The organism is Streptomyces sp. NPDC058051 (assembly GCF_042885475.1).
Classification (GTDB): Bacteria; Actinomycetota; Actinomycetes; order Streptomycetales; family Streptomycetaceae; genus Streptomyces.
Map to the genome: position 1 here is coordinate 56,805 of NZ_JBHVRW010000030.1, position 43,039 is coordinate 99,843.

At 70.9% G+C, this 43,039-nt stretch carries 36 protein-coding genes (1 of these 36 running past the window's edge); 8 read left to right on the top strand and 28 right to left on the bottom strand.

Annotation, left to right across the window (positions count from 1 at the left end; all coding sequences use genetic code 11):
* From lepB (ACFVUT_RS32530) to proS, 9 genes are all read right to left on the bottom strand, one after another.
* Nucleotides 1-317, bottom strand: partial view of a signal peptidase I gene (gene lepB, locus ACFVUT_RS32530; protein WP_389657572.1) — the 5' portion only. Its footprint begins 778 nt before the window's first position; 317 of the gene's 1,095 nt are visible here — the first part of the coding sequence; its start codon is at nt 315-317; its stop codon lies off the left edge, out of view.
* Nucleotides 310-1,080 carry a signal peptidase I gene (gene lepB / locus ACFVUT_RS32535; RefSeq protein WP_389657569.1) on the bottom strand — a complete coding sequence of 257 codons (771 nt, stop codon included), beginning with the start codon at nt 1,078-1,080 and terminating at the stop codon, nt 310-312. Before lepB (ACFVUT_RS32535) ends, lepB (ACFVUT_RS32530) begins: the two co-directional genes overlap by 8 nt.
* A gap of 45 nt (nt 1,081-1,125) precedes the next feature.
* Nucleotides 1,126-1,476 carry a 50S ribosomal protein L19 gene (gene rplS, locus ACFVUT_RS32540; protein ID WP_266981031.1) on the bottom strand — a complete coding sequence of 117 codons (351 nt, stop codon included), beginning with the start codon at nt 1,474-1,476 and terminating at the stop codon, nt 1,126-1,128.
* Nucleotides 1,477-1,635: 159 nt separating this feature from the next.
* Complete coding sequence (gene trmD / locus ACFVUT_RS32545) at nt 1,636-2,457, bottom strand: tRNA (guanosine(37)-N1)-methyltransferase TrmD (RefSeq protein WP_389657566.1); 822 nt, start codon at nt 2,455-2,457, stop codon at nt 1,636-1,638.
* A complete protein-coding gene (rimM, locus tag ACFVUT_RS32550) occupies nt 2,457-3,041 on the bottom strand; it encodes a ribosome maturation factor RimM (protein WP_389657563.1) in 585 nt (194 codons plus the stop codon). The genes trmD and rimM overlap by 1 nt, the downstream gene beginning before the upstream one ends.
* A gap of 104 nt (nt 3,042-3,145) precedes the next feature.
* Entirely contained in the window at nt 3,146-3,385 is a 240-nt protein-coding gene (locus ACFVUT_RS32555) for an RNA-binding protein (RefSeq protein ID WP_005311361.1), read from the bottom strand.
* Nucleotides 3,386-3,387: 2 nt separating this feature from the next.
* Complete coding sequence (rpsP, locus tag ACFVUT_RS32560; RefSeq protein WP_389657560.1) at nt 3,388-3,825, bottom strand: 30S ribosomal protein S16; 438 nt, start codon at nt 3,823-3,825, stop codon at nt 3,388-3,390.
* 157 nt (nt 3,826-3,982) lie between these two features.
* On the bottom strand, nt 3,983-4,576 hold the full coding sequence (locus ACFVUT_RS32565; protein ID WP_030928573.1) for a hypothetical protein: 594 nt from the start codon (nt 4,574-4,576) through the stop codon (nt 3,983-3,985).
* A gap of 227 nt (nt 4,577-4,803) precedes the next feature.
* A complete protein-coding gene (proS, locus tag ACFVUT_RS32570; RefSeq protein WP_389657556.1) occupies nt 4,804-6,219 on the bottom strand; it encodes a proline--tRNA ligase in 1,416 nt (471 codons plus the stop codon).
* 256 nt (nt 6,220-6,475) lie between these two features.
* Here proS and ACFVUT_RS32575 point away from each other — a divergent pair, with 256 nt between their 5' ends.
* Entirely contained in the window at nt 6,476-7,336 is an 861-nt protein-coding gene (locus tag ACFVUT_RS32575) for a methyltransferase domain-containing protein (protein WP_389657553.1), read from the top strand.
* Nucleotides 7,337-7,359: 23 nt separating this feature from the next.
* Here ACFVUT_RS32575 and ftsH read toward each other — a convergent pair whose 3' ends face one another.
* From ftsH to ACFVUT_RS32605, 6 genes are all read right to left on the bottom strand, one after another.
* Nucleotides 7,360-9,276 carry an ATP-dependent zinc metalloprotease FtsH gene (ftsH, locus tag ACFVUT_RS32580; RefSeq protein ID WP_389657550.1) on the bottom strand — a complete coding sequence of 639 codons (1,917 nt, stop codon included), beginning with the start codon at nt 9,274-9,276 and terminating at the stop codon, nt 7,360-7,362.
* A gap of 225 nt (nt 9,277-9,501) precedes the next feature.
* Nucleotides 9,502-11,049, bottom strand: a complete 1,548-nt coding sequence (gene ffh / locus ACFVUT_RS32585; protein ID WP_389657547.1) for a signal recognition particle protein — start codon at nt 11,047-11,049, stop codon at nt 9,502-9,504.
* A 246-nt stretch (nt 11,050-11,295) separates the two neighbouring features.
* Nucleotides 11,296-13,755, bottom strand: coding sequence for a [protein-PII] uridylyltransferase (locus ACFVUT_RS32590; protein WP_389657544.1), 2,460 nt, complete (start codon nt 13,753-13,755; stop codon nt 11,296-11,298).
* Nucleotides 13,756-13,784: 29 nt separating this feature from the next.
* Nucleotides 13,785-14,123, bottom strand: coding sequence for a P-II family nitrogen regulator (locus tag ACFVUT_RS32595; RefSeq protein ID WP_389657541.1), 339 nt, complete (start codon nt 14,121-14,123; stop codon nt 13,785-13,787).
* Nucleotides 14,120-15,463 (bottom strand): ammonium transporter, encoded by a 1,344-nt coding sequence (locus ACFVUT_RS32600; protein WP_389657538.1) that lies wholly within the window; start codon nt 15,461-15,463, stop codon nt 14,120-14,122. Before ACFVUT_RS32600 ends, ACFVUT_RS32595 begins: the two co-directional genes overlap by 4 nt.
* 370 nt (nt 15,464-15,833) lie before the next feature.
* Entirely contained in the window at nt 15,834-17,309 is a 1,476-nt protein-coding gene (locus tag ACFVUT_RS32605) for a hypothetical protein (protein WP_389657535.1), read from the bottom strand.
* 422 nt (nt 17,310-17,731) lie between these two features.
* On the opposite strand from ACFVUT_RS32605, the gene ACFVUT_RS32610 reads away from it, so the two are divergent.
* Nucleotides 17,732-18,391, top strand: coding sequence for a bifunctional DNA primase/polymerase (locus tag ACFVUT_RS32610; RefSeq protein ID WP_389657532.1), 660 nt, complete (start codon nt 17,732-17,734; stop codon nt 18,389-18,391).
* A 164-nt stretch (nt 18,392-18,555) separates the two neighbouring features.
* On the opposite strand, the gene ftsY is transcribed toward ACFVUT_RS32610, so the two are convergent.
* Nucleotides 18,556-19,764 carry a signal recognition particle-docking protein FtsY gene (gene ftsY, locus ACFVUT_RS32615; RefSeq protein ID WP_389657529.1) on the bottom strand — a complete coding sequence of 403 codons (1,209 nt, stop codon included), beginning with the start codon at nt 19,762-19,764 and terminating at the stop codon, nt 18,556-18,558.
* A 109-nt stretch (nt 19,765-19,873) separates the two neighbouring features.
* Here ftsY and ACFVUT_RS32620 point away from each other — a divergent pair, with 109 nt between their 5' ends.
* Together ACFVUT_RS32620 and ACFVUT_RS32625 are read left to right on the top strand one after the other, a co-directional pair.
* On the top strand, nt 19,874-21,274 hold the full coding sequence (locus ACFVUT_RS32620) for a purine-cytosine permease family protein (protein WP_389657526.1): 1,401 nt from the start codon (nt 19,874-19,876) through the stop codon (nt 21,272-21,274).
* A gap of 58 nt (nt 21,275-21,332) precedes the next feature.
* A complete protein-coding gene (locus tag ACFVUT_RS32625) occupies nt 21,333-22,370 on the top strand; it encodes an LLM class flavin-dependent oxidoreductase (RefSeq protein ID WP_389657523.1) in 1,038 nt (345 codons plus the stop codon).
* On the opposite strand, the gene ACFVUT_RS32630 is transcribed toward ACFVUT_RS32625, so the two are convergent.
* The 4 genes from ACFVUT_RS32630 to ACFVUT_RS32645 form a co-directional block, all read right to left on the bottom strand.
* Nucleotides 22,367-23,785 carry a sugar porter family MFS transporter gene (locus tag ACFVUT_RS32630; protein ID WP_389657520.1) on the bottom strand — a complete coding sequence of 473 codons (1,419 nt, stop codon included), beginning with the start codon at nt 23,783-23,785 and terminating at the stop codon, nt 22,367-22,369. The two genes, ACFVUT_RS32625 and ACFVUT_RS32630, sit on opposite strands and share 4 nt — an antisense overlap.
* Before the next feature lie 227 nt (nt 23,786-24,012).
* A complete protein-coding gene (gene smc / locus ACFVUT_RS32635) occupies nt 24,013-27,594 on the bottom strand; it encodes a chromosome segregation protein SMC (RefSeq protein WP_389657517.1) in 3,582 nt (1,193 codons plus the stop codon).
* 358 nt (nt 27,595-27,952) lie between these two features.
* Complete coding sequence (locus tag ACFVUT_RS32640; RefSeq protein WP_389657514.1) at nt 27,953-28,165, bottom strand: hypothetical protein; 213 nt, start codon at nt 28,163-28,165, stop codon at nt 27,953-27,955.
* A gap of 439 nt (nt 28,166-28,604) precedes the next feature.
* Nucleotides 28,605-28,886, bottom strand: coding sequence for an acylphosphatase (locus tag ACFVUT_RS32645; RefSeq protein ID WP_389657512.1), 282 nt, complete (start codon nt 28,884-28,886; stop codon nt 28,605-28,607).
* Between the two features lie 145 nt (nt 28,887-29,031).
* Here ACFVUT_RS32645 and ACFVUT_RS32650 point away from each other — a divergent pair, with 145 nt between their 5' ends.
* Both ACFVUT_RS32650 and ACFVUT_RS32655 read left to right on the top strand, forming a co-directional pair.
* A complete protein-coding gene (locus tag ACFVUT_RS32650; protein ID WP_389657509.1) occupies nt 29,032-29,931 on the top strand; it encodes a CAP domain-containing protein in 900 nt (299 codons plus the stop codon).
* A gap of 76 nt (nt 29,932-30,007) precedes the next feature.
* The gene (locus ACFVUT_RS32655) at nt 30,008-30,451 is read left to right on the top strand and encodes a winged helix-turn-helix transcriptional regulator (RefSeq protein WP_389657506.1); all 444 of its coding nucleotides are present in this window, start codon (nt 30,008-30,010) and stop codon (nt 30,449-30,451) included.
* Here the strand turns inward: ACFVUT_RS32655 and mutM are convergent.
* The 8 genes from mutM to recG form a co-directional block, all read right to left on the bottom strand.
* Entirely contained in the window at nt 30,388-31,293 is a 906-nt protein-coding gene (mutM, locus tag ACFVUT_RS32660) for a bifunctional DNA-formamidopyrimidine glycosylase/DNA-(apurinic or apyrimidinic site) lyase (protein ID WP_389657503.1), read from the bottom strand. The two genes, ACFVUT_RS32655 and mutM, sit on opposite strands and share 64 nt — an antisense overlap.
* Nucleotides 31,294-31,411: 118 nt before the next feature.
* Nucleotides 31,412-32,236, bottom strand: a complete 825-nt coding sequence (gene rnc / locus ACFVUT_RS32665) for a ribonuclease III (RefSeq protein ID WP_389657500.1) — start codon at nt 32,234-32,236, stop codon at nt 31,412-31,414.
* 19 nt (nt 32,237-32,255) lie between these two features.
* On the bottom strand, nt 32,256-32,429 hold the full coding sequence (gene rpmF, locus ACFVUT_RS32670; protein WP_003965982.1) for a 50S ribosomal protein L32: 174 nt from the start codon (nt 32,427-32,429) through the stop codon (nt 32,256-32,258).
* 2 nt (nt 32,430-32,431) lie between these two features.
* Nucleotides 32,432-33,100, bottom strand: coding sequence for a YceD family protein (locus ACFVUT_RS32675; RefSeq protein WP_389657497.1), 669 nt, complete (start codon nt 33,098-33,100; stop codon nt 32,432-32,434).
* Between the two features lie 260 nt (nt 33,101-33,360).
* Nucleotides 33,361-34,455, bottom strand: a complete 1,095-nt coding sequence (locus ACFVUT_RS32680; protein ID WP_389657494.1) for a cell division initiation protein — start codon at nt 34,453-34,455, stop codon at nt 33,361-33,363.
* 98 nt (nt 34,456-34,553) lie between these two features.
* On the bottom strand, nt 34,554-35,033 hold the full coding sequence (gene coaD, locus ACFVUT_RS32685; RefSeq protein ID WP_389657699.1) for a pantetheine-phosphate adenylyltransferase: 480 nt from the start codon (nt 35,031-35,033) through the stop codon (nt 34,554-34,556).
* A 26-nt stretch (nt 35,034-35,059) separates the two neighbouring features.
* The gene (gene rsmD, locus ACFVUT_RS32690) at nt 35,060-35,644 is read right to left on the bottom strand and encodes a 16S rRNA (guanine(966)-N(2))-methyltransferase RsmD (RefSeq protein ID WP_389657491.1); all 585 of its coding nucleotides are present in this window, start codon (nt 35,642-35,644) and stop codon (nt 35,060-35,062) included.
* Nucleotides 35,645-35,739: 95 nt separating this feature from the next.
* A complete protein-coding gene (gene recG / locus ACFVUT_RS32695) occupies nt 35,740-37,953 on the bottom strand; it encodes an ATP-dependent DNA helicase RecG (protein WP_389657488.1) in 2,214 nt (737 codons plus the stop codon).
* A gap of 173 nt (nt 37,954-38,126) precedes the next feature.
* Here recG and ACFVUT_RS32700 point away from each other — a divergent pair, with 173 nt between their 5' ends.
* Nucleotides 38,127-40,022, top strand: coding sequence for an HSP90 family protein (locus tag ACFVUT_RS32700; RefSeq protein ID WP_389657486.1), 1,896 nt, complete (start codon nt 38,127-38,129; stop codon nt 40,020-40,022).
* Nucleotides 40,019-42,979 (top strand): tetratricopeptide repeat protein, encoded by a 2,961-nt coding sequence (locus ACFVUT_RS32705; RefSeq protein WP_389657483.1) that lies wholly within the window; start codon nt 40,019-40,021, stop codon nt 42,977-42,979. The genes ACFVUT_RS32700 and ACFVUT_RS32705 overlap by 4 nt, the downstream gene beginning before the upstream one ends.
* Nucleotides 42,980-43,039 lie beyond the last annotated feature (60 nt).

A 43,039-nucleotide genomic window follows, 5' to 3' on the forward strand; every position in this document is an offset into this window, starting at 1 on the left:
GGTTCGGAGCCGAACCAGGGCGTCAGCTTGTCCACGAGCACCCGGTCACCGATCCGGATGGTCTGCTCCATCGACCCCGACGGAATCACGAAGGCCTGCACCAGGAACGTCTTGAGCACGAGCGCGATCAGCAACGCCACCACGATGAGGAGAGGAATCTCCCGGATCGTCGACCTGCGCCGCCGCCGTTTCACCTTGCGGGCCAGCCTGCGCCGCTCCGCCCGCGTCGGCAGGGAGCGCGCGGCCGTCGACCCGCCGTCGGCCGGCAGCGGTATCCCGGGGTCCGCCCCGTCCTGCCGCCGCCCCCGGTTACCCATGGGCCGCGCCCGTCGAGGATGCCCCGCCGAGGGTCGCGCCGTCCGGCACCGAGCCCAGCCGACCCGGCGGCCAGCCGATCCAGTCCACCCGGCCGATCACCTTGTCGACCGGGACCATGCCACCGCCCGGTTCTCCCAGATGTTCACGCGAATCGCGGGAATTGCTGCGGTGGTCGCCCATCATCCACAGCGTGCCGTCGGGTACGACGATGTCGAAGCGCGCCCGGGACGGGGCGTCTCCCGGATACAGGTAGCCCTCGTCGACCGCGCGGCCGTTCACCTCGATCCTTCCGCGCTTGTCGCAGCAGACCACTCGGTCGCCTCCCACGCCCACCACCCGCTTCACGTAGTCGGTGTCGGCAGGCTCCGCCAGTCCCAGGGACGCCGCCGCGCCGTGCAGCAGCCCGCTGACCGGGTTCTCCCGAGGAGCCTCCCGCACGAACGATCCGGTGCCGTCGAAGACCACCACATCGCCGCGCTGCGGCTCGGAGCCGAAGCTGTACGCCAGTTTGTTGACCAGTACCCGGTCCCCCACCCGCAGCGTGGGCTCCATCGAACCGCTGGGAATCAGGAAGGGCTGCACCACGAACGCGCTCAGGAGCAGGACGAAGACCGAGCAGAAGGCTCCGACCACGGCGGTCCGCCGCCAGGAGAGCGAGGCGGTCAGCCGGTCCGGGATACGCGAGAAGCGCGACCCCTCCTCCGACCCTGTCGCGGGTGCGGAGGAGCGGTCGCGCTCCGAGGGCTTGGCTTCCGTGTCCATCGGGGCCAGAGTTTATCCGGCCGCCCTGTGGACCTGGGAGCTAGCTCAGTTGTCGCGCTTCTCCTTGATCTTCGCGGCCTTGCCGCGCAGCTCACGGAGGTAGTACAGCTTGGCGCGACGGACGTCACCGCGGGTGACGAGCTCGATCTTCTCGAAGATCGGGCTGTGCACCGGGAAGGTGCGCTCGACGCCGACGCTGAAGGAGACCTTGCGGACCGTGAAGGTCTCGCTGACGCCCGAACCCTGGCGACGGATGACGACGCCCTTGAACTGCTGGATACGGGAGCGGTTGCCCTCGATCACTCGCACGTGGACGTTGACGGTGTCACCGGGACGGAACGCCGGAAGGTCGGTACGCAGCGATGCGGCGTTGACGCCATCGAGCAGGGAAGCCATGTTGTCTGCTTTCTTCGTCGATGCCACAGGTCATCGACGGGAGATAGTGAGGAGCTGGAAGCGCTGATCGCGTCGGACGGGCGTCGGAACCATCCCCATGCATGGGGGCGGTCGCTTTCCCCCTGTGGCAGGGGCGCACACCGGACGTACAGCAGCGGCCTATTCTTCCACGGAGTCGGGCCTGCGCCAAAATCGGCCACCGGGCTCCGGTGACCAGCCGAGGATGGAGAGGATCTCGCGGTCCTTCTTGTCGAAGCCGCTCGCCTCGCAGCGCTCGATGAGATCGGGCCGGTTGAGCGCGGTGCGGCGGAACGCCTCGTCCCGCCGCCAGCGCGCGATCTTCCCGTGGTGACCGCTGAGCAGGACGTCCGGGATGTCCCTGCCGCGCCACTGGGGCGGCTTGGTGTAGACGGGCCCCTCCAGCAGGTTGGCCATCTCTCCGGGGGCGAAGGAATCGTCCCGGTGCGATTCGGCGTTGCCGAGCACGCCGGGCAGCAGCCGGGCCACCGCCTCCGTGATCACCAGCACCGCCGCTTCCCCGCCGGCCAGCACGTAGTCGCCGATGGACACCTCGACGACGGGCATGCGGGTCGCGTACTCGTCCATCACCCGCCGGTCGATGCCCTCGTAGCGGGCCGGCGTGAAGATCAGCCAGGGGCGCTCGGAGAGTTCGACGGCGAGTTCCTGGGTGAACGGACGGCCGCTGGGTGTGGGCACCACGAGCACCGGGGAGTGCGCCCCGGCCTCGTACCCGCCCGCCAGGGCGTCGTCCAGGGCCTCGCCCCACGGTTCGGTCTTCATGACCATGCCCGGGCCGCCGCCGTACGGGGTGTCGTCGACCGTGTTGTGCCGGTCGTACGTCCAGTCCCGCAGGTCGTGCACGTGCACGTCGAGACGGCCGCGCGCGCGGGCCTTGCCGACGAGCGAGACGTTCAGCGGTTCCAGGTACTCCGGGAAGATCGTGACGACGTCGAGCCGCATCAGACGTCCTTCCCGGCCTCGGCCGCCTCGTCCCCGTCGCCCTCTTCGCCGCGCGAGGAGGCGATCACGGCCTGGCTCTCGTCGATCAGACCGGGCGGCGGGACGATCACCGCGCGCTGCTCCTCCAGATCGATCTCGGTGACGATCTCCTCGACGAACGGGATCATCACCTCGCTGCCGTCGGGCCGCTCGACGATGAAGAGGTCCTGGGACGGCAGATGCGTGATCTCGGTGATCCGGCCGACCTCGGTGCCGTCGGCGAGGACCACGTCGAGGTCCATGAGCTGGTGGTCGTAGAACTCTTCGGGGTCCTCGGGGAGTTCCGCCGGGTCGGCCTCGGCGATCAGGAGCGTGTTGCGCAGGGCCTCGGCAGCCGTGCGGTCGCGTACACCCTCGAAGCGCAGCAGCAGGCGTCCGCTGTGCACCCGGCCGGTCTCGATCGTCAGCGGCCCGGCGCCGGCCGGATCGGTGGCGAGCACGGCCCCGGGCGCGAGCCGCAGCTCCGGCTCGTCCGTACGCACCTCGACGGTGACCTCGCCCTTGATGCCATGGGCACGGCCGATCCGAGCGACTACCAACTGCACCTTGTGTCTCTCCTGTCATACGGCGACAGGCCGGGGCCTGTCATACGACGACGGGCCGGGGCGGGCGCTTGGCCCTCCCCGGCCCGTGCCGGTGTTCAACTCTGTCAGCGCACCTGGTCCACATCGACGAGGTCGACGCGGATACCACGGCCGCCGATGGCGCCCACGACGGTGCGCAGCGCGCGTGCGGTGCGGCCGTTGCGGCCGATCACCTTGCCGAGGTCGTCGGGGTGGACCCGGACCTCCAGCACGCGACCACGGCGCAGGTTGCGCGAGGCGACCTGCACATCGTCAGGGTTGTCGACGATGCCCTTCACGAGGTGCTCGAGAGCCTCCTCGAGCATGCTCAGGCCTCGGTCGACTCGGCGGGCGCGGCCGCGTCAGCAGCCTCGTCCGCCTTCTTGTCGGACTTCTTCGCCTTCGGCGTGATGGCCTCGCCCTTGGCCTCTTCGCCGTCGCCCAGGCTCTCGAACAGGGCGCGCTTGTCGGCCTTGGGCTCCGGCTGCAGCAGCGGCGCGGGGGCCGGGAGACCCTTGTGGGCCTGCCAGTCACCGGTGAGCTTCAGGATCGCGAGAACCGGCTCGGTCGGCTGGGCGCCGACGGACAGCCAGTACTGCGCACGCTCCGAGTTGACCTCGATGCGCGAGGGGTTCTGCACCGGGTGGTACAGGCCGATCTCCTCGATCGCCCGGCCGTCACGGCGGGTGCGGGAGTCGGCGACGACGATGCGGTAGTGAGGCGAACGGATCTTGCCCAGACGCTTCAGCTTGATCTTGACTGCCACGGAAGTGGTGTCTCCTGGTCTATGACGTGGTTGGGCACAACGAAGATGCCACGTGGGGTTGCGGTACTCGGGTGCCCGATGGACGCGTCAGCCGGAGGAGAGAGGGGTCCTGTGCGACTGTCGAGTACAGCTAGCCATTGTGCCACACCACATCGGCTCACCCCACCGCGACCGCGGCTTCCGGAATCCGGAACGGCTTCCCGCAGCCACCGCAGACGATCGGCGCCTGCGCCAGGACCGACGGGACCACGCGCACGTTGCGTCCGCAGTCGCAGACGGCCTTGACGCGGACCCCTCCGCCGGAGGAGCCGTGCCGGGCGGCCGGGCCGCGGAAGGAGCGCTTGGTGTCGGCGGCGGTGGCGACCGTATGCGCCTTGAGGGCGCGCTGCAGCCGCTCGATCGTCGGCCGGTATCTGCGCTTGGCCTCGGGATTGAGCGTGACCAGTGAGAAGCCACTGCTGGGGTGGGGCTCCTCGGCGTGATCGAGGCCCAGCTCCTCGGCGATCGCGAGGAATCGACGGTTGTGGTAGCGGCCGGCCCGCGAGGTGTCGCGAACACCCCTCGCGGCGGCGATGCCGTGGACTGCCTCGTGCAGCAGTCGTTCGAAGGAGAGTTCCGCGCCACAGGCGGACGAGGACTCTCCGATCAGGGACTCGGGTGCGGCCAGATCCGGCAGCTCGGGGTGGTACCGCTGAATGTCGGCCCACGCCTGCGCCAGCTCTGCGGCAAGTACAGGTGGTGTCGTGCTCACGTCGTCACAACGAGCGCGAGTGCCGTGGTGTTCCGATTCCGGGCCATCCCAAATAATTTGCACGTACCAGTCAGTTGCCGTTGATGCGTCCCGACGAGGGCGTGTGCGCAGATCTGCGGAGAAGTCTCGCGGCTCGCACCAAGGTGGTACGTAGTGGCCCGTACGCCCGGGCGCGTAGACGGCGGGGCGCGGGCCGGGGGGTGCCGGGCGGCTCCGCGTCAGTAGCGTCAGTAGGCGCGGGCCACCAGAGCGACAGTACCGGGGGTGTCGTCCGCGTCCGGCACCGACCCGTCCTCGGCGACCAGGCACCGCACGGACAGCCCGTGCTCCGCGAGCCGGGCCTCCCCCGCCGGTCCGAGGTCCGACCAGGGGATACGCGCCCAGCCGCCCGCGGCGGCCGCCTCCACGGCCTCCTCCACGGAAGCGGCCTCGGCGGTGGACGACTCGCGCCTGCTCCGGGACTCCCGCAGCAGCGTCGCCTGGTCCTCCTCCAGGAGCGCCGGCAGCAGCCCGGGCAGGGCCTCGGCCGGCACCGGCTCCTTTCCGCCGGGGATGCGCCTGGCCAGCATCGCGGTGCCGTCCGCCAGATCGCGCGGGCCGATCTCGATCCGTACCGGCACCCCCTTCAGCTCCCAGTCGACCGCGCGGCGGCCGAACGGGATGTCGGTGCGGTCGTCGGTCTCCGTCCTGATCCCCGCGGCGCGCAGCCGCTCCGCGAGGGACCGGACCGCGGCCGGCACCGCCTCGTCCCCCTTGACCGCGAGGACGACCGCCTGGACGGGCGCGAGCCTCGGTGGCACCCGGAGCCCGTGGTCGTCGCCGTGCGCCATGACCAGACCGCCGACCATGCGGGTCGACGAGCCCCACGAGGTCTGCCAGACGAGCTCCTGCCTGCCCTCCCTGGACAGGTAGCGGGTGTGGAAGGCCCGGGCGAAGTTGGTGCCGAGCTCGTGGCTCGTGCCCATCTGCAGGGCCTTGCCGTCCCGCATCATCGCTTCGAGCGTCAGGGTGTTGACGGCCCCGGCGAACCGCTCGGCCGGGGTCTTGCGGCCGAGGACCACATCGATGCCCAGGACGTCGGCCATGAAGTCCGCGTAGACGTCCCGGTGGATGTACGCGGCGTACTCCCGGGCCTCCTCGCGGGTGGCGTGGGCGGTGTGGCCCTCCTGCCAGAGGAATTCCGTCGTCCGGAGAAAGACCCGCGGGCGCATCTCCCAGCGCACGACGTTCGCCCACTGGTTGATCAGCAGCGGCAGATCCCGGTAGCTCTGCACCCACTTCGAGAAATACTCGTTGATGATCGTTTCGGACGTCGGCCGCACCACCACGGGCTCTTCGAGCTCCTTCCCGCCGCCCCGGGTCACGATCGCGAGCTCCGGTGCGAAGCCCTCGACGTGCTGGGCTTCGCGTGTCAGGTAAGACTGGGGGATGAAGAGCGGGAAGTAGGCGTTCCGGGCGCCCGCCTGTTTGATCCGGGCATCCATCTCCTGCTGCATCCGCTCCCACAGGCCGTATCCGTACGGCCGGATGACCATGGTGCCGCGCACCGGACCGTTGTCCGCGAGTTCGGCCTTGTTGATCAGATCCTGGTACCAGCGGGGAAAGTCCTCGGCCTGGGGCGTGAGAACGGGTGCCTTTGCCATGGCGCGCATCGTACGGCGACACCGCCCAGCACACGGAGCGACAAGCTCCGCTGCCACGGACCGTCCCCACGGGCGCACCACCGGACCACAGCGGCAAGGCCGTCAAGGACATTGCCGTCCGGCCCCTGGACGCGGGCGCGGACGCGCAGTTCTCTGACATACGGGGGAAGCGGGCGCACACGCACCACCAGGGGGGCATCCACTCGGGCACGACCGATCGGACACGACCGACCTCTCGGCGGATTGGGGCGCTTCCATGACACCAACGCTCGTCCGGCACCACAGCTGCGCGGACCCGACCACCGCGGTGGAATCCGGTGACCGTGCCCGGGACTGGGCCGAGATCCAGGAGCGGATGCTCGCGCCGCTGTACGAAGCGGTGTACGAGCGGCTCGAAGTGGGATCCGGGACCAGGCTGCTCTCCCTCGGCTGCGGCTCCGGTCTCGCGCTGCTGATCGCCGCCGCGCGCGGAGCCCGGGTCACCGGCGTCGACACCGACCCGGAACGGCTGGCACTGGCCCGGACCCGCCTGCTGCCCGATCCGGGGAGCGATGACGGACCTCCGGCCGGACAGCCGCGGATTCTCGACGGTGATCCGTCGTCGGCCGCTCCGGCCGACGGTACGCCGTACAACCTGCTCACCGCGTTCACCCCGATCGGCTGCTCGTCCGGTGACGGGGAACGGCTCGTGGACGCGCTGCGGTCCGCCGTGCCCCTGGCCGCCCGGGGCAGCACGGTCGTGCTGACCGGGTGGGGTCCGCCGGAGCGGTGCGCGACGGCGCCGGTACTGCGGGTGGCGGGCCGGACCCCCGACGGGTCGCGGGCGCCGCGCGCGGGCGGCTGGCGGCCGGCGAACCGGGACGATCTTGAGGAAGTCGCGTTCCGGGCCGGTCTGAAGCCGGACGGCTCGGGCCGGGTGGCGTGCCCGTTCGGGTACGCGGACCTGGACAGCGCGGTGCGCGGGCTGCTGTCGACGCGGCTCTTCGACACGGCGGTGCGGTCGACGGACCGCGACCAGGTGGCGAAGGAGGTCTCGAAGGCCCTGCGTCCGCACCGGCGCCGGGACGGCACGATCTGGATGCCCAACGTCTTCCGCTATCTCGTGTGCACCACGTGAGCCCGGTGTGAGGGCGGTCGTCGCTACTTGCCCAGTCGGGTGATACCGGCCGCCCGGTAGGCCGCGGCCTCGTCCAGCGTCTCGTGTTCCAGCAGCGCCGCGGCCAGCGAGTCCAGCCTGTCCCGGTTCTCGCGCAGAAGCCGGCACGCCGTCTCGTAGCACTCGTCGACGATGCGCCGCATCTCGCCGTCCACCGCGTCGAGCGTCGCGGGGGCCGCGGAGAGTCCGTACGCCTGCTGGGCATCGCCCGGGATCGCGGTCAGTCTGCCCACCTTGTGGCTCATGCCCCAGCGGCCGACCATGCCGCGGGCCAGGTTGGTGACCTGTTCCAGGTCGCTCTCCGCGCCGGTGGTGACCATGCCGAAGACCACCTCCTCGGCCGCCATGCCGCCGAGCGCACCGATGATGCGGCCGCGCAGGTACTCCTCGGTGTACGCGTACTTGTCGGCCTCCGGCGTGGAGAGGGTGACGCCCAGGGCGCGTCCGCGCGGCACGATGGTGACCTTGCGGACCGGGTCGGCGCCCGGCTGGACCATGCCGAGCAGGGCGTGCCCGCTCTCGTGGTAAGCGGTCCTGTGGCGTTCCTCGTCGGACATGACCAGTGAGCGTTCCGCCCCCAGCTGGACCTTCTCCAGGGCGTCCGAGAGGTCGGACTGGCTGACCTCGGACTGGCGGCGCTTGACGGCGAGCAGCGCGGCCTCGTTGGCGAGGTTGGCGAGATCGGCGCCCGTCATTCCGGGGGTCGTACCGGCGACCTGGGCCAGGTTCACGTCCTCGGCGAGCGGGATCTGCCGGGTGTGGATCTCCAGGATCGCCTTCCGGCCGTTCCTGTCCGGCGGGCTGACCGTGACGATCCGGTCGAAGCGGCCGGGCCGGGTGAGGGCGGGGTCGAGCACGTCGGCGCGGTTGGTGGCGGCGAGCACGACGACGCCTTCCGAGCCGGAGAAGCCGTCCATCTCGGTGAGGATCTGGTTGAGCGTCTGCTCGCGCTCGTCGTGGCCGCCCATGCCGGAACCGCCGCCGCGGGCCCGGCCGATGGTGTCGATCTCGTCGATGAAGATGATGGCGGGGGCGACCTTGCGCGCCTCCGCGAAGAGTTCCCGCACCCGGCTCGCGCCGACCCCGACGATCATCTCGATGAACTCGGAGGCCGACGCCGAGAAGAACGGCACCCCGGCCTCGCCCGCGACGGCGCGGGCGAGCAGGGTCTTGCCGGTGCCGGGCGGTCCCGCGAGAAGGACGCCGCCGGGCATCCGGGCGCCCATCTTCCGGTACGCCTGCGGGTTCTTCAGGAAGTCCACGACGTCGTTCAGCTCGCCCTCGACCTCGTCGATCCCGGCCACGTCCTGGAAGGTGGTGCGCCTGGCGCCCTCCAGCTCGACGGGCTTGGGCGGGGCCTTGCGTCCGAAGCCGCCCATCCCGCCGCCGCCCATGCCCCGGGACATCCGCCGGGCGATGAACACCCAGAGCACGACGAGCAGCAGTATCGGTGCCAGCGAGATCAGCAGATTGGCGAGGAAGCTGCGCTGCTGGACGACCGGCTCGGCGGTGACCATGACGTTCTCTTTGACCAGCTCGGCCCAGAGGTTGTCGTCCGCGAAGGCAGGCCGCTGGGTGACGAACTTGGTGTACGTGTGGTCGCTCCCCGGCGCCTTCGCCGCCTTCTTGAGCTGCCCCTGGATGGCATCGCCCTTGGAGTAGATCTTGGAGACGTTGCCCGAGGTGACCTGCTTGCTGAACTCCGTGTACGCGATCGTCCGCTCCTCCGTCCCGTTGAAGAAGGAGAGCACCAGATTGGCGACCAGGTAGACGGCGAGAGCGGTCAGCAGCAGTCCGCCCCAGCCCCCCGGCATCTTCCGGCGCGGCGGCGGGGGCGGTGGGGCGCCTTCGGAGCGCCACGGCTGATCGGTGCGATCGCGGGGAGGTACGGGGGTGGTCACGCGGTCTCCTCTGCCGACAGCCGGTGAATGTGACATTAGAGGAGAAATCACACCGAAGCCCCTTGTGAGTCCTTCCGGTGGGCCCTCAGGGGGAAGCGGTGTCCGCCGGACGAACGCCGCGCGGGCGCGGGGCGGCACGCGCGAGGGGCGCCCACCGTCGGCGGGCGCCCCTCACATGCGTCTCGTCGGGCGATCAGCCCACGACATACGCGTCTCGGCGGGCGATCAGCCCATGAACTTCTTGAATTCGTCCGGCAGCTCGAAGTCGTTGCCCCCCTGCGCCGGCAGACCCAACGCGCCGCCCTGCGCCGCCTGCTCGCGACGGGCCGCGGCTGCCTGCTCCTCGGCCTTGCGCTTCATGGGGTTGCCGCTCTTGCGCTTGCCCTTGGCCTGCTTGACCTGCTTCTTCTGCCGGCCGGGGCCGCCGCCCATGCCCGGGATCCCGGGCATGCCCGGCATGCCGCCGCCCTGGGCCATCTTCGACATCATCTTGCGGGCCTCGAAGAACCGCTCCACCAGGTTCTTCACGGCGCTGACCTCGGCCCCGGAACCCTTGGCGATACGGGCCCGGCGCGAGCCGTTGATGATCGTCGGCTCGGCGCGTTCCTTCGGGGTCATCGACTTGATGATCGCGGCCATACGGTCCACATCGCGCTCGTCGATGTTGTTGATCTGGTCCTTGATCTGCCCCATACCGGGCAGCATCCCGAGCAGCTTGGAGATGGAGCCCATCTTCCGGACCTGCTCCATCTGGGCCAGGAAGTCGTCGAGCGTGAAGTCCTTGCCCTTGCTCGACGCCAGCTTGGAGGCCATCTTGGCGGCCTCTTCCTGGCTGAAGGTCTTCTCCGCCTGCTCGATCAGGGTGAGCAGGTCACCCATGTCGAGAATGCGGGACGCCATGCGGTCGGGGTGGAAGGCGTCGAAGTCTTCGAGCTTCTCACCGTTCGACGCGAACATGACCTGCTTGCCCGTGACGTGGGCGATCGACAGGGCAGCACCACCACGGGCGTCGCCGTCGAGCTTGGAGAGCACCACGCCGTCGAAGCCGACGCCGTCGCGGAACGCCTCGGCGGTGTTGACCGCGTCCTGGCCGATCATCGCGTCGACGACGAAGAGGATCTCGTCGGGGCTGACGGCGTCGCGGATGTCCGCGGCCTGCTGCATCAGCTCCTGGTCGATGCCGAGGCGGCCGGCGGTGTCGACGATCACGACGTCGTACTGCTTGGACCGCGCGTGCTCGATCGAGTCCTTGGCGACCTGGACCGGGTCACCGACGCCGTTGCCGGGCTGCGGCGCGTAGACCGCGACGCCGGCCCGGTCGGCGACGACACTGAGCTGGTTGACGGCGTTGGGGCGCTGGAGGTCGCAGGCGACGAGGAGCGGGGAGTGCCCCTGGCCCTTGAGCCAGAGACCGAGCTTTCCGGCGAGGGTGGTCTTACCGGCACCCTGGAGACCCGCGAGCATGATCACGGTGGGCGGGTTCTTGGCGAACCGCAGCCGTCGGGTCTCGCCACCGAGGATGCCGACGAGCTCCTCGTTGACGATCTTGATCATCTGCTGCGCGGGGTTCAGCGCCTGGGAGACCTCGGCGCCCCGCGCACGCTCCTTGACCTTGGCGATGAAGGAGCGGACGACGGGCAGCGCGACATCCGCTTCGAGCAGGGCGATACGGATCTCGCGGGCCGTGGCGTCGATGTCCGCCTCGGACAAGCGGCCCTTGCCCCGGAGGTTCTTGAAAGTCGCGGCAAGGCGGTCGGAGAGAGTATCGAACACGGCGCTCGTCGGTCCTCTGGGGTCGGGGTCGGTGGGTCGCCCTCTAGAGTATCCGCACCGAGCGGGCTGCCGTCCTTGACCGCCGTACGGGTCCGGGCCGCGAGGGTCGTCCGCGCGGTGTCACGGAGCGGATGCCGCACGGGGCGCGCGGGCACGGGGCGCGCGGGCACGGGGCGACGGAAGCGCGACCGCCCGCCGGGGTGCGGCTCCGCACGGCCGACGAGGACGGACACGGCCCGTCACGCCTCACCGCAGGGCTTCCTCCAGCGCCTTGGCCAGGGCCGCCGCCTCCTCGTCCGGCAGGACGGTGCCGTCCTCCCGGGTGACGTAGACCGTGTCCACCGCGTTCGCCCCCAGCGTCGACACATGCGCGCTGCGCACCCGGACCTCGCACTGCTCCAGTGCCCGGCCGATCCGGTGCAGCAGGCCCGGGGCATCCTGGGCCCGTACCTCGATCACCGTGGCCAGCTGGGAGGCCGCCGCCGCGACCGTCACCCTCGGCGGCGGGGCCTTCGTCCCGCGCCGCCTGGGGTAGGCGGCCTCGCGTTCGGCGAGGCGGGCCCGGATGTCCAGGGAGCCGTCGAGGGCGCGCACGAGGTCGGCGCGCAGACGGCCGGCCTGCGGCAGGGAGCCGTACTCGGCCGCGACCCGCCAGCTGAGCAGCAGCAGGTCGGCTGATTCGTTCTCGCCGAGCTCCGTCGGGAGTTCCACGGCGCGCAGGTCGGCTGCCCGCACGGTGAGGCGGTGCAGGGCGAGGACGCCCGCCGCGGCGGGCAGCACGCCGGGGCGGTCCGGCAGGGCGATGAGGAGTTCGACGCCGACGGGTTCCGGTTCGCCGTCCCCGTTCGGCGGCTCGGCCTGGGTGTGCAGGGCGAGGACGGGTTCGCCGGTGCGCAGTGCCTCGACGGCGAGGCGTTCCTGTTCGGCGCTGGGTGCGGCGGGTTCCGGTTCCTCCGGGGCCTGGCCCGCGAGCACGGCGGCGACGCGGGTGACGAGGTCGGTGACGAGGGAGGCGCGCCAACTGGACCAGGCGGCAGGCCCGGTGGCGAGCGCGTCGGCCTCCGTGAGGGCGTGCAGGAGTTCCAGGGTGGAGGTGGTGCCGACCGCGGTGGCGACGGAGCGGATGGCCGCCGGGTCGTCGAGGTCGCGGCGGGTGGCGGTCTCGATCAGCAGCAGATGGTGGCGTACGAGGGTGGCGATGACCCCCACGTCGTGCTGGTCGAAGCCGATCCGGGCAGCCATGTCGCGGGCGATGACCTCCCCCGCGACGGAGTGGTCGCCGGGCCAGCCCTTGCCGATGTCGTGCAGGAGCGCGGCGACGAGGAGGAGGTCGGGGCGTCCGACGCGACGGGTGAGGGAGGAGGCGCGGACGGCCGCTTCGACGAGGTGGCGGTCGACGGTCCAGGTGTGGACGGGGTTGCGCTGGGGGCGGCAGTGGACGCGTTCCCAGTCGGGGAGCAGCCGCGTGATCAGTCCTTCGGCTTCGAGCGCTTCCCAGACGGGGATGGTGGCCTCGCCCGCGCCGAGGAGGGTGACGAGTTCTTCGCGGGCTTCGGCGGGCCAGGGCACCGGAAGCGGGCGGGTGGCGGTCGCGAGATGGCGTACGACGTGGCGGGAGAGCGGGAGCTCGGACTGGGCGGCCGCCGCGGCGGCCCGCAGGACGAGCACGGGATCGCGTTCGGGGCGGGCGGTGCGGGCGAGGACGACCTCGCCGTCGGCCTCGACGACGCCCTCGGCGAGCGGCGTCCGTTCGGCGGCGGTGGTCCTGCCGCCGCCGAGGATCGTGCGGAGCCGCGGGCGCACCGAGCGGGCGCGCAGGACGCGGTGGACCTCGCGCCAGGTGACGTCGGTCGCGTACGAGACGGTGCGGGCGGCCTCGTACACCTGGCGGAGCAGCGCGTCCGCGTCGAGGAGGCCGAGGGCGGCGGCGACCTGGTCCTGCTCCTGGAGGGCGAGGCGGTCGGTGGCGCGGCCGGTGGTCAGGTGGAGGGCGTCGCGGACGTCGAGGAGGACGCGGCGGGCTTCGGCGAGGCCCTCGCGGGGGGCGTCGGCGACCCAGGACGCGGCGACGGCGCGCAGGGCGACGGCGTCGCGCAGTCCGCCGCGGGCCTCCTTGAGGTCGGGTTCGAGGAGGAACTGCAGCTCGCCCTGGCGTTCGGCGCGTTCGCGGCAGAGTTCGTCGAGGGCGGGGAGGCGTTTGGGGGCCTGGTTGCGCCAGTCGGCGAGGACGGCGGTGCGCAGGGTGGCGACGAGGCCGAGATCTCCGGCGACAGGTCGGGCGTCGAGCAGTCCGAGCTGCACCTTGAGGTCCTCACCGGCCGTTCTGCGGGCTTCGGCGGGGGTGCGTACGGAGTGGTCGAGGGCGAGGCCGAGGTCCCAGACGGGGTACCAGATGCGGTCGGCGAGGGAGGCGAGGGCTCCGGCGTCGGCGCTGCCGTCGTGCAGGAGCAGGAGGTCGAGGTCGCTGCGCGGGGAGAGTTCGCCTCGGCCGTATCCGCCGACGGCGACGAGGGCTGCGCCCCGGACACCGGTCTGTTCGGCCGCGGCGGTGAACAGACCGGTGAGCCAGTCGTCGGTGAGAGAGGCGAGGGCCGCACGGCGCGGCGGCCCGGACTGCGTCTCCTCCTGGAGGAGACGCAGCCGGGCCGCCGCGTAGCCGCTGGGTTCCGAACCTTCGGTTTCGGTGGTCACTTCGGTGCTCGTCACCCGGCTGCCTTTCGTTTCGGGACCGTCGGTCAGAGTGCGTCCGGGCCGCGTTCGCCCGTGCGTACGCGGATCGCGGTGTCGACCGGCACACTCCAGACCTTGCCGTCACCGATCTTGCCGGTCCGGGCGGCCTTCACGACCACATCGATGAGCTGTTCGGAGTCCTCGTCCTCGACAAGGACCTCGATGCGGATCTTGGGGACGAGGTCGACGGTGTACTCGGCACCCCGGTAGACCTCGGTGTGTCCGCGCTGACGCCCGTACCCGCTGGCTTCGGTGACCGTGAGCCCCTGGACGCCGAAGGCCTGGAGAGCCTCCTTGATCTCGTCGAGCCGGTGCGGCTTCACGACTGCGGTGATGAGCTTCATGCGTCCACCTTCTTCGTCTGCGGTGCTGCCGTCGCGGAGGCCGTGGTGCGCGGGGCCGCGCCGCCGCCCGCTCCGCTGAAGTCGTACGCGGTCTCCGCGTGTTCGACCTGGTCGACGCCGGAGACCTCGTCGTCCTCGGTGACCCGCATCCCGATCGTCTTGTCCAGGAGGAAGGCGAGGATCGCGGAGACGACCAGAGAGTACGCGAGGACCGCGAAGACTCCGACCGCCTGCTTGCCGAGCTGGTCGAGGCCGCCGCCGTAGAAGAGGCCCTTGGCGTCGGACTGGACACCGCCGGTGGCGAAGAAGCCGACGAGGAGGGAGCCGACGATACCGCCGACGAGGTGGACACCGACGACGTCCAGGGAGTCGTCGTAGCCGAACTTGTACTTCAGGCCGACGGCCATGGCGCACAGGACACCGGCGATGACGCCGACCGCGATGGCGCCGAGCGGACTGACCGCTCCGCCGGACGGTGTGATGGCGACGAGGCCGGCGACCGCTCCGGAGGCCGCACCCAGGGTGGTGAAGGAGCCGTGGCGGATCTTCTCGTAACCGAGCCAGGCGAGCATCGCGGCGCCGGTGGCGACCTGGGTGTTGACGAACATGACCGCGCCGACGCCGTCGTCGTTGCCGAGCCACGATCCGGCGTTGAAGCCGAACCAGCCGAACCAGAGCAGTCCGGCACCGAGCATGACGAGCGGCAGGCTGTGCGGCCGCATCGGGTCCTTCTTGAAGCCGACGCGCTTGCCGATCACGAGGATCACGCCGAGCGCCGCGGCACCCGCGTTGATGTGAACGGCCGTACCACCGGCGAAGTCGATGACGCCGAGGTCGTAGAGCCAGCCGCCCGCGCCCCACACCCAGTGGGCGACGGGGAAGTAGACGACGGTGACCCAGAGCGTGAGGAACAGGGCCCAGGAGGTGAACTTCACCCGGTCGGCGAGGGCGCCGCTTATCAGGGCGGGCGTCAGGATGGCGAACATCAGCTGGAAGACGGCGAAGACGTACACGGGGATCGTGTAGCCGTCCCAGAGCTCGGTGACACCGATCCCGCTGAGGCCGATGTAGTCGGAGCTCCAGCCGATGACGGAGCCGACGTCGGAGCCGAAGGCGAGGCTGAATCCGTAGAGCACCCAGAGGATCGAGACGATCCCGAGGCTGATGAAGCTCATCATCAGCATGTTGAGAGTGCTCTTGACGCGGACCATGCCTCCGTAGAAGAAGGCCAGGGCGGGGGTCATGAGCATCACCAGGGCGGAGCAGATGAGCATGAACCCGGTGTTGGCGGCAGACAGCGTCGGGGCGTCTGCGGCTAGCGTCGTGATGCCTGGGGGCATCGGCGTCTCCTCGTCGTCGGTGCGGCCGCGTGCGGGCGATGGGGAACGGGACCACGTGCGGGACCACTGGGAAAGGTGCGGGCCGGTTATGCGCCATGAGATTCGCCCAGCGCGGTTTCCGCCGATGCCGCACGGTGTTTCACGACAGTGACGAAGAGGTCCGGAGTGTTACGTCCCCATGAACCCGCCGTGGCGCGTCCGGGGCCGGGCCTACTCTGCGGCCTGGGCCGCATACGGTGCGGTTACGACTCTCGCGTACGGGAACGACAACGCGAACCGGCCACGCCGACCACCCGTCGACCCTGGCAATGGGGGGAGCCGAAGTCGGTCTGTACGGGGTGGTCGCCGTGGCCGGGGCCTGGGGTGCGCCTCAGACCGCCTCTGCGGTCTCGGGCAGCTGCTCGGTGAGGAGATCGGTGAGCCTGCCGACCTCGGGGATGTCCCCGAAGTCCCTGGCTGCGGTGTCGACGGTCTTGCGGAGCCGGGTGTTGACGCGCTCGGAGCGGACCTTCTTGGCGACGCGCAGCGCCTGCTCGGCGAGGACCGTGGACTGCTCGGGCTCGCGCTGGAGCAGGCGGACGGTGGCGAGGCCGATCAGGTTGAGTGCGTAGGACCGCTGGTGCTCGTCGTCCTCCTCGAAGAGCTCCACGGCCTTCTCCATCAGGGGTTCGGCGAGCGTGGCGTACGTGGGGCTGCGGCCCGCGACGTAGGCGAGGTCACGGTAGGAGTGGGAGTTCTCGCCGTTGAGCTCGGCCTCCGAGAAGAAGCGGATCCAGTCGGGTTCCGGTTCGCCGTCGATCCCGACGTCGAGGAAGGTGTCCTCGGCCATCCGGACGGCCCGCTTGCACTTGCTGGGCTGGCCCATGTTGGCGTACGCGCGCGCCTCCATCGCATACAGCATGGCCTGGGTGCGCGGGGTGGCACAGTCCCGGCTGCCGTACTGAGCGAGATGGATCAGTTCGAGGGCGTCGTCGGGTCGTCCGAGGTGGATCATCTGTCGGCTCATGCTGGACAGAACATACGAACCGAGCGGTTTGTCCCCGGCCTCTTTCGAGGCGTGGAGCGCGAGAACGAAGTACTTCTGGGCCGTGGGCTGGAGGCCGACGTCGTAGCTCATCCAGCCCGCCAGCTCCGCCAGCTCCGCCGCGCAGCGGAAGAGCCGCTTGGCGGTGGCCGCCGGCTGCGGCTCCTGCAACAGGTCGGTGACCTCGTGGAGTTGCCCGACGACGGCCTTGCGGCGCAGCCCGCCTCCGCACTGCGCGTCCCACTGGCGGAACATCGCGGTGGTGGACTCCAGCAGGTCCAGCTCGGGATCGGAGAGCCGGGAGGGGCGACGGTCGGTGGTCACCGGATCCGGCTGGACGGTCCCCGAGGTGGTGACGGGCACCAGCCACCGCTGCATGGGTTCGATCAGTGCGGGCCCCGCGGCGAGCGCGAGTGAGGAGCCGAGGAATCCACGGCGGGCGAGCATGAGATCGCTGCGGGAGAACTCGCTGAGCAGGGCGACTGTCTGCGGGCCGGCCCACGGCAGGTCGACCCCGGCGACGGACGGTGACTGGTGCGCGGCACGCAGCCCGAGGTCCTCGATGGCGACGACGGAGCCGAAGCGCTCCGAGAAGAGCTCCGAGAGGATGCGCGGAATCGGCTCGCGCGGCTGTTCACCGTCGAGCCAGCGCCGCACCCGGGAGGTGTCGGTACTGATGTGGTGGGCGCCCATCTGGCGCGCCCTGCGGTTCACCTGGCGCGCCAGCTCGCCCTTCGACCAGCCGCTGCGCACGAACCACGAGCTCAATTGCTCGTTGGGGCGCTTACCGGCATTCGAATCGCCTGCGCCGCTGCCACTCACTGGAACGCCCCCATCCCGCCGAATACTGTCGCGCGAACCATTACCAGAATGCCCTGATCCGATGCCACCCATACGGAAGTCGCGCACGATCGCACAGGAAATCGGATTGCCTCCGGCATACCCGCGAGTGCACATACTCCCACGGCCCGTGTACCGACGGTAATCCTACGATCACCGCGTCCGCGAGGGCGCCGACAGAAACGCCACCATTCGCCACCCCTTCGAATGAACGCCACCGCCGCCGGGCGCGATTCACTTGACACGCAGCGATCAGCAGGGGGCGCAGTGATGTGCGAAGGGGCGCGTGGACCAGATCGCACAACCCCGAGTGCACCGAGCCGCCAGGATCGGCGATGACGACGGTACGTCACGACAGCACTCCGTGACGTAACCACCGGCGACTCGGAGACGTTGGAGGGGGCATGGGCTTCACGATCGGCGGCATCCGCGAGATGCGTACCGGCTCACGGCGCCGCGGCCGTGCGGCCGAGTGCACGGCGGTGGCCGAGTACACGGGCCTGTGGGGCTGGGCCGTCGCGCCGGGCGCGCGGGCCTCCTCCGGCCGCTGCTCCTGCGGGGAGGAGCGGTGCCCGTCCCCCGGCGCCCATCCGCTGGACTTCGCCCGCGAGGTTCCCGCGGGCGCCGCGCTCGGCGCGGCGGCGGACGCGTGGGCCCAGGTGCCGGGTGCCTCGATGCTGCTTCCCGTGGGCCGCACCTTCGACATCCTCGACGTCGCCGAAGCGGCCGGGCGCCGGGCCCTGGTGCGCATGGAGCGGATGGGGCTGCCGCTCGGCCCGGTCGCGGTGACACCGGCCGGGCGGGCGCAGTTCTTCGTGGCCCCCGGGGCCGCCGCCGAGCTCCCGCAGCTGCTGTACCGGATGGGCTGGGACGACGCGGGGCTGGACCTTCGGGCGCTCGGGCCCGGCTGCCACATCACCGCCCCGCCGTCCGACCAGGGCGGCCTCGGTCCGGTCCGGTGGCTGCGCCCCCCCGCGCCGGACACGGCGGTCGCACCGCCGCAGGCACGGCTGCTGCTGGGCACGCTGGCGTACAGCTGTCATCGCGCACCCCTGTGCGGCTGAGCCACGGCCTTCGCGGAAGGAACGCCCGCCGTCGCGGTCGCCGGACCGACGGCTGATCCACCCGAGGGAAGAGCCCGCCCGCAGGACGCGACTGCGTCTTGCGGGCGGGCTCTTCGCGTGCGGGCGGGCTCTTCCCGTGCGCGCCGGGGCGTGCGCGGGGGAGTTCAGTCTCCGATCAGGGCGTCGACGAACGCCCCCGGCTCGAACGGGGCCAGGTCGTCCGGCCCCTCACCGAGACCGATCAGCTTCACCGGTACGCCCAGTTCACGCTGGACGGCGACGACGATGCCTCCCTTGGCGGTGCCGTCCAGTTTGGTGAGCACGATGCCCGTGATGTCGACGACCTCGGCGAAGACCCGGGCCTGCACCAGGCCGTTCTGTCCGGTCGTGGCGTCGAGGACGAGCAGGATCTCGTCGAGCGGCCCGTGCTTCTCCACGACGCGCTTGACCTTGCCGAGCTCGTCCATGAGCCCGGTCTTGGTGTGCAGTCGTCCCGCGGTGTCGATGAGGACGACGTCGGCGCCCTCGGCGATCCCTTCCTTCACCGCGTCGAAGGCGATCGAGGCCGGGTCGCCGCCCTCGGGCCCGCGCACGGTGCGGGCGCCGACGCGTTCGCCCCAGGTCTGGAGCTGATCGGCGGCAGCGGCCCGGAAGGTGTCGGCGGCGCCGAGCACGACACTGCGGCCGTCGGCGACGAGCACCCGGGCCAGCTTCCCGGTGGTGGTGGTCTTGCCGGTTCCGTTGACGCCCACGACCATCACGACGCCGGGGGTGTCGACACCGCTCTCCGTCTTGACCACGCGGTCGAAGTCGGTGCCGAGCAGGGTGATGAGCTCCTCGCGCAGCAGCGCGCGCAGCCCTTCGGGGGTACGGGTGCCGAGCACGCGGACGCGTTCCCGCAGCCGCTCGACCAGTTCCTGGGTGGGCGCGACGCCGACATCGGCGGTGAGGAGGGTGTCCTCGATCTCCTCCCAGGTTTCCTCGTCGAGATTGTCGCGGGACAGGAGCGTGAGCAGCCCCTTGCCGAGGGAGTTCTGGGAGCGGGCGAGCCGGGCCCGCAGGCGTACCAGCCGGCCCGCGGTGGGCTCGGGCACTTCGAGGGCGGGGGCGGCGGGCACCTCCTCCTCGACGGCCCCGGCTGCCTCGACGGGCGCCTCGGCCGAAGGGGGAGCCACCTCTTCGATGGTGCGGCGCGGTTCCTCGCGCGGCGTTTCGGCTTCCTCGCCGACATGGGGCTCGGCAGGAGGAGTGATGGTCGGCGTGCTCGACGGCGCCGGGGGCAGCTGCTTCTTCTTGCGGCCGCTGACCACGAGCCCGCTGATCACGCCGACCGCGACCAGGGCGATGACTACAGCAAGGATGACGAATTCCATAACCCACCCAGTATCAGCCACGTCCACCCACGGAGGCCGCCCCGAAGGATCACCCCCGCATCCCCTGGGGTGTTATGCACCTTTTGGCGGTAAAGGTACGATCCAGCTCGTGGAGACCCGTGGCCTGGAACCCGTTCCCGACAGCGAGCGCACCGGCCGGGTCCGGAACCTCTTCCCCACCTGGGTGAGCGCGAACCTCACCGTGCTGCTGCTCACCACGGGAGCGGGGCTCATCGTCCTCTACCGGCTGAACCTCTGGCAGGTGCTGGTCGTCGCGATCGCGGCGCCGGCGGTCAGCTTCGGGCTCGTCGGTCTGGTCTCGATCGCGGGCAAGCAGGGCGGAGCCCCCGGCATGGCGCTCTCCCGGGCCGTCTTCGGCCAGCGCGGCAATCTGCTGCCCGGTGCGCTGATCTGGATCGCGCGCTGGGGCTGGGAGACGGTGAACGCGGTCACCGGCGCCTACGCCCTGCTCGCCGTGGCGCACCTGCTGTTCTCCGTCGAGAGCAGCGAGACCCTGATCGTGGCGACCCTGGTCGCCTTCGTGGGGACCAGTTACCTCGTGTCGGGGCTGGGGGTGCGCGCGCTGCGGGTGTGCTGCACCTGGTCGGCCTGTCTCTTCGGCGGCTTCAGCATCCTCGTACTGATCGATCTGATCGGCGGGACCGACTGGCGGAGCGTCCTGGACAGGCCCGCCGGGCCGACGGCGATGATGATCGCCGGCATCGGCACCCTGGCGGCGGGCGGGATGAGCTGGGTTCCGGCCGGCCCGGACTTCGCCCGCTACCTGCCGCGCGCCACCTCCGGCCGGGCGGTGGTCGGGGCGACCATGGGCGGCGCGGGGATCGTGTTCCTGCCCCTGGTGCTGATGGGCGCCGTGATGGCGGTCGGGGCGCCGGGCCTGGCCGTCACCCAGGACCCGGTCTCGTTCATCGGCCTGCTGCTGCCGGGCTGGCTCTCGGTGCCGTATCTGCTGATCACCGTGGTCGGGATGGCGCTGATCAACGCGATGTCGATGTATTCCGCCGGATTCACCGCGCAGACGCTGGGAATCACGATCCCCCGCGCCCGCGCGGTCGGCATCAATGCCGCCATCAGTCTTTTTCTGGGGTCGCTGCTCATGATGACGTCGGCGGGCTTTCTGGATTCCTTCGTCTCTTTTCTGACATTGCTGGCAGTGACGTTTTCGGCATGGATCGGCGTCTTCTGCGCGGATCAGCTGCGGGGGCGCACCTACGATCCGGCGGCACTCCTGGACACCACATCGGCCGGTGCCTACTGGTACACCGGCGGTTTCGCCGTGCCCGCCGTGGCGGCGTGGGCCGCGGGCCTGGTGGCGGGCCTGCTCTTCACCGGCGTGGAGTGGTTCTCCGGCCCCCTCGCCACCACCTGGATCGGGAGCCACGGACTGGGCTGGGCGGTCACGATCGCGGTGTCCGCCGCGCTGTACGGGATCCTGCCGCGCCCCGTCGGGCGGGGGCGGTCCGAGGACGGCACACCCCTACACTTCTGACGCTGCGTCAGTTAATCTGCCGCCCCGCCGAGCCCGCCCGACGAAGGGGACGCGTGTCATGGCCTTCACAGTGGTCCGGTTCAACCTCGTCGATCCCGGCGCCACCCCCGAGTCGCTCTCGAACCGCTACCGCGCCGCGCTGGAGATGGCCGCGTACGCGGACGAGCACGGCGTCGACACCGTGCAGACCGAGGAGCACCACGGCGCCGCCAACTCGTGGCTGCCCTCGCCCTTCGTCTTCGCGGGGTCGGTCTTCGGCGCCACCCGCCGGATCGCGGTCACCGTCTCGGCGATCATCGGTCCGCTGCACGACCCGCTGCGACTGGCCGAGGACATCGCGGTCCTGGACCTGCTGAGCGCGGGCCGGCTGGTCACGGTGGCCGGGATCGGCTACCGGCGCGAGGAGTACGAGCAGGCGGGCGTCGACTGGGGCAGGCGCGGCCGTCTCCAGGACGAGCTCCTGGAGACGTTGCTGCGGGCGTGGACCGGGGAGCCGTTCTCGTACCGCGGCCGTACGGTCCGGGTCACTCCGCGCCCGTACACCCAGCCGCATCCCCTCCTGCTGGTGGGAGGCAGTTCGCGGGCGGCGGCGCGGCGGGCGGCCCGGTTCGGGCTGCCGTTCTTCCCGAGCGCACACCTACCGGAGCTGGAGGCGTACTACCACGGGCAGCGTGCGGAGTTCGGGACGGACGGCTTCTGCATGATGCCGTCGGCCGAGACGCCGCTGCTGCACGTGTCCGAGGACCCGGAGCGGACCTGGGCCCGGTACGGCGAGCACTTCCTGCACGAGGCCCGGACGTACGCCTCGTGGCAGTCCGGGGGCATCCGCTCGGCCGTCCGTTCCGCGGCGACGACGGTGGCGGAGCTGCGGGACGAAGGGGTCTACCGGGTCATCACCCCGGACGAGTGCGCCGCGTGGGCCGGGGAGCGGGACAGCCTGGTGCTGCACCCCCTGTGCGGCGGGATGCCGGTCGAGGAGGGCCGGCGCAGTCTGCGGCTGTTCTGCGCGGCCGTCGGCGGGGCGACTGAGATGCCCCGGTCCGCGGGTGCGGACCGGGGCATCTCGGTGGTCGAGGAGAGGGGCAGCGGGGATTAGCCCATCTCCTCCAACGCCTTGCCCTTGGTCTCCTTCACGAACTTGAGCACGAAGGGGATCGAGAGCGTGGCGAAGCATGCGTAGATGATGTACGTGCCCGACAGATTCCAGTCGGCCAGGCTCGGGAAGGTCGCGGTGATCGCCCAGTTGGCGATCCACTGCGCGGACGCGGCGACGCCGAGCGCGGCGGCACGGATCTTGTTCGGGAACATCTCACCGAGGAAGACCCAGACCACGACACCCCACGACAGGGCGAAGAAGAGCACGAACACATGGGCCGCGACGAGCGCCACGACGCCCTGGGTGTGCGGCAGCTTGCCGTCGACGAGGTGGGCGGAGAAGGCCCAGGCCTCGAACGCCAGCGCGATGGCCATACCGGTGGAACCGACGAGCGCGAGCGGCTTGCGGCCCACCCGGTCCACGAGCACCATCGCGATCACGGTACCGATGATGTTGATGATCGACGTGGTGAACGAGTAGAGGAACGATTCCGACGGGTCGATGCCGACGGACTGCCACAGCGTGGCCGAGTAGTAGAACGCCACGTTGATGCCGACGAGTTGCTGGAAGACCGAGAGGCCGATACCGATCCAGACGATCGGCAGGAAGCCGAAACGGCTGCCGAGCAGGTCCTTGAACGTGGACTTGTGCTCACGGCGCATGGCGGTCTCGATCTCGGCCACACGGGCGTCGAGGTCGACGTTCTTGCCCTCGACCTCCGAGAGGATCCGACGGGCCCGGTCCGTCTTGCCGACCGAGATCAGGAACCGGGGCGATTCGGGGATCGCGAACGACAGGAGCCCGTACAGGACGGCGGGGACGACCATCACGCCGAGCATCCACTGCCAGGCCTCGATACCGCCGATCTTCCCGCGCTGATCTCCGCCGGCGAGCTGCAGAATGCCGTAGTTGACCAGCTGGGAGATGGCGATGCCGACGACGATCGCCGCCTGCTGGAAGGAGCCGAGCCGGCCGCGGTAGGCGGGCGGCGAGACCTCGGCGATGTACGCCGGACCGATCACCGACGCCATGCCGATGGCGAAGCCGCCGATGACGCGCCACATGGCGAGGTCCCACAGCGCGAACGGGAGTGCGGAGCCGACGGCGCTGATGGTGAAGAGCACGGCGGCGATCTGCATGCAGCGGATGCGGCCGATGCGGTCGGCGATGCGCCCCGCCGTGGCCGCGCCGATCGCACATCCGATCAGGGCGATGGCGATGACCTGGGCGAGCGTTCCCGAACCGATGTCGTACCGGCTGCGGATCGCCTCGACGGCGCCGTTGATGACGGAGCTGTCGTAACCGAACAGGAAGCCGCCCATGGCAGCGGCTGCCGTGATGAAGATGACATGGCCGAGGTGGTCGGGATGGGATTCTCGGGCCCCGGACGCCGGTCCCTGCGCTGTGCTGGTCACATGTACTCCTGCTGCCTGGCCACGTCGTCAGGTGTGAGGACTCGCTCCTGTGGGGGAAGCGAGCTCTTCCAAGTGGCGCATAACTTCTCAACCGCCACCACCTGAATGCAAAGACGACGCCGCAGAGCGTATGCGTTCAAGTTTCGAAGTCAAAACCGCACCTTGAGGCGCAACTACCCAGGGATACGCAAAAGGTGCGTTGGAGTGTTGAAGATTGAGTAAAAGGGTCAGCGCAACCGCTGGCTGATGACCTTGGAGACGCCGTCGCCCTGCATCGAGACGCCGTACAGCGCGTCGGCGACCTCCATCGTCCGCTTCTGGTGCGTAATCACGATCAGCTGGGAACTCTCCTGGAGCTCCTCCATGATCCGGATCAGCCGCTGCAGGTTGGTGTCGTCGAGTGCCGCCTCGACCTCGTCCATCACATAGAACGGACTCGGCCTGGCCTTGAAGATCGAGACCAACAACGCCACCGCCGTGAGCGAGCGTTCCCCGCCGGACAGCAGCGAGAGCCTCTTCACCTTCTTGCCGGGCGGCCTGGCCTCGACGTCCACACCGGTCGCGAGCATGTTGTCCGGGTCCGTGAGGACGAGCCGTCCCTCACCGCCCGGGAAGAGCCGCGAGAAAACGCCCTCGAACTCACGGGCCGTGTCCCGGTACGCCTCGGTGAACACCTGCTCGACACGCTCGTCGACCTCCTTGATCACCTGTATCAGATCGGCCCGGGTCTTCTTCAGGTCTTCGAGCTGCTCGGAGAGGAACTTGTGCCGCTCCTCCAGCGCCGAGAACTCCTCAAGGGCGAGCGGATTCACCTTTCCGAGTTGCTGGTACGCCCGTTCGGCCGACTTGAGCCGCTTCTCCTGCTCGGCCCTGACGAAGGGCCTGGGCTGATTGCGCGGATGCTCCGGATCCTCCGGCAGCTCCTCGCCCTCGGCGGCCGGTGACGGCGGTACGAGCTGGTCGGGGCCGTACTCGGCGGCCAACCCGGCCGGCTCGACGCCCAGCTCCTCCAAGGCCCTCGTCTCCAGCTGCTCCATGCGCAGCCGCTTCTCGGCACCGAGCACCTCGCCTCGGTGGACCGAGTCGGTGAGCTTGTCCAGCTCGCTCTTGAGCTCGCGGCCCTGGTTGCGCTCGACCGCCAGTTCCCTTTCCCGCTCCGCCTTCGCCGCCTCGGCCGCGATCCGCTCCTGCTCGGCCCGTACGACGGACACCTCGACATGGGCCAGCAGCTGACGGGCTCCGGACGCGACGGCGGAGGCCACCGCCGCCTCGTGCCGCAGCCTGGCGCGGCGCTGCTCGGCGCGGGCGCGGGCCTCTCGTTCGGCGCGGGCGCCCCGGTCGAGCGAGTCGGCACGCCCCGCGAGTCCCTTGACCCGCTCCTCGTGGGTGCGCACCTGGAGGCGCGCCTCCATCTCGGTCTGGCGGGCGTTGGCGCCGTCGGCGGCGAGCCGGTCGCGCACAGAGGTGTCGGGCTCCTCCTCGACCGGCGTCTCCTCAGCGACGAGCAGCCGCTCGGCCAGCTCCTCGGCCTCTTCCGTCGCCCGCTCCAACGCCTCCTGGGCACGGGCGGCGGCCGCCGTCGTCCGCTCGGCCTCGCCCGCGGCTCCACGGGCCTGACCGGCGAGCCGCCCCAGCTGCTGGGCCACCCCGGACTTCTCCCGCTCGGCGGCCCGGCGCCGCTCCCCCAGCTCCTCGACCAGCCCGGCGCTCGCGCTGCGCCGCTCCCCCGCGTGCCGCTGGGCCTCGGTCAATTCCGCGCACCGCACCGCCAGTTCCGCCAACTGGACGGCGGCCTCGTCGACCGACGCCTGCACCTCCAGGAGACTCGGCGCCCCGGCGGAGCCGCCGTGCGCGAAATGAGCCGAGAGGATGTCGCCCTCAGCGGTCACGGCCGTCAGCCCGGGATGTGCGGCGACGAGGTCCTCGGCGTCCTCCAGAGTGCCGACGACCACCATGTCCCGCACCAGCCTCCGCACGGCGCCCACCAGTTCGACAGGCCCACGGACCAGGTCGGCCACGGCGGGCGGACCTCCGACGGGTACTCCGGTCACACCAGCAGCGGCATCACCCTGGTCGGGCCGCCCACTCCGTACTCCGCCCAACAGCAGGGCGGCCCGCCCCGCGTCCTGCTTGCGCAGCAGCCGGATCGCGTCTGCCGCCGTCGCCGGATCCGTCACCGCGATCGCGTCGGCCGCCGCGCCCAGGGCCGCCGCGACCGCGACCTCGTGGCCCGGCGTCACCGTGAGGAGTTCCGCGGCCGGGCCGAGCAGGCCCGCCAGCCGGTCCCGGGCGCCGAGCAGCACGCCCGAACCGTCCTTGCGGCGCAGGCCGAGGGCAAGCGCCTCGTGGCGGGCCGCGACCGCCGCCCGTTTCCGTTCTGCCGAGGTGGCGGCCTCCCGGGCGGCGGAGAGCGCCGCCTCCGCCTGCCCGAGTTCCCGCTTGGCGGCGTCGTGCCGCTCGCCCAGCTCCGCGTCGTCCGCGTCCAGGCCCTCGACCTCGGCCTTGAGCTGTTCGTACTCCTCCTGGGCGGCGACCGCTCGCTCCCGCGCCTCGTCGCGGGAAGCGGCCAGCCGGTCGATCTCGGCCTGTGCCGAACCTGCCCGGCTGCGCGCCGCGTTGACCTGCCCGTTCAGCCGGGCGAGCCCTTCCCGACGGTCCGCGATGGCGCGGGCGGCATCCTTGAGCCGACGCTCCTCGGCCGCCAACTCCCTTTCCAGTGCGGAGCGATGGTCGGCCGTGTCCTCCAACGCGTGCTCCGCGGCCTCCAGTGCGGCCGCCAGCTCCGCCTCCTGCTCACGAATCCGGGCGGCCTCCCGCTCCATGTCCTCGGGGTCGCGCCCACGCCGCTCCTCCTCGGGCGCGGCGCCGGCGCTCTTCACCCGCGCGTCGGCCAGCGAGATCGTGCCGCGCACCCGTTCGGCGAGCTGCGACAGCTCGTACCAGGTCTGCTGGGCCCGATGGAGCCGCGGCACCAGCCTCCGCACCTCGTCCTCCAGCTCCGCCTCCCGCGCCACGGCCGCCTTGAGCTCCGTCTCCGCGGCCTCCCTGCGCTGCTTGAGCGCCGCCTCGTCGGCGATCTCGCTGCGCAGCGCGGTGCGCAGCCGCACCAGGTCGTCGGCGAGCAGCCGCAGTCTGGCATCGCGCAGATCGGCCTGGATGACGGCGGCCCGGCGCGCCACCGCCGCCTGCCGGCCCAGCGGTTTCAGCTGTCGTCGCAGCTCGTCGGTCAGGTCCTGGACGCGCGCCAGATTGGCCCCCATCGCGTCCAGTTTCCGCAGCGCCTTCTCTTTCCGCTTTCGGTGCTTGAGCACCCCCGCGGCTTCCTCGATGAATGCGCGCCGCCCCATGGGATCGGCGTGCAGTACGGAGTCCAGCTGGCCCTGGCCGACGATGACGTGCATCTCCCGGCCGATACCGGAATCCGAGAGGAGTTCCTGGATGTCCAGGAGACGGCAGGTGTCGCCATTGATCTGGTATTCGCTGCCGCCGTTGCGGAACATGATCCGAGTGATCGTCACTTCGGCGTACTCGATGGGGAGTGCGCCGTCGGCATTGTCGATGGTCAGCGATACTTCCGCCCGCCCGAGCGGCGGCCGTCCGGTGGTACCGGCGAAGATCACGTCTTCCATCTTGCCGCCGCGCAGGGATTTGGCACCCTGCTCCCCCATGACCCAGGAGAGCGCATCCACCACATTGGACTTGCCGGACCCATTGGGGCCGACGACGCACGTGATACCGGGTTCGAACCGCAGCGTCGTGGCGGAGGCGAACGATTTGAAACCACGCAGGGTCAGGGCCTTGAGGTGCACGCCGCCGGACTCTACCTTTCACTCTCGGTTTCGGTGATGAAGGTGCAGGGCACATCAGACGGTAGGGGAAGGCGTGTACGTCCGGGGCGGTCCCGCACAGGTCCGAACGGAAAAAGATCCCGCTCAGGTCCGGGCGGAAAAGAAAGAAGGGACGCCGAAGCGCCCCTTGTGAATCTTGTGCGATGTTGCGTACGCGGTGTTCGTATGCGGTATTGCTGGTGCAGCGGCGCATGACGGATCAAGGACATGTCACGCAGGTGACAGATCAAGAGCAGTGATCTTCAATGATCCGGCGACGATCCGGGTGATGCTCTCGGACGGCTGACGCGCGCGGCCCGACCGGCCCTGGGGCCATCGGTCAGGTCAGCGCCGGCTCCGCCTGATGTACGTCGATGTCGATGCTGTCGAGCAGCGACTCTTGGTGCTGGGCGGCGGCGTTGAGCGCGTCGTTCTCGTCCTGGATCCGTACGAGCTCGGATTCGAGGTCCTGGACGCGCTGCTGGAGCCGTCGCATCTCGGCGAGGAGTCGCGGGTCGGAACCGCCGACGTAACCGAGAAGCGCCTTTGCCATGATGGATGGTCCTCCACACTGAGTGACCGACCGATGCGGTGTGGGTCGTGAGGGAATGGCACCCGCGGTGTTTGGCAGTGCCCTGTATTCACTGCTCTTCTGCTGCCAAACAGCTCTGCCAAACAGCTAAGGTGCGCGGGGATTTCAGCGTCTCACCAAAAAGTTTGACGGTCAACACGATCACAGCCCGTGGGGAAGGACGGCCCAGGGGCGCGCGGCTTGGCGATCATGCGGCGCGACTCTCCTGCGGAACCCACGGAGGCGTGGAGATCATCCTTAGTGCCGCAGCCTGGCACGCCGACCGAATCTTGGCAACCACCCGGACATTCCGCAGGTCATTTCATGTGTACGCAGATGAGCGCCTGCTCCGTCACTCCATGCCACCCGTCGAACGCCCCCCGAACACAGCCCCCGGCGACGGACCCCGATCGACCCCGGATCAGCGGATCGCGAAGCCCTCATAACCACCCCGCGGGGTGTCCCAGATCTCAGTGACTCCGTCAACACGCCCGGGTGTGTCGTCCGAGCGCAGCCAGTCCAGCAGACGGTGGCAATTCTCACGTTGCCCCTCGGCCACGACCTGCACCCTGCCGTCGTCGAGATTGAGGGCGAATCCGGTGAGGCCGCCGATCTCCAGAGCGTTTGCCCTGGTGAACCAGCGGAACCCTACTTGCTGTACTCGGCCGCGTACCCAGGCGGTGAGCCGTACATCTTCGTTCATGCCCGCACGCTAACCGTCCAATTGCTCTCGGAGCACTTCCTGCCGGCAGGGCATGGACTACAGTCCCGTCGCAATAGCCTCACCCCATCGGGTGAGTCGCGTTGACGCCGAGAGCGGCGTCCAGACCGTCAGAAGGGCTCAGCAGATGGGACGCCACCGACGCTCCGCAGTAGCTCCTGCCGCTGAGTACCGTGCGGCGGGGGAGGCAGGCCGGCACCGGGGGACGCGTCGCGGGAAGCGGTCCGCCGCACCCGTCCGTACCGGGCTGATCGGCGTGTCCGCGGCCCTGGCCGTGGGCGCCGTGGCGGTCGCCTCCGGTCTGCTGCCCGGTGGCGACTCCTACAGCGTCGGCGGCGCCGCCGCCGACCAGGTGCGCACCAAGGGCGCCCCGGATCTGCTCACCCAGGGCGGCTCCACCACCGCGCCCGCGGACCGGGCCAGCCGGGGTGCGGAACGCGGCGACGGCCCGACGAAGACGGACTCCCCCTCCGGATCCCCGTCGTCCGCGACACCGTCACGGACGTCCGAGCCGACCGGGCAGGCGAAGCCGTCGCGGTCCTCGGCCTCCGCCGCGGCCGAGGAGAGCACCGCCCCGCCCGCGACCGAGAAGTCGTCGGCCGCACCGACGGCTTCGGCAGCCCGCACGTCCGCCGCTCCGTCGCCGACCGCGTCGTCCGCACAGGCCGCCGTGCTCGCGCTGGTCAACCAGGAGCGCGCGAAGGCCGGCTGCAGCCCGGTGACGGCCAGCGCCCCGCTGACCTCGCTCGCCCAGGACTTCAGCGACGACATGGCCGCCCGCGGCTTCTTCGACCACACCGACCCCGATGGACTGTCCCCCTGGGACCGCGCCGCGAAGGCCGGTGTGCAGGGGCTCGGCGGCGAGAACATCGCCCGCGGCCAGGCCACCGCGGAGGCGGTGATGGACTCCTGGATGAACAGTGACGGCCACCGGGCGAACATTCTCAACTGCGACTACACGACGCTCGGGGTCGGCGTGCACTACGGTGCGGGCGGCCCCTGGTGGACCCAGGACTTCGGCTTCTGAGCACCGCCTGCACACCCGCGTACCAAAAGAAAGCGCACCCCGGTGGTGAGCGCTGTGCGGGCGTACGCTGTTCGGCATGGACGAGAAGACCTGTCCGGACGCGCTCACCTTTGACGCGCTCGCCTTTGACGTGTTCTCCAGGCAGTGCCCCTCACGCGGCACCCTGGAGCATGTCACCGGGCGCTGGGGCAGCCTGACGCTGGGAGCCCTGTTCGAGGGGAGCTTCCGCTTCAACGAGCTGCGGCGCCGGGTCGACGGGGTGAGCGAGAAGATGCTCTCGCAGACGCTCCACGCCCTGGAGCGGGACGGGCTGGTCCACCGCGAGGCCCAGCCGACCAATCCGCCACGCGTCGACTACGAGCTGACGCCCCTGGGCCGGCAGGTCGCCGAGCGGCTGCTCGGCCTCATCGAACTCGTCGAGGGCCGAATGCCCGAGGTGCTCCTGGCCCGTGACCGTTACGACGAGGTCCACCCGAGCCCGGAGGCCCGGGACCGGGAAACCGTGCGCGGCGGTCGCTGACAGCGCGGGCAGAAGTAGCTGGAGCGGTTCATCCACGGGCGGCGGCGCATCGTCGTGCCGCACCGGCCGCAGGGTTCGCCCTCCCGTCCGTACGCGTCGAGTGAGCGGTCGAAGTAGCCGGACTCGCCGTTCACATTGACGTAGAGGCTGTCGAAGCTGGTGCCGCCCTGGTCCAGCGCCGCGGTCATCACGTCGCGGACGTGGCCCAGCAGCTCGGCCGACTTGGGGCGGGTGAGGGTCGCGGTCGGCCGGTCGTAGTGCAGCTTGGTGCGCCAGAGCGCCTCGTCCGCGTAGATGTTGCCGACTCCGCTGATCAGCGACTGGTCGAGGAGGGCGCGCTTGACCGTCGTGCGGCGCAGTCGCAGGGCCGTGTGGAACGCCGCGTCGTCGAACGCCGGGTCCAACGGGTCGCGGGCGATGTGCGCGATGGTCTCGGGCAGCCCGTCCGTGCTGTCGACGGCGCATTCGTGGACCGAGAGCCCGCCGAAGGTCCGCTGGTCCACGAAGCGCAGCTCGGTGCCGAGCGAGTCGGCGAAGCGGATCCGGATGCGCAGGTGCTTCTCGTCGGGGGCGTCCTGCGGCTGGACGAGCAGCTGGCCGCTCATGCCGAGGTGGCCCAGCAGCGAGCTGGACGCATCGTCCAGCGGCACCCACAGGTACTTGCCGCGGCGCATGGCCGTCCCGAAGCGGGCGCCGCCGAGCCGGGCCGCGAAATCCACCCCGCCCCCGAGGTGGCGGCGGACCGCGCGCGGATGCAGCACCTCGACGTCGTCGACGGTACGGCCGGCGACCCAGCGCTCAAGACCGCGTCGTACGACCTCGACCTCGGGCAGCTCGGGCACGGTGTCGCTCCTGGGGGTGTGGAAGGAGAAGGGGAACCGAAAAGAATCCGGAGCTGTGAAAAGAATATCCGGACAGGGAAAACCCCTCGGTGCGCGGGGCACCGAGGGGGTTCTCGGGTCAGGCCGGAGCGATGCCCGTGGAGGGCGTGGGGCCGGCAGGGGTGTCGGCGGCCCCTCCGTCGGCAGCGGCCTTCGCCGTTGCCGCCCGCGCCTCCGCGGCGGCGCTGATCTCGCGCCAGGCGGACTCCGCCGCCTGCTGCTCCGCTTCCTTCTTGCTACGGCCGGTGCCGGTGCCGTACGAGACACCACCGACGCGAGCAGCAGCAGTAAAGGTCTTCTCGTGGTCCGGGCCGGTCTCCGTGACGAGGTACTCGGGCACGCCGAGGCTCTCGCTCGCGGTGAGTTCCTGGAGGCTGGTCTTCCAGTCCAGGCCTGCGCCGAGGTTCGAGGACCTGTCGATCAGCGGGTCGAAGAGCCGGTGGACCAGCTCCGAGGCCGCGCTGAGACCCTGGTCGAGGTAGACCGCGCCGATCACCGCTTCAAGGGTGTCGGCGAGGATGGACGCCTTGTCCCTGCCGCCCGTGCCCTCTTCACCGCGGCCGAGCCGGATGAAGGAGCCGAGTTCGAGGCCGCGGCCCACTTCCGCAAGCGCACGCGAGTTGACCACCGCGGCCCGCAATTTGGCCAGCTGGCCTTCGGGCAGGTCGGGGTGGGTGCGGTACAGCGTGTCCGTGACCACCAGGCCGAGCACCGAGTCCCCGAGGAATTCGAGCCGCTCGTTGGTGGGCAGACCGCCGTTCTCGTACGCGTACGAACGATGGGTCAGCGCACGCACCAGAAGGGCGGACTCGAGGTGATATCCGAGCCGCCCTTCCAGAAGCGTGTGGGACGAGGCTGTGTTGACGTTGTCTGCCTGCTTCTTGGCGTTGGACAACTCAGACATCGGGCCTCTCACCAGCCGCTCAGACCTCGAGGACCTGGCGCTTGTTGTACGTGCCGCAGCTGGGGCACGCGATGTGCTGCAGCTTCGGCTCCTGGCAACGCTCGCACGAAACCAGGGTGGGGACCGCAGCCTTCCACTGCGACCGGCGGTGGCGCGTGTTGCTGCGCGACATCTTCCGCTTCGGAACAGCCACGGCTACTTCTCCTGCTTCTCGTCGACGCCCGCTTCGGCGCCGCCCATGTTGTCCTTCTCGCCGTCCTGAACGGTCTCGGCGAGTCCTTGCAATGCCGCCCAACGGATGTCGACGGCATCGTGGTGGTGACCGGGGTTCTCGTCCAGCCTGATTCCGCATTCGGAACACAGACCGGCGCAGGACTCCCGGCACACCGGCTGCATCGGCAGTGCGAGCACCACCGCATCACGCAGCACAGGTTCGAGGTCGAACAGGCCGTCCTCGATGTAGAGCCTGTCCTCGTCGTCCTCGGCGTCGTCGGCCGGTGCCGCCTTGCTGCGGCCCCGGTCATCGGCGTCAGGGTACGAGAACAGCTCCTGGAAGTCCGCCACGACCTCTTGGCGCAGCGGCTCCAGACACCTTACGCACTCCCCCTCGACCGACGCACGGGCGGTGCCTGTGACAAGCACACCCTCCATGACCGATTCGAGACGGAGGTCCAGCTCCACGGGTGCGCCTTCCGGCACACCGATGACTCCGTCGATGCCGAGGGCCGGTGTACCGGGCGCCTCCACCGAGCGGGTCAGCCGCTGGAGGGCACCGGGACGCCGACCCAGCTCGTGTGTGTCGAACACGAGGGGGTTTCGGTGGTCGAGGTGGCCGTTCAGGGCTTTTCCTGCTTTCGGAATCATGTGCGTCGCACGTCGCGGAAGGGCCGACCTGAATCGGGATCGAAACGGGCAGCCGGGATCGCGGACCTAGCGCGACCGAAGAGCCAGGATACTGGACGCGCCGCCCAGCTCCCAATCCGGTCCGCCCGCCCCCGATGCGGTGCGCCCAGCCACCCGATCCGGTCCGGTACCGGACGTCGGCCCGAACAGCCGCCGATCCGATCCCGGCGGTCCCCGGTCCGGTCCGGGGCCGGAAGTCCCCGGGCCGCCGTCCCGCCCGGTCAGCGCCCCTGTTCGTACCGGTGGAGCTGGTTCAGGTCGATCATGCTGGTGTCGAACAGGCTGGTCTCGTCGAGGGCGCTCTCGCCCTGCGGCTGGAGCGGCTGATGGGGCTGCACGGCCTGCTGCTGCCAGCCGTCGTACCCCTGGACCGGGACCTGGGACTGGCTCTGGTCGTAGTCCTGCTGCGGGTAGGCGGCGTCCTGCTGCTGGTAGGCGGCGTACGGGTCCGGCTGCTGCTGGTAGCCGTAGACGTCCTGCTGCGGCTGCTCCTGGTACGCGTACGTCTCCGCGTAGGCCGGCTGGGCCTGGGCGGGGAAGTGCGGCTGGACCTGCTGGTGCACCGGCTGCGGCTCCGGGGTGGTGAGCTCGGCGAGGCCGGCCCAGTGGTCCTCGTCGCTGATCCGCCCCTGGTTGCCCGCCGCGTCCTGGGCGGCCATGTGGGCGCCGAGTTCGTCGGTGGGAACCCGGCCGTGCAGCTTCTGCCGGCCGCGGCCGACCGCCTCCAGGGTCTTGGCCAGCACGGCCTCGAAGGCGCCGAGCTTGGTGTCGACGTACTCGTCGGCGCGGCGCTGCAGCGTGGCCGGGTCGGTGCTGCGCTCGGGGGCCTCGGCGAAGTCGGGATCCTCGTATCCCTGCTCGTCGAAGGCCTGGCCCCGGCCGAGCAGCTTCTCGCGGCCCCGGTCGACGGACCCGATGGTCTTGGTGAGGACGACCTCGAAGTTGGCGAGCTTGCTGTCGACGTACTCGTCGGCCTCGGCCCTGACCTCCTGGGCCTCCCGGCGGGCCTCGCCGAGCATGCGGTCGGCCTCGCTGCGGGCCTGCCTGGCGACCTCGGTCTCGGAGATCAGCGAGGTGCGCTCGGCGTGTGCGGTCTCGATGATCCGTCCGGCCTCCTGGCGGGCCTGCTCGGCCATCTGCTCCTGGCCGCCGATGAGCTCCTGGGCGTGGGCGAGCGAGCCGGGCAGGGCCTCGCGCACCTCTTCGAGCATCGCGAGCAGCTCGGCGCGGTTGATCACGCACGAGGCCGACATGGGCATGGACCGGGCGCTCCCGACCGCCTCGACGATCTCGTCCAGCTTCTTCTGCACGTCCACCGTGTGCTCGCCACTCTCTACAGCCGATTGGAGACGGACGGGACGACTGTACGGCCAGTCGGTGCCCGCCCGACACCTGGTGACGGAACGTCAGTGCTTCAGCGCTGGGCGAGACGCTCGGTGAGGGCGTCGTGGACCACCGGGGGCAGCAGGTGGGAGACGTCGCCGCCCCAGGTGGCGACCTCCTTGACCAGGGAGGACGACAGGAAGCTGTATGTGGGATTCGTCGGTACGAAAAGCGTCTCGACGCCGGAGAGGCCGTTGTTCATCTGGGCCATCTGGAGTTCGTAGTCGAAGTCGCTGACGGCCCGCAGGCCCTTCACGATCGCCGGGATGTCGCGCTGCTTGCAGAAGTCGACCAGGAGGCCGTGGAAGGACTCGACCTGGACGTTGCCGAATTCCGCGGTGACCTGACGGATCAGGTCGATCCGCTCCTCGATCGTGAACAGGCCCTTCTTGGACTGGTTGATCATCACCGCGACGTGTACGACGTCGTACAGCTTCGAGGCGCGGCCAATGATGTCGAGGTGTCCGTTGGTGATGGGGTCGAAGGACCCCGGACAGACGGCGCGGCGCAACTTGATTCCCTCGCTCTCCGGTCCGGTCATCGTGCGTCTTCGCACAGTGAGGCGGCGCGACCGTACCAAAGCGTTCCTTCGCCGTAGCGACGGGCCCGCAGTGGCTCGAATCCCTCGGGCCAGCCGAATTCTCCGCCTCTGGTGCTCCGTTCCACGGTGACGAGGGCATCGTCCGTGAGCCACCCCTGGGCACGGAGTGTGACGAGTATCTCGCCAAGATCGCCGTCGGTCACGGCATACGGCGGGTCCAGGAACACCACGTCGTACGGCGCCGCCGGCGCCGGGCCCGTCACGATCTGTTCGGCTCTGCCGGTGCGGACCTCGGCGCCGGGCAGGCCGAGCGTGCGGACGTTGTCCCGGACGGTGCGGACTGCCTTGGGGTCGGCCTCGACGAGCAGGGCGTGGACCGCGCCGCGGGAGAGCGCCTCCAGGCCGACGGCGCCCGAGCCCGCGTACAGATCCGCGATACGGGTGCCCTGGAAGCTGCCCAGCAGCGCCTCCCAGGTGGAGAAGAGGCCCTCGCGTGCACGGTCGGAGGTGGGGCGGGTGCCGGTGCCGGGCGGCACGGCCAGGCGGCGTCCGCCGGCCGAGCCGGCGATCACGCGGGTCATGGGTGTCTGGTCCTCGGTTCGTGGGCGGCCCACAGGGTGCTGCGGCGCCGTGCCCCCACGATATGGCGTCGGGACGGATCGGGCCCGCGCACCCGTCACCCCTTGTCGAGGTACTGCTCGCGTTCCTTGTCGAGCAGCGCGTCCAGCGCGGTCCGCAGCTCGGGCAGGTGCTCCAGATCCGGGTCGGCGGCGACGACCGCGGCGGCCTCCTCGCGGGCGGCGGCGATGACCTCCTCGTCGTCGATGACGGTGAGCATCCGCAGCGAGGAACGGACCCCGGACTGGGCCTGGCCGAGGACATCGCCCTCGCGGCGCTGTTCGAGGTCGATCCGGGACAGTTCGAAGCCGTCGAGCGTGGCGGCGACGGCCGAGAGCCGGGCCCGGGCCGGACTGGCCTCGTGGGCCTCGCTGACCAGCAGGCAGAGTCCGGCGGCGGAGCCGCGGCCGACCCGGCCGCGCAGCTGGTGCAGCTGGGACACCCCGAACCGGTCGGCGTCCATGATCACCATGACGGTGGCGTTGGGGACGTTGACCCCGACCTCGATGACCGTGGTGGCGACGAGGACGTCGACCTGGCCCGCGGCGAACCGCCGCATCACGTCGTCCTTGTCGTCGGGGTTCATCCTGCCGTGCAGCACCTCGACGCGCAGGCCGGCGAGCGGGCCCTCGGCGAGCTGTGCGGCGATCTCCAGGACGGCGAGCGGCGGTCGCTTCTCGCCGTCCTCCTCGGCCGTCTTCTTCCCCTTCGTGCCCGCCGGCTCGTCCTCGGCGTCGTCGCCGATGCGGGGGCAGACGACGTAGCCCTGGTGCCCCTTCTCCACTTCTTCCCGGACGCGCTCCCAGGCGCGGCTGAGGAAGTGCGGCTTGTCCTTGGCGGGTACGACATGGCTGGCGATCGGCGAGCGGCCGGCCGGGAGCTGGTCCAGTACGGAGGTCTCCAGGTCGCCGAAGACGGTCATGGCGACCGTGCGGGGAATCGGGGTCGCCGTCATGACGAGCAGGTGCGGCGGCTGCTGCCCCTTCGAGCGCAGGGCGTCGCGCTGCTCCACGCCGAAGCGGTGCTGTTCGTCGACGACGACCAGGCCCAGGTCGTGGAACCGCACCTTGTCCTCGATCAGCGCGTGTGTGCCGATCACGATCCCGGCCTCGCCGGTGACGAGGTCGAGCAGTGCCCGGCGGCGGGCCGCCACTCCCATGGAACCGGTGAGCAGCACCACCTTCGTGCCCTGCTCGGAGCCGCCGAGCATGCCTCCCTCGGCCAGCTCGCCCATCATTTCGGTGATGGACCGGTGGTGCTGCTGGGCGAGCACCTCGGTGGGCGCGAGCATGGCGGCCTGCCCGCCCGCGTCGACGACGCCCAGCATCGCGCGCAGCGCGACCATCGTCTTGCCACTGCCCACCTCGCCCTGGAGCAGCCGGTGCATCGGGTGCTCGGCCGCCAGGTCGTCGAAGATCTCCTCGGAGACCTTCTCCTGGCCCTCCGTGAGGGTGAACGGCAGCTTGGCGTCGAAGGCGTCGAGCAGTCCGCCGGCCCGGCGTCCGCGGGCCACGGCCGGGAGCTGGGTGTCGGCGTGTCTGCGGCGGGCCAGCGCGACCTGGAGGACGAACGCCTCGTCCCACTTCAGCCGGTCCCTGGCCTGCGCGATGTCCGCCTTGGTCTGCGGCCGGTGGACCTTCAGCAGCGCTTCCGGGAGCGGAGTGAAACCGCGGCCCTCGCGCAGAGCGGGCGGCAGCGGGTCGACGGCCTCCCGCGCGCTCGGCAGCACGGTGTCGACGGCCTTGGCGATCCGCCACGAGTCCATCTGCTTGCAGGCCGGGTAGATCGGCAGGAGGCGCCCGGCGAAGGCGTCCACCGCCTCGGTGGCCTCGGCCCCGTCGATGGACTCGGTGTCCAGCAGCTGGTACGTCGGGTGGGCCAGCTGCATCTTCCGGTTGAAGACGGAGACCTTGCCCGCGAACATGGCCCGGCGGCCGGGCAGCAGCTCCTTGTGCGGCTTGTGGACGCCATGGCCGAAGAAGACCAGCTGGAGACGGCCGCTGCCGTCGGTGAGGGTCACTTCGAGGCGTTTGCCGCGGCCGTTGTTGAACATCATGACGCGGGCGTCGGCGACCTGGGCGACCACCGTCACGTGCTCCTCCAGTGGGAGGTCGGTCAACGCCGTGAGCCGGCCGCGCTCCTCGTACCGGCGCGGGTAGTGGTGCAGCAGATCACCGACCGTGTGCAGGTCGAGGTGGTCGGCCATCACCTTCGCGGTGGCTCCGCCGAGCAGCTTCTTGAGGGGTTCATCGAACGCGGACACGCGATCCATTGCACACCACACCACTGACAGATGTCCGGCGGGCACCACGCGGAACGCCGGAATCCCCTGGTGAGAAGGATCGCCACGCCTCTAGGATCGGCTCCCCCGCTTCCGGCTCGCGATCACCTTCGAGGGATCGCCCGACCCGCGCCGTCGCCCGTCCCCCCACCGGCGCTGCGACGATGACATCTGACACCTCAGCGAACTCCGCGCCCTCCGAACACTCCGATTCCTTCTCCGGCTCCGGCCGTTCCCCGCACACCTTCCAGGTGGATCTGCGCGGACTGGTCGACCTCCTCTCCCACCATCTCTACTCCTCACCCCGTGTCTACCTCCGTGAGCTGCTGCAGAACGCGGTGGACGCGATCACGGCCCGCCGCGCCGAGCAGCCGGACGCGCCCGCCCTGGTGCGGCTGTACGCGGACGGCGGACGGCTGCGGGTCGAGGACAGCGGGATCGGTCTGACCGAGACCGATGTGCACAGCCTGCTCGCGACGATCGGCCGCAGTTCCAAACGCGACGGCGCCGAGGGACTGGCCTCGGCACGCGCCGAGTTCCTCGGCCAGTTCGGTATCGGCCTGCTGGCCTGCTTCGTCGTCGCGGCCGAGATCCGGGTGGTCAGCCGGTCGGCGCGGACGCCCGGTGCGCCGCCCGTGGAGTGGTGCGCCCGCGACGACGGTTCGTACACCGTCCGTACGCTGCCCGACAGCGCCCGCCCGGAGCCCGGCACCACCGTGCACCTGACCGCCCGTGCCGGCAGCGGGGAGTGGCTCGCCGAGGAGCGGGTCCTCGCCCTCGCCCGTGACTTCGGTTCGCTCCTGCCGTACGACGTACGGGTCGGCGAGGCCGCCGTCACCGATCTACCGGCGCCGTGGGACCGTCCGTGTCCGAGCCCGGCCGCGCGGCGGGTGGCACTCGCCCGCCACTGCCACGAGCAGTTCGGTTTCTCGCCACTGGACGCGATCGATCTGGATCTGCCGCTCGCCGGGATCCGCGGTGTCGCCTACGTGCTGCCGTCCGCCGTGAGTCCGGCGCAGCGCGCGGGCCACCGGGTGCATCTGAAGGGGATGCTGCTGACGGAACGGGCCGAGGAACTGCTCCCCGACTGGGCGTTCTTCGTGCGCTGTGTCATCGACACGGACAGTCTGCGGCCCACCGCGTCGCGCGAGGCGCTGTACGCGGACGAGACCCTCTCCGCCGTACGGGAGGCGCTCGGCGACCGGATCAGGGGCTGGCTCACGGGGCTCGCAGCCGGTGATCCGGAGCGGCTCGCGGAGTTCCTCTCCGTACACCATCTCGGGGTGAAGTCGCTCGCCCGGCACGACAGCGACATGCTGCGCACGATGCTGCCGTGGCTGCCGTTCGAGACGACGGACGGGCGTCTGTCACTGGAGGAGTTCGCCCGGCGCCATCCGGTGGTGCACTTCACGCGGACCGTGGAGGAGTTCCGGCAGGTCGCGCCGATCGCGTCCGCGCAGGGCATCGGGGTGGTCAACGGCGGCTACACGTACGACACCGAACTGGTCGAGCGGCTGCCCTCGGTCCGGCCGGGTACCACGGTCGCGGAGCTGGACGCCGATACCGTCACCGCGCATCTGGACTCCGTCGATCCGGAGCAGGAGCTGGCGCTCGGTGCCTTCCTGGCCACGGCCCGCACCAGGCTGGACCCGCTCGGCTGCGACGTGGCGCTGCGCGCCTTCCATCCGCTGACCGTGCCCGCGCTGCATCTCGACGACCGCGCGGCCCGTCATGAGCAGGCCCGTGCCGAGGCGGAGGAACAGGCGGACGATCTGTGGGCGGGCATTCTCGGCTCGCTGCGCGGCAGTGCGCCGCGCGCCCGGCTCGTGCTGAACCATCTCAATCCGCTGATCCGGCGGATCAGTTCGCTGGACAGTCCGGAGCTGGCCGCGACCGCGACGGAGGCACTGTACGGGCAGGCGCTGCTGATGGCGCAGCGCCCGCTGCGGCCCGCCGATTCCGCGCTGCTGAACCGGGCGTTCCTCGGCCTGCTGGAGTGGGCCACCCATCCCGCACCACCAGGACACTCCCCCGCGGACCCCCAGGAGGACAGCCGATGAGTCCCGACGTCACCACGATCCGCCGGGCCCTGCGGGAGAACGAGGAGGAGCCGGAGGGCCCCGCGCGCAACGCCCGCGCGGAACGGCTGCTGACCGAGGCCGAGCAGACCGGGGACAGCGCCCTGGTCGTCGAGGCGCTCACCCACCAGATGCAGGCCTACAACTACAGCTCCGAGAAGGACAAGATGTTCGTGCCCTTCGCGCGGCTGCTGCGCATGTGGGACGAACAGCCGGGCGTGTTCAGCGAGTACATGACCCACCATCTGTTCTGGATGTTCAAGTGGGTCTCCAGCTCCATGACCGACCAGCCGCACATCCCGCTCGCCGCCATCGAGAAGTGGCAGGGCGAGATGGAGCACCGCTACCGGCTCGCCGGTCATTCCGAACGCGCCGTGCGCCAGGGCGAGCTGGAGATCGCCCGGCATGTGGGCGATCTGGCGCGGGCCGAGCGCGCGTATGCCGCCTGGCAGGCGGCCGACCGGGACCGGATGGCCAACTGCCACGCCTGTGAGCTGCACGAGCAGGGCGACTGGCAGGTGCTGCGGGGCCTGGACGCCGAGGCCCTGGAAACCTGGGCCCCGGTGCTGGGCGGCGAGCACACCTGCGCCCACGAGCCCCATGCCGTGCTGGCGGCCTCGCTGCTCCCGCTGCTGCGGACGGGCCGTGCGGAGCAGGCCCGCGCCCATCATCTGCGCGGGTACCGGCTGGTCCGGCCGATGGAGAGCATGCGCAACTCGGTGGCCCGGCACATCGAGTTCTGCGCCCTGACCGGCAACGAGGCCCGAGCCCTGGAGATCATCGCCGAGCGGCCCGCGTACTTCACCGACAGCGGTAACCCCGGCAGCCTGATGGACTTCCTGGCCGTCACCGCCCTGCTGATGGACCGGCTGACCTCGCGCGGCCACGGCGGGCAGTCGGTGCCGGGGCCCGCGGGAACCGACTGGACCGCCTCCGCGCTGGCCGCACACGCCCGTACGCGGGCACTCGCGCTGGCGGCCCGGTTCGACGAGCGCAACGGGACGGCGCACGTCAGTGGGCTGGTACGGGAGTGCCTGGACCGGCAGCCGCTGCTGGAACGGCTTCCGCTCGGCGTACGGGCCGTGCGCCTCACCGCTCCGCCCGAGGAGCCGTACACCGCCCCGGGAACGGCTCCCCGGACGCGGACGGACGCACCGTCCGACCTGCCCGGTCTGCTGGCCGAGGCCCACCGCCTCTCCGAGGCCCAGCACCCACACGCCGCGGCTGCCTGGCGGGCCGTCGCCCGCCGGGCCGACGCGTCGGACGGCGGCGCGGCCGGGCTGTCCGACCACGACCGCGCCTGCGTCGAGGACCACCGGGCGATGGACGGTTCCCTGCCGCCCGCCGAGGCGACGGCGGCTTTCGAGGCTGCCGCCGCCCTGTACGAGGCGGCGGGTGACCCGGGCGAGGCCGTGGCCGCGGCGGCCCGGGCGGCGTACGCCCGCTCGCTGGAGCCCGGCCACGCCGACGGGGCCCTGGCCGAGATCGCCTCGGGTCTGGAACGGGTCCTCGCTCTGCGCGCCCGGGGCGAGGCCACCGCCCGTCAGGCGGGCGCGGTGCTGGCGTGCCGGGCCCGTGTGCTCGGCAGGCTGGTGCAGGAAGCCACGGACGAGGAGTCCGCCGGGGCCGCCGTCGCCGGCCTCGAACAGGGCGCGCGGGAACTGCTCGCGTTCGCCGAGCCCCTGCGTCCGGAGGACAGGACGGCCATCCGGATCGCGGAGGCGCTGGACCTTCTCGGTGACGTCGCCGCGTACCGGGGCGACGTCCCGGGCGCGTCGGAGCTGTACGAGCGGGCCGCCGCCGGGGCCCATGCCGCCGGGCTGCCGTGGTACGCCGTCGAGTACGAGGCCAAGACGGCCGGTATCGCCGCCCAGGCCGGCGACCTCGCGCGGGCGGAACGCGCCGCACGGGCCGCCCTGGCACACGGGGCGGAGTTCGTCACGGCGCCCGGAAGGGCCCGGCTGCATCTCCGGCTCGCCGAAATCCTCGGTGAAACCGGGCAGTTCGACGAGGCGACCGGGCACGCGCTGGACGCCTCGCACTGGGCCGACGAGTCGGGTGAGAGCGCGACACTCGGGGTCCACGCCCGCCATCAGCTCGGCGGCTGGCTGCTGAGGCTGGGCCGGGCCGCGGAGGCGGCGGCCGTGCTGGAGGCCGTGCTGCCGGACATCACAGCCGAGGAGCACGGCGACGGCATGGTCGTCCAGACGCTCTGGTGGCTCGGTGACTCCCTCACCGCGCTCGACGAGCCGCGGGACGCGGCGCGGCACTGGCTGGAGGCGGCGGACATCGCCCGCCACTGGCCCGAGCAGCAGGACCACGCCATGCTCGCCCATCGTGCCGCGCAGGCGCTCTACCAGTCCGGTCTCGACTCCGAGGCGGAGCAGGCGTACGCGAGGGCCGGGGAGCTCTGGCGCGCGCTGGGCGACGTCCCCGCGCTGGTCCGGACGCTGCGGGTGCGGGCCTGGATCGCGATCCGGGAGGGCCGGCCGGGACCGGAGGCGGCACGGGCGTTCATGGCGGCGGCGGCGCGGGAGTGCGAGGCTGCGCTGGAGGCCCGCCCCGTGGAGGAGGCACCCGGGCTGCTGGCGGAACTCGCGGACACCCACCGCCAGACCGGCGAGTTGATCGCCCATGTCTGCGAGGGCGAGCCGGGTGCGGCGCCGGAGTTCGAGGAGGCGCTCGGTCATGTGCACCGGGCGGTCGCCGGTTTCACGGAGGCGGGCCCGGACTTCCTCGACCTGCGCACGGCCGCCGAGCTGATGGCGGCGTGGCTGGAGGCGGACCTGAACCGTCCGGACGCCGCCCGGACGCGGGCCCGGGGCGTCCTTGACGCGTACGGGGCCGGGGAACCGGACGAGACGGGCCGGGCCCGCCGGGCGGAGGCGGAGGCGCTGCTGGCGTACGTGGACGGGCGTCCGGGCGCGTCCAACACCTGAGAGCCCCCGCGGGGCGGACCGGGCGCCGGACCGGCTCGATCCGCACCGCGGTGCGGATCG

Excerpts from the sequence above, each read along its gene's own strand:
- ACFVUT_RS32600 (WP_389657538.1), bottom strand. The coding sequence starts at position 15,463 with ATGCCCCCAGGCATCACGACGCTAGCCGCAGACGCCCCGACGCTGTCT.
- rsmD (WP_389657491.1), bottom strand. The coding sequence starts at position 35,644 with ATGACCCGCGTGATCGCCGGCTCGGCCGGCGGACGCCGCCTGGCCGTG.
- ACFVUT_RS32555 (WP_005311361.1), bottom strand. The coding sequence starts at position 3,385 with ATGCTCGAGGAGGCTCTCGAGCACCTCGTGAAGGGCATCGTCGACAAC.
- recG (WP_389657488.1), bottom strand. The coding sequence starts at position 37,953 with ATGGATCGCGTGTCCGCGTTCGATGAACCCCTCAAGAAGCTGCTCGGC.
- ACFVUT_RS32705 (WP_389657483.1), top strand. The coding sequence starts at position 40,019 with ATGAGTCCCGACGTCACCACGATCCGCCGGGCCCTGCGGGAGAACGAG.
- proS (WP_389657556.1), bottom strand. The coding sequence starts at position 6,219 with ATGGCAAAGGCACCCGTTCTCACGCCCCAGGCCGAGGACTTTCCCCGC.
- ACFVUT_RS32640 (WP_389657514.1), bottom strand. The coding sequence starts at position 28,165 with ATGGCAAAGGCGCTTCTCGGTTACGTCGGCGGTTCCGACCCGCGACTC.
- ACFVUT_RS32595 (WP_389657541.1), bottom strand. The coding sequence starts at position 14,123 with ATGAAGCTCATCACCGCAGTCGTGAAGCCGCACCGGCTCGACGAGATC.
- ACFVUT_RS32610 (WP_389657532.1), top strand. The coding sequence starts at position 17,732 with ATGGGCTTCACGATCGGCGGCATCCGCGAGATGCGTACCGGCTCACGG.
- trmD (WP_389657566.1), bottom strand. The coding sequence starts at position 2,457 with ATGCGGCTCGACGTCGTCACGATCTTCCCGGAGTACCTGGAACCGCTG.
- ACFVUT_RS32575 (WP_389657553.1), top strand. The coding sequence starts at position 6,476 with ATGACACCAACGCTCGTCCGGCACCACAGCTGCGCGGACCCGACCACC.
- rplS (WP_266981031.1), bottom strand. The coding sequence starts at position 1,476 with ATGGCTTCCCTGCTCGATGGCGTCAACGCCGCATCGCTGCGTACCGAC.
- ACFVUT_RS32650 (WP_389657509.1), top strand. The coding sequence starts at position 29,032 with ATGGGACGCCACCGACGCTCCGCAGTAGCTCCTGCCGCTGAGTACCGT.
- ACFVUT_RS32645 (WP_389657512.1), bottom strand. The coding sequence starts at position 28,886 with ATGAACGAAGATGTACGGCTCACCGCCTGGGTACGCGGCCGAGTACAG.
- ACFVUT_RS32675 (WP_389657497.1), bottom strand. The coding sequence starts at position 33,100 with ATGATTCCGAAAGCAGGAAAAGCCCTGAACGGCCACCTCGACCACCGA.
- rnc (WP_389657500.1), bottom strand. The coding sequence starts at position 32,236 with ATGTCTGAGTTGTCCAACGCCAAGAAGCAGGCAGACAACGTCAACACA.
- ACFVUT_RS32655 (WP_389657506.1), top strand. The coding sequence starts at position 30,008 with ATGGACGAGAAGACCTGTCCGGACGCGCTCACCTTTGACGCGCTCGCC.
- ftsY (WP_389657529.1), bottom strand. The coding sequence starts at position 19,764 with ATGGAATTCGTCATCCTTGCTGTAGTCATCGCCCTGGTCGCGGTCGGC.
- ACFVUT_RS32700 (WP_389657486.1), top strand. The coding sequence starts at position 38,127 with ATGACATCTGACACCTCAGCGAACTCCGCGCCCTCCGAACACTCCGAT.
- ACFVUT_RS32625 (WP_389657523.1), top strand. The coding sequence starts at position 21,333 with ATGGCCTTCACAGTGGTCCGGTTCAACCTCGTCGATCCCGGCGCCACC.
- lepB (WP_389657569.1), bottom strand. The coding sequence starts at position 1,080 with ATGGACACGGAAGCCAAGCCCTCGGAGCGCGACCGCTCCTCCGCACCC.